The organism is Phaeodactylibacter sp., assembly GCF_040219495.1.
Classification (GTDB): Bacteria; Bacteroidota; Bacteroidia; order Chitinophagales; family Saprospiraceae; genus Phaeodactylibacter.
Window position 1 is genome coordinate 1 of sequence record NZ_JAVJSK010000120.1, and the last position, 42,801, is coordinate 42,801.

Annotated in this window: 38 protein-coding genes; 19 read left to right on the forward strand and 19 right to left on the reverse strand. The window is 50.2% G+C overall.

Annotated features, from left to right (window positions below; genetic code table 11):
- Together RIC19_RS18735 and RIC19_RS18740 are read left to right on the forward strand one after the other, a co-directional pair.
- Positions 1-267, forward strand: a 267-nt coding sequence (locus RIC19_RS18735) for a hypothetical protein (protein ID WP_350179888.1), incomplete at its 5' end; no start/stop codon positions are given.
- 716 nt (positions 268-983) lie between these two features.
- Positions 984-1,697, forward strand: coding sequence for a Riean_0653 family protein (locus tag RIC19_RS18740; protein ID WP_350179889.1), 714 nt, complete (start codon positions 984-986; stop codon positions 1,695-1,697).
- Positions 1,698-1,801: 104 nt separating this feature from the next.
- On the opposite strand, the gene RIC19_RS18745 is transcribed toward RIC19_RS18740, so the two are convergent.
- Positions 1,802-1,963 carry a hypothetical protein gene (locus RIC19_RS18745; protein ID WP_350179890.1) on the reverse strand — a complete coding sequence of 54 codons (162 nt, stop codon included), beginning with the start codon at positions 1,961-1,963 and terminating at the stop codon, positions 1,802-1,804.
- Positions 1,964-2,229: 266 nt separating this feature from the next.
- Between RIC19_RS18745 and RIC19_RS18750 the strand changes: the two genes are divergently transcribed.
- Positions 2,230-3,528 (forward strand): acetyl-CoA hydrolase/transferase family protein, encoded by a 1,299-nt coding sequence (locus RIC19_RS18750; protein WP_350179891.1) that lies wholly within the window; start codon positions 2,230-2,232, stop codon positions 3,526-3,528.
- A gap of 1 nt (position 3,529) precedes the next feature.
- Here RIC19_RS18750 and RIC19_RS18755 read toward each other — a convergent pair whose 3' ends face one another.
- Complete coding sequence (locus RIC19_RS18755) at positions 3,530-3,943, reverse strand: hotdog fold thioesterase (RefSeq protein ID WP_350179892.1); 414 nt, start codon at positions 3,941-3,943, stop codon at positions 3,530-3,532.
- A gap of 259 nt (positions 3,944-4,202) precedes the next feature.
- On the opposite strand from RIC19_RS18755, the gene RIC19_RS18760 reads away from it, so the two are divergent.
- The 3 genes from RIC19_RS18760 (at position 4,203) to RIC19_RS18770 (ending at position 7,283) form a co-directional block, all read left to right on the forward strand.
- Positions 4,203-4,739, forward strand: a complete 537-nt coding sequence (locus RIC19_RS18760) for an RNA polymerase sigma factor (RefSeq protein WP_350179893.1) — start codon at positions 4,203-4,205, stop codon at positions 4,737-4,739.
- Positions 4,736-6,130, forward strand: coding sequence for a hypothetical protein (locus RIC19_RS18765; protein WP_350179894.1), 1,395 nt, complete (start codon positions 4,736-4,738; stop codon positions 6,128-6,130). Before RIC19_RS18760 ends, RIC19_RS18765 begins: the two co-directional genes overlap by 4 nt.
- A gap of 112 nt (positions 6,131-6,242) precedes the next feature.
- Positions 6,243-7,283 carry an NADP(H)-dependent aldo-keto reductase gene (locus RIC19_RS18770; protein ID WP_350179895.1) on the forward strand — a complete coding sequence of 347 codons (1,041 nt, stop codon included), beginning with the start codon at positions 6,243-6,245 and terminating at the stop codon, positions 7,281-7,283.
- A gap of 268 nt (positions 7,284-7,551) precedes the next feature.
- On the opposite strand, the gene paaC is transcribed toward RIC19_RS18770, so the two are convergent.
- The 10 genes from paaC to RIC19_RS18820 all read right to left on the reverse strand — a co-directional run bounded on the left by paaC (position 7,552) and on the right by RIC19_RS18820 (position 15,637).
- Positions 7,552-8,313, reverse strand: a complete 762-nt coding sequence (gene paaC / locus RIC19_RS18775) for a 1,2-phenylacetyl-CoA epoxidase subunit PaaC (protein WP_350179896.1) — start codon at positions 8,311-8,313, stop codon at positions 7,552-7,554.
- Between the two features lie 63 nt (positions 8,314-8,376).
- Positions 8,377-8,667, reverse strand: a complete 291-nt coding sequence (gene paaB, locus RIC19_RS18780; protein WP_350179897.1) for a 1,2-phenylacetyl-CoA epoxidase subunit PaaB — start codon at positions 8,665-8,667, stop codon at positions 8,377-8,379.
- Between the two features lie 2 nt (positions 8,668-8,669).
- Entirely contained in the window at positions 8,670-9,641 is a 972-nt protein-coding gene (gene paaA, locus RIC19_RS18785; RefSeq protein WP_350179898.1) for a 1,2-phenylacetyl-CoA epoxidase subunit PaaA, read from the reverse strand.
- A gap of 151 nt (positions 9,642-9,792) precedes the next feature.
- Entirely contained in the window at positions 9,793-10,587 is a 795-nt protein-coding gene (locus RIC19_RS18790; RefSeq protein WP_350179899.1) for an inositol monophosphatase family protein, read from the reverse strand.
- 85 nt (positions 10,588-10,672) lie between these two features.
- The gene (hpt, locus tag RIC19_RS18795; protein ID WP_350179900.1) at positions 10,673-11,212 is read right to left on the reverse strand and encodes a hypoxanthine phosphoribosyltransferase; all 540 of its coding nucleotides are present in this window, start codon (positions 11,210-11,212) and stop codon (positions 10,673-10,675) included.
- A gap of 9 nt (positions 11,213-11,221) precedes the next feature.
- Positions 11,222-12,625, reverse strand: a complete 1,404-nt coding sequence (locus RIC19_RS18800; protein WP_350179901.1) for a M20/M25/M40 family metallo-hydrolase — start codon at positions 12,623-12,625, stop codon at positions 11,222-11,224.
- A 441-nt stretch (positions 12,626-13,066) separates the two neighbouring features.
- A complete protein-coding gene (locus tag RIC19_RS18805) occupies positions 13,067-13,621 on the reverse strand; it encodes a hypothetical protein (protein WP_350179902.1) in 555 nt (184 codons plus the stop codon).
- 53 nt (positions 13,622-13,674) lie between these two features.
- On the reverse strand, positions 13,675-14,430 hold the full coding sequence (gene truA / locus RIC19_RS18810) for a tRNA pseudouridine(38-40) synthase TruA (RefSeq protein ID WP_350179903.1): 756 nt from the start codon (positions 14,428-14,430) through the stop codon (positions 13,675-13,677).
- An 87-nt stretch (positions 14,431-14,517) separates the two neighbouring features.
- Positions 14,518-14,880 (reverse strand): DoxX family protein, encoded by a 363-nt coding sequence (locus RIC19_RS18815; RefSeq protein ID WP_350179904.1) that lies wholly within the window; start codon positions 14,878-14,880, stop codon positions 14,518-14,520.
- 142 nt (positions 14,881-15,022) lie between these two features.
- Positions 15,023-15,637 (reverse strand): hypothetical protein, encoded by a 615-nt coding sequence (locus tag RIC19_RS18820; protein ID WP_350179905.1) that lies wholly within the window; start codon positions 15,635-15,637, stop codon positions 15,023-15,025.
- 129 nt (positions 15,638-15,766) lie between these two features.
- On the opposite strand from RIC19_RS18820, the gene trxA reads away from it, so the two are divergent.
- Entirely contained in the window at positions 15,767-16,540 is a 774-nt protein-coding gene (trxA, locus tag RIC19_RS18825; RefSeq protein ID WP_350179906.1) for a thioredoxin, read from the forward strand.
- Positions 16,541-16,829: 289 nt separating this feature from the next.
- Complete coding sequence (locus RIC19_RS18830) at positions 16,830-16,973, forward strand: hypothetical protein (RefSeq protein ID WP_350179907.1); 144 nt, start codon at positions 16,830-16,832, stop codon at positions 16,971-16,973.
- Positions 16,974-17,113: 140 nt separating this feature from the next.
- On the opposite strand, the gene RIC19_RS18835 is transcribed toward RIC19_RS18830, so the two are convergent.
- Entirely contained in the window at positions 17,114-18,157 is a 1,044-nt protein-coding gene (locus RIC19_RS18835; RefSeq protein WP_350179908.1) for a response regulator, read from the reverse strand.
- Between the two features lie 102 nt (positions 18,158-18,259).
- Positions 18,260-19,927 carry a sensor histidine kinase gene (locus RIC19_RS18840; RefSeq protein WP_350179909.1) on the reverse strand — a complete coding sequence of 556 codons (1,668 nt, stop codon included), beginning with the start codon at positions 19,925-19,927 and terminating at the stop codon, positions 18,260-18,262.
- A 376-nt stretch (positions 19,928-20,303) separates the two neighbouring features.
- On the opposite strand from RIC19_RS18840, the gene RIC19_RS18845 reads away from it, so the two are divergent.
- Positions 20,304-21,113: a universal stress protein gene (locus RIC19_RS18845; protein WP_350179910.1), complete on the forward strand. Its 810-nt coding sequence runs from the start codon at positions 20,304-20,306 to the stop codon at positions 21,111-21,113.
- A gap of 2 nt (positions 21,114-21,115) precedes the next feature.
- On the opposite strand, the gene RIC19_RS18850 is transcribed toward RIC19_RS18845, so the two are convergent.
- Positions 21,116-22,051, reverse strand: a complete 936-nt coding sequence (locus tag RIC19_RS18850; RefSeq protein ID WP_350179911.1) for a DUF3137 domain-containing protein — start codon at positions 22,049-22,051, stop codon at positions 21,116-21,118.
- Between the two features lie 124 nt (positions 22,052-22,175).
- On the opposite strand from RIC19_RS18850, the gene RIC19_RS18855 reads away from it, so the two are divergent.
- The 7 genes from RIC19_RS18855 (at position 22,176) to RIC19_RS18885 (ending at position 30,332) form a co-directional block, all read left to right on the forward strand.
- Positions 22,176-23,009, forward strand: coding sequence for an outer membrane protein assembly factor BamD (locus RIC19_RS18855; RefSeq protein WP_350179912.1), 834 nt, complete (start codon positions 22,176-22,178; stop codon positions 23,007-23,009).
- Positions 22,969-23,310, forward strand: a complete 342-nt coding sequence (locus RIC19_RS18860) for a DNA-directed RNA polymerase subunit omega (RefSeq protein ID WP_350179913.1) — start codon at positions 22,969-22,971, stop codon at positions 23,308-23,310. The genes RIC19_RS18855 and RIC19_RS18860 overlap by 41 nt, the downstream gene beginning before the upstream one ends.
- A 292-nt stretch (positions 23,311-23,602) precedes the next feature.
- Positions 23,603-24,802 (forward strand): bifunctional phosphopantothenoylcysteine decarboxylase/phosphopantothenate--cysteine ligase CoaBC, encoded by a 1,200-nt coding sequence (gene coaBC / locus RIC19_RS18865; protein WP_350179914.1) that lies wholly within the window; start codon positions 23,603-23,605, stop codon positions 24,800-24,802.
- 22 nt (positions 24,803-24,824) lie between these two features.
- Positions 24,825-25,724: a type IX secretion system protein PorD gene (gene porD / locus RIC19_RS18870; protein WP_350179915.1), complete on the forward strand. Its 900-nt coding sequence runs from the start codon at positions 24,825-24,827 to the stop codon at positions 25,722-25,724.
- 25 nt (positions 25,725-25,749) lie between these two features.
- Positions 25,750-27,339 carry a hypothetical protein gene (locus RIC19_RS18875; RefSeq protein WP_350179916.1) on the forward strand — a complete coding sequence of 530 codons (1,590 nt, stop codon included), beginning with the start codon at positions 25,750-25,752 and terminating at the stop codon, positions 27,337-27,339.
- A 361-nt stretch (positions 27,340-27,700) separates the two neighbouring features.
- Positions 27,701-28,276 (forward strand): phosphoribosylglycinamide formyltransferase, encoded by a 576-nt coding sequence (purN, locus tag RIC19_RS18880; RefSeq protein ID WP_350179917.1) that lies wholly within the window; start codon positions 27,701-27,703, stop codon positions 28,274-28,276.
- Between the two features lie 10 nt (positions 28,277-28,286).
- Entirely contained in the window at positions 28,287-30,332 is a 2,046-nt protein-coding gene (locus tag RIC19_RS18885) for a hypothetical protein (RefSeq protein WP_350179918.1), read from the forward strand.
- Positions 30,333-30,504: 172 nt separating this feature from the next.
- Here the strand turns inward: RIC19_RS18885 and RIC19_RS18890 are convergent, their stop codons facing one another.
- The 4 genes from RIC19_RS18890 to RIC19_RS18905 form a co-directional block, all read right to left on the reverse strand.
- Entirely contained in the window at positions 30,505-31,461 is a 957-nt protein-coding gene (locus tag RIC19_RS18890; RefSeq protein WP_350179919.1) for a 1-aminocyclopropane-1-carboxylate deaminase/D-cysteine desulfhydrase, read from the reverse strand.
- Positions 31,462-31,543: 82 nt separating this feature from the next.
- Positions 31,544-33,496 (reverse strand): caspase family protein, encoded by a 1,953-nt coding sequence (locus tag RIC19_RS18895; RefSeq protein WP_350179920.1) that lies wholly within the window; start codon positions 33,494-33,496, stop codon positions 31,544-31,546.
- A 145-nt stretch (positions 33,497-33,641) separates the two neighbouring features.
- Complete coding sequence (locus tag RIC19_RS18900) at positions 33,642-33,791, reverse strand: hypothetical protein (RefSeq protein ID WP_350179921.1); 150 nt, start codon at positions 33,789-33,791, stop codon at positions 33,642-33,644.
- Between the two features lie 478 nt (positions 33,792-34,269).
- Positions 34,270-35,265, reverse strand: a complete 996-nt coding sequence (locus RIC19_RS18905) for a hypothetical protein (RefSeq protein WP_350179922.1) — start codon at positions 35,263-35,265, stop codon at positions 34,270-34,272.
- A gap of 815 nt (positions 35,266-36,080) precedes the next feature.
- On the opposite strand from RIC19_RS18905, the gene RIC19_RS18910 reads away from it, so the two are divergent.
- The 3 genes from RIC19_RS18910 to RIC19_RS18920 all read left to right on the forward strand — a co-directional run.
- Positions 36,081-37,142 carry a PorP/SprF family type IX secretion system membrane protein gene (locus tag RIC19_RS18910; RefSeq protein WP_350179923.1) on the forward strand — a complete coding sequence of 354 codons (1,062 nt, stop codon included), beginning with the start codon at positions 36,081-36,083 and terminating at the stop codon, positions 37,140-37,142.
- Between the two features lie 306 nt (positions 37,143-37,448).
- Positions 37,449-40,124: an OmpA family protein gene (locus RIC19_RS18915; protein WP_350179924.1), complete on the forward strand. Its 2,676-nt coding sequence runs from the start codon at positions 37,449-37,451 to the stop codon at positions 40,122-40,124.
- Positions 40,121-42,801, forward strand: a 2,681-nt coding sequence (locus RIC19_RS18920; protein ID WP_350179925.1) for a hypothetical protein, incomplete at its 3' end; no start/stop codon positions are given. The genes RIC19_RS18915 and RIC19_RS18920, both read left to right, overlap by 4 nt.

The window sequence follows — 42,801 nt, forward strand, 5'->3', positions numbered from 1 at the left end:
AGAGGTCGGGAGGAAGGCATCTACAAAAAGAGCATCTTTAATCTGCTCAAAACCGCTGTGCATTTCCCAGACTGGCCCGCCGCAAAATTAGCAGACTTCACGGAGCTGAGCATGGAGGTGGTGACCACTTTTCTGTCTGTCCAATCAGAGGGAGATGCCGCCGCATTGAATAAATACGTTCGCGAGGACTTGCTTACAGATATCCCCCTGAGCGGCGAAGAGGAGGATAAACTGCACGGGCTGATCGGCCAGTTGGTGGATGGATAAAGCGATGAAGAAAAGCTTTGCCAACACATCTTCAGTACCCAGTCTCAATAACACAACCTATAACACTCCCTTCGAAGTCTGGCTCCGATACCTTCAGCTACTACTCAAAGAACGGGGAGTCTGCCTAATGAGCCGGACAAAACGGCCAAAAGGCTTCGTAGCACCAGCCTACCCGGTGCAGGCAGGTAGAGTCGCATATGATTCAACCAAGCCAGGGCCAACGCTCTATCTACCCCTCACCACAAGCCAAAAACAACAATGTTTTCACGCCGCAACCTTGACATTCCCACGGCTAAGCAGTATGTTACCAATCAATTGCACGAATCACTGCGCGCAGCAACACAAAAACCGGCGCTCCCTGTGTGACCGCCACACTTACTTGAACAAAAAACATAACCGCACCACTAAAGCCTTACGCTATAGCGGTACCGATGATATTGGCATTAAACAGGCATGCCCGAACAGCCGCCCAGCCGGCAGTTGAAGGCACTGCCCGTGCTATTATCCCCCGCTGGGCGCTTCCGACAGTACCGCTGGCTACAGCGCCGTGACACGGGGTGCCCGAAGGGCGGGGGTGGATCCAAGTCAATTCCTATTTTTTAACACATAAAAAACCTTTTTTTGCCGGGTGCACTCGCCGTTCGACGTAGTTTTACAACGAAGTCGATTCCTTCACCCGGCGTACTTTCAATAACACACATAAAAACCTTTCACCTATGAAAAACAAATTCCTAACAGGCTTGATGCGTTGGGGCAGTGTAGAGGGGAAAATGAGCTATTTTCAACCATACGCTCCCGGTAATCACCGGGATTTGAAGGAGCTTAGCCGAGCTAAGCGACTGAGAAAAGGCACAGTATGGGCAGGAAAGAGCCATTTTACGCCTGCAATGCTTCCCAGCGCATCAAGCCTAATGCTCACCTGGCTGCTCGCCGTGCCTCTGCTGTGGGGCGGGTGCGAAACCACCACCCTCACTCCGGAACAGCAACTGCCTGGATTGACCACCACCGGTGAAAACACCTTCGGCTGCCTGGTCAATGGGGAAGCCTGGCTCCCGGAGGGAGGGAACCCATTCGGGCCGGGGACAAAGCTTCGTGCATCATTTCATTATCCGAGTAATCAATTAGGAGTCTCGGCTACCAAAGATAATGATATTACTTTGGAGTCTATTTCATTTGAACTTGTCTTGGAAGAAGAAAGCAACGAGGTTAAAAATCTCAATACTGCGTTCTTTTTAGACCTTGACTGTTCTTTTCTTGGTGTAACCCATCAATTGGACACATTATCGCCTCATGGTTTTCAGGTTGAGTTTCTAGAACTTGAAGAAAAAATCGTTTCCGGGACGTTTTATTTCACTGCCATTAGTTCAGAATGTCAAGAAGACACTATAGTCATTTCAGAAGGGCGGTATGATATTAAATTCGCAAACTAAACCATTCCAAAACTATCATTTTATGAAAATTTCTCTCTTTATCACAGCGTTTTGTATCCTTGCTTTGGGAAGCTTGTCCGCACAACAGCAGGTGCAGATAGATACTACTTTGCCTCCGGGCTAAGTAACAGCAGACTATGCTTTGGCTCAGGTACTTCCTGCACTTCACCACCGCAGACGGGCAGCGCGCCCATCAGCTCAAAGTGATGGTACAGCGGTAAGGTCGGATGGAAGCGTAAGGCTTGATGGACAAGCTCCGGTAGCATTAGTAGTTTGACGGAAATAAAGGATACAGTTTTCTTTAGGATTCGCTAATATTTTCACACAACCTCCCTCTGGTCAGTTGTTTAGAAAATTTCAGCGAATCAAAATTGTATCCTTTATCTCCGTCACTTGGCTGCCGGGGCTTGTTTTTTACCTATACTTATTGTAAAAAGTACGGTAACAAAAATCACCCCCCAAAATGCCAAACCTTCCTTCCCTTTTATGCGCTTTATAAGTACTTTCGGCCAAACGGAATGAAACAATTACCATGAAATTTAATCCATCCTACACCGCTGTCAGCCCCGAGGAAGCGGTCGCATTAGTCAAAACCGGGGATAAGATTTTTATTCACAGTGCTACCGCAGCCCCCAAGACCCTGATTGAAGCACTGGCCAAACGGTCGGAGGAGCTCCGGAATATCCAAATCATGCACCTGCATACCGATGCGCCGGCGCCTTACGCCGATGAAGGTATGGAAGACTCCTTCCGGGTGAATAACCTCTTCGTGGGAGGGAATCTGCGGAAAGCTGTACAAGCCGGCCGGGCAGATTATATCCCGATCTTTCTAAGCGAAGTGCCCCTGTTGTTCCGCCGCCAAATCCTTCCGTTGGATGTGGCGATGCTGCAGGTCTCCCCTCCGGATAAAAATGGTTTCTGCACACTCGGCGTATCCGTGGATGCCAGCCTTGCCGCTGCGCAATCCGCTAAAACCGTGATTGCGGAGATCAACCCTCGCATGCCGCGCACCCACGGTGATGGCGTTATTCATATCAGCAAATTTGACCGGGTGACGGAGGTCGACTATGCCCTTCCGCAAATTGCCCTCCCGGAACCCACAGATATTGAGAAGCGCATCGGTCAGCATATCGCCAACCTGGTGGAGGATGGCTCCACCCTTCAAATGGGCATCGGTACCATCCCCAATGCGGCTTTGGCAGCAATGTCTAATCATAAGGAGCTGGGTATCCACACGGAGATGTTCTCCGATGGGGTCATTGATCTGGTAGAAAAAGGCATCATCACCAACGAGCATAAGGTGAAACACCGCAACCATATCGTAACGGGCTTTCTGATGGGCACACAAAAAGTCTACGATTTCGTAGATGACAACCCATTGGTTCGCTTCCTGGACATCGCTTATGTGAACGATACAGCTGTGATCCGCCAAAATCCAAAAGTAGTGGCCATCAACAGCGCCATTGAAATAGACCTGACCGGACAGGTGTGTGCCGATTCTATCGGTACGCGCGTGTACTCCGGGGTAGGCGGGCAGATGGACTTCATCCGGGGGGCATCGCTCTCAGAGGGTGGTAAGCCCATCATCGCACTGCCATCCGCTACCAATAAGGGCATCAGCCGCATTACCTGCATGCTGAAACCCGGTGCCGGGGTAGTCACGACCCGGGCGCACGTCCACTACATCGTCACGGAGTATGGCGTAGCCGAAATGTTTGGGCGCAACCTGCGGCAGCGCGCCCGTCAGCTGATTTCTATTGCGCACCCCGATCATCGGGAAGGACTGGAAAAGCAGGCCTACGAGCATTTGCACCTGAAAACCTGGAAATAACCTACACTTCCCAGTCCTGACTTTTCCGGTACACCGTACCTTTAAAAATAGCAGCAAGTTGCCCGTCGGCTTTCCGGATTTCCACCCGGTAAATGCCGATGCGGCGGCTGCACTGCTCTTCGGTAGCCGTGGCGGTAATCGCATCGCCCGATTGCAGGGGAGCCGTATGTGAAATGGAGGTCTCAATACTTAACGCATGCCTTCCGCGCGAGTTGGAAGCAAAAGCGAGCGCGCTGTCTGCCAGGCTGTAGCTAATACCGCCGTGCGCAATGCCAAAACCATTCAGCATTTCTGTTCTCACCACCATCTTTAAAACGCAGTAACCCGGTTTTACCGCAATCCGATCTATGCCCAGCCACTGACTGAAAGCATCCTGAGTGAACATTTGGTCAACGATTTGCTCGGCTGTTTCCATAGGGTTTGTTTTGTCCCGGGCAGCTCCGCTCCGGAAGGGATAAGGAAAATATTGATTTGTTACAGCATGATACCATATTATTCTGTATCTTGAGGTAAATTTTTTAAAATATCCAGGCAGCGTTTCCCCTGACCAAGCCATCTTATTGATAGGTTTCGCCAAGCTTAACCTCCCGCTAACCTGGGTATTTTGAACAACTATGGGTTCCTACATTAGGGGAAAATGCAGTGGTGTAGGGCGTATAGCTCAATAATTTCCTGTGACGGAAAAAGAGATTGTTCAAGGCTGTATCAAAGAAGACCGGCATTGCCAACAAGCGCTTTTTGTACGCTACGCTGGCAAAATGCTAGCGGTATGTATGCGGTATACCCGTCACCGGATGGAGGCGGAGGATATATTGCAGGATGCCTTCGTGAAGGTCTTCGATAATATCCACAAATTCCAGTTTAAAGGGTCCTTTGAAGGCTGGATCCGCAGAATTGTCATCAACACCGCCCTGAAAAACTACAGCAAAAAAAGCTTTCAACAAGAACAAATCGGCCTGGAAAACCAGCCCGAACACTCAACGGAGCCAGAATCCTACAAAAACTTAGAACACGAAGAAGTGCTGCGCCTGATCAATCAGCTGCCAGATGGTTACCGCGTGGTTTTTAACCTCTACGCCGTAGAGGGGTACAGCCACAAGGAAATTGCTGATATGCTTGGTATTCAGGAGAGCACATCACGATCCCAATTAGTCAAGGCCAGAAAAATGCTTCAAGGCATGATTGTTAAAATTCAAAAAATTGCAGTATGAACCGACATCATCCCCTGGATGAAGCGTTTCGGGACAAATTGCAGGGCCTGACCACAGAAACGCCAATGCATCTTTGGGAGCAAATAGACCAAAAACGCAATTGGAAACATCGTTTCCTTAATCAGATCCGGCAACACCGACCATTCGCTACTGTGCTGGCCTCCGTGGCCGCCGCAGGGGTAGCGCTGTTGCTTTGGAACCATCAGCAGCCTACACTCACTGCTTTTCCGGTCCTCGCAACACCGCATCAGCCGCAGGTCGCCCTACGGGCTAAGGCCTCGCCTTCCGTTACCCAAACGATTGAACAACACAAAGAAATTGAAAGTATCGCTTTCAACAACGACTCACGCACTGCGGCGCGCAGCCCGCAAGCTACACTCAACCCCAAACGCCAACAGGCTTCCACAGCCGTGGCTCAGGCTGTTGCTACGCAGACAGGCATCGCTCAGCTTCATTCACCCATTCAGCCGCTGGCTTCCCAAATACTGAATGAGGCTCAACCGGAAGCTGTTCCGCTGACCGCTGCTTCGGCTTCAGCAAATATACCTGCCTCCGTATTGCCAAAACCTTCGCATGAAGCAGAATTGCCTGTTATTGCCGCTGTTTACGAGCAGGAGCAGGAAGCTGCAGTAATGCCCGCACTCTTCAATCCGGAGCCCAAATGCGCACAGTTTGGCAACGGCAACTGGGGCCTTTACGTTGACATCATGGCCTCTCCGGACTTAGCCTTCAGCGAACTGCAGGCCCGCAATCCTAACTTTGAGGACTATGCTAAAAGCCGGCGGGAAACAGAATCCTTCGTCTTCGCCTTCAGTGGTGGTGTACGCCTTTCTCTGGAAGCGGAAAACGGACTGGCATTCCGGACGGGCGTGAACTACTCTCAGGTCAACGAAAAGTTTACCTACTTCAATGGTACCGAACGCCGGGAAATCACCGAGCCGGTCCGCGACAATCAGGGCAATATCATTGGGTATGATACCATCGTGACAGTGGGCGAGCGTTACAAAGTAAGCCGCAACACTTACCGGATGCTCGATATCCCGTTCATTGTGGGCTACGAAATGGAAGTCGGCAAGTTTGGGCTGTCTGTTAACGGAGGGGCTTATTTGAACCTCCTTTTCCGTCAGAACGGTGACTTCCTGTCGCCGGAAACCCTGACCCCAACACCACTGAACCCGGAAGACCCCAACACAACGAGTGTCTTCAAACGGCAGGCGGGGGTCGGCTATTATGGTAGTGTAGCTTTGACGTATGCAACGAAGTCCGGGCTGGAGTTTCTGATTGAGCCCCACTTCAAGATGTTCCCAAACTCTGTTACTCAGGACCAATATGCGGTGCAGCAGCGCCACATGAGTGCAGGCGTGTTTATGGGCATACGTAAACATTTGTAGCAGGCACCACCAATTCTCAGAAAAATAACAGCGCTGGTTTCAACCCTTGAAGCCAGCGCTGTTGTTATTTTGTGGACTTTTCTGATAGGACCTCCAAAGCGATAACACATCAATGCAGTATTCAGAACTCGGCCGCACCGGCCTTAAGGTGAGTAAGATTTGTCTGGGCACTATGACCTTCGGTGAGCAAAATACCGAGGCCGAAGGGCACGAACAGCTCGATTATGCCCTTGATCAGGGCGTCAACTTTATTGATACCGCTGAAATGTATAGCGTACCCGGGCGCCCGGAGACGCAAGGCAGCACTGAGCGGATTATTGGTACCTGGCTCAAGGGAAGGGGCAAACGCGATGACGTGGTCATTGCCACCAAAGTGACCGGCCCGTCCGCCGGGCTAAAGCACATCCGCAACCCGCTCCGTTTTACACCGGAGCAAATCCGTACAGCGATTGAGGGTAGCCTGAGCCGGCTCCAAACGGACTACGTAGACTTGTATCAGCTGCATTGGCCGGAGCGCAATACTAACTGCTTTGGCAAACGTGGTTACAAGCATGATCAGAATGAGGACTGGGAGGATAACCTGCCAGAAGTACTACAAACCCTGAATGCGTTAAAGGAAGAAGGGAAAATACGCCATTACGGGGTTTCCAATGAAACACCCTGGGGGCTGATGCGCTACCTGCACCTGTCAGCAATGCACGACCTCCCACGGATGGTGAGCATTCAAAACCCCTATAGTTTACTGAACCGGACGTTTGAGGTGGGGCTGGCAGAAGTTGCCATCCGGGAACAAGCGGGGCTTCTGGCTTATTCACCTATGGCATTTGGATTACTGTCTGGCAAGTACCACCGAAAGGAAGATCAGCCGCGTGACCGGATTAACAAGTTTAAGCAACTTTCACGTTACAATAGCCAAAACTGCCACGAAGCTACTGCCCGCTACCTCTCCATCGCAGAAGACTACGGGTTGAATATGGCTCAGATGGCCCTGGCGTTTATCAATCAGCAGCCATTCACTACCTCGAATATCATTGGGGCGACGACGATGGCGCAGCTGAAGGAAAATATAGGCAGTATCGATGTAGTGCTCAGCCAGGATGTGCTGAACGAAATAGAAGCTGTGCACGAGGCGGTTCCTAATCCCGCACCATAGAGCTTGTTGGGGTTTTACACCTCGGGCTACTCTTGCCAAATTTTGTCCTGCTCTTCGTTGCTCTCCCGCCTGCCATAGTCTTGTACGGTCTCCGGTGGACGGGACACGGACAGGTCGGTCACGTAGCTAAGGCTTCCTCTTCGTGCCTCAATCAGAACAAAACTTGGCTGCGTTCGCTCCAAGAGCAAAATCCCAATAAACTTTTAGCGACGAAGAGTTGCGGTATCGGGCGTGCTGTGTTTGCCACAGAATGCCCGATACCGCACTTTTACCATTCCATATTAGGATAGGCACGCTGTACAAATTGCAGCTCTGCCAGGATGTAACCAAGGTATTCGGTATGCATGCGGCCATCTTTTCCACCGCTTTGCATGTACTTTACGTCCGGCTTTTGGAGGGTCGCTCTCTGTAGGATTTCATCTACTTTAGCATGGTAGTCCGGCTGAATGGCATTCAGGTCCGGACCAACGCCCGCCTCGAAGATGACCTGATCGACTTCATCGGGCGTGATGAGCTCCCCGCTGTAGATAAACAGGTCGTCAAGGGCGGTTTGCATTTTCTGGTGACTTTCTTCTGTGCCATCGCCTAGCCGGATCATCCATTCCGAACTGAAACGCAAGTGATAAGTAATTTCTTTGAGCGACTTCTCAGCAATGGCTTGCAAATGTTCGTCTTTGCTTTGTACGAGGCTTTTATGGAGGAGATAGTTGAAGGCATCAAAAAGGAACTGCCGTACGATCGTGTAGGCAAAATTCTCATTAGGCTGTTCGACCAGCAACACGTTGCGGTACGCCATAACATCCCGCTTGTAAGCTAAATCATCTTCTGTGCGGCCTTTGCCTTCCAGTTGGGCAGCATATTGTAAAAGGCTTCTGGTCTGTCCCACCTGATCCAGGGCGATATTGGTTAGGGCAATATCTTGTTCCAGGACCGGGCCATGACCACACCATTCGGACAGGCGGTGCCCCAAGATCAGGGCGTTGTCGCCCATGCGCAGGAGATATTGATATTTGGCTTCAGCTAGTGTCATGATAATCGCTTTCTGATAAGGCGGGAAAAATGAAGCCCGGAATGCTCCGGGCTGTTAAGGCATTTACATATGCTTCACTTCGTCCGGAAGGTTGTAAAAAGTAGGGTGGCGGTAGACCTTATCATTGGCCGGATCAAATAAGGAATCACTTTGGTTAGGGCTTGAGGCCGTGATATGTTTGGATTCCACCACCCACAGACTTACGCCCTCCATGCGACGTGTGTAGACATCGCGGGCATTTTCTATAGCCATTTCTGCGTCAGCAGCGTGCAAACTGCCTACATGCTTGTGGTTAAGACCATTTTTGCTGCGGATAAAAATTTCCCACAACGGCCAATTCTTCTTTTCACTCATGGTTAGGCTACTTTTGGATCATTTTGAGCGGCTTGACGCTGCTGCCTTTTTTCTGCGTAAGCTAAGGCTGCATCGCGCACCCATTGCCCCTCTTCATGTGCCCGGCGGCGGGCTTTCAGGCGCTGACGGTTGCAAGGGCCTTCACCGCTTACTACTTGCCAGAATTCCTCCCAGTTGATCGGGCCGAAATCATAGTGGCCGGTTTCTTCATTATACTTCAGGTGCTCATCCGGTATGGACAGGCCCAGGAATTCAGTCTGAGGTGCCGTGATGTCTACAAAACGCTGCCGGAGCTCGTCATTAGTGAACCGCTTGATTTTCCACGCCATAGACTGCGCGGTGTGCTTGGATTCTGCATCGTTGGGGCCGAACATCATCAGAGACGGCCACCACCAGCGGTTGAGGGCGTCCTGCGCCATTTGCTTCTGCGCTTCGGTGCCCCGTGCCAGGGTCAGCATGATTTCGTACCCTTGCCGTTGGTGAAAACTCTCCTCCTTGCACACCCGCACCATAGCGCGTGCGTAGGGACCATAGGAGCAGCGGCAAAGTGGCACCTGATTCATGATGGCAGCACCGTCCACCAGCCAGCCAATAGCGCCGATATCCGCCCAGCTGAGGGTCGGATAGTTGAAGATACTGCTGTACTTCGCTTTGCCGGAGTGGAGTTCTTCGAGCAGGTCATCCCGCTCTGCGCCCAGCGTTTCGGCGGCACCGTAAAGATACAGTCCGTGTCCGGCTTCGTCTTGTACTTTGGCTAGCAGCGCTACTTTGCGGCGGAGGGAAGGGGCGCGGGTGACCCAATTGCCTTCAGGCAGCATCCCTACTATTTCCGAGTGGGCATGCTGGGAAATCTGCCGGATCAGGGTTTTACGGTACCTGTCTGGCATCCAGTCTTTAGGTTCTATCTTCTCTTCGGCATCAATGCGTGCCTGAAATTGCTCTTCGAGATGAGTATAATCCGTTGGCGCTGTCATGTCGTCGTGGGTTATGTGCGGACGGCAAAATAGCCTTTGCGATGTTGCAAATATAACAGTTGCTTTTTATAAAAACGAACGTTTGTTCGTTTTTGTTCAGTAGCCGTTATTTTTAGGTTAAATAGCTGATTGCCAGAGGTAGAAGTGTACGTTAAGATTTGAAAGCTGACCGTACTACCTCCAGGAAATCTTCAGCAATCAACGCATTGGACGCCAGCATCTCGCCACCATGAAGCCAGTCCGTACCGCCCCGGAAATCCGTAACCACACCTCCTGCTTCCTGCACGATGAAGGCTCCGCCAGCCACATCGTAGGGCTGCAGGCTATATTCAAAAAAGCCATCGAAGCGCCCACAGGCTACATAGGCAAGGTCTACTGCTGCCGAGCCAAACCGGCGAATGCCGCGGGTGTGCTGCATAAAGAACTGCAGTGCCTTCAGGTACGCCTGGGTTTGATCGTAATTGTAGTATGGGAATCCGGTTGCAAGCAACGATTGAGGAAGGGTGGGGCGTTTACTGACCCGAATCGGCTTGCCGTTCAGATAGGCACCGCTGTCTTTCCAGGCATAGAAGGCCTCCTGTTGATTCACTTCGTATACGATACCTAGCACAATCTCCCCTTCCCGTTCCAGGGCCAGGCTAATGGAAAAAACCGGGAGCTGAAAGAGGAAATTCGTAGTGCCATCGAGCGGATCCACGATCCACCGCAGGCTACCTTCAGTGTTTTCCACGGTATCTTCTTCGGTCAGGAAGCTGCAGCCGGGAGTGATAGACCGCAGGCCGGCCACCAATTGCGCCTCTGTTGCTTTATCCACATAAGAAACCAGGCTGTTGAGTGCCTTTTCTTCAATCTGATCCGTACGTACATTGCCCAGTTCTTGCCGTAGGAAGCGGGCAGATTGTTCTGCAAGCTTTACGGCATTATGGCAAATATCGGGTAAGTTCATGTCAGCGTAGGTTTAATAATCGCGAACTGTAAATCAGCTTTTCCAGGGCACTGGGAAATTGCCGGGTGAGGCGCTTGGTGGGCTCTTAGTCTTCAAGTTGATAAATGGCAGGCAGGTTACGGCCCAGCTCGTTGTAGTCCAGCCCATACCCCACCACAAATTTGTTGGGGATCTCGAAGCCGGTGTAGTCGGCTTGGAGCGGCCTGACTCGCGCCTCAGGCTTGGAGAGCAACGCAGCGATGCGCACGGAAGCGGGGTTTTGCTCCTGTAGCTGAGGTAAAAAGGTATGCAAAGTGCGCCCTGTGTCAATAATGTCTTCCACCAAAATCAGGTGCCGCCCCTCAACGGGTGCTTTGAGCCCAATCATGGTGATCACCTCCCCGGAGGACCTCGTCCCTTCGTAAGACTTCAGGCGCACAAAGGCGAAGTCTGCATCAATAGAACAAGCCCGGGCCAGATCGGCCGTGAACATAAAGGCACCGTTGAGTATGCCTATGAAAAGGGGCTTTTTATCTTGATAGTCTGCGGCAATTTCCTGCCCCAGCTCCCGAATACGCGCTTGTATTGCTGCCTCGCTGAGGTAGGGTGTGAAATGAAGGTCGTGTAGCTGTATGCGTTCTGGCATGAGCAAAGTTTAGTCGAGTCCGTATTGATCAATAAGGTATACCAGGCTGAGCATGGAAGCCGCGCCGAGTACCAGCTCCCGCTTGTTCACCACATCCGGGCCATCAATGGGGGTATGGTGGTAATCAAAATAGCGTTGGGAATCAGGCTTGAAGCCAAACAGCAACCCCTTTTGTCCCTTCAGTCCAGAAATGTCGGCACCGGAACCGCCTTTTTCAAAATCAAGTCCGTAGGGGGCAAGAAGCGGGATCCACTCAATCACCCGCTTGAATTTTTTCTTGAATACCTCATCGTGCCCATCGGCGGTAAAGCCACGGGGCGTGAAGCCGCCACGGTCGGATTCAATAGCCGCAGTATGGTATTCTTCCTGCTCATTCGACCACTTCCAGTAGGCCCGCCCGCCACGCAGCCCGTTCTCTTCATTCATAAACAGCACACACCGTATGGTCCGTTTGGGCTGATAGCCCAGTTGGCGGATCTGCCGCAGGACCTCCATAGCATGTACGCAGCCGGCACCGTCGTCATGTGCGCCCGTGCCAACGTCCCAAGAGTCGAGGTGGCCTCCGACCAGGATGATTTCTTCCGGATACTCCGAGCCTTTGATTTCACCTATCACATTATAGGAAAGCGCTTCGCCCAGCATCCGGCTGTTGTTGTGCATGTAGACCCGTACAGGTTCTTCCTTAAGCAGGCGGCTGAGCAGCTCTGCATCCATCGTGCTGATGGCGATGGCCGGAATGGGCTCCGCCTGATCATCGTACACCGTGGAGCCGGTGTGGGGGATGAGGTCAAGGCGTGTTGTCAGAGAGCGGACCAGGGCACCTACGGCCCCATAGCGGGAAGCCCTGGACGCACCGTACACCCGTGATCCGGCAGCTTTACCGTAGGCTGCGAAGGTATTGAGCTCAGTGGGGTCCATGGGTTGATTGAAGAACACGATTTTACCGCGGAGTTGCTCGCCCAGACTATCCACCTCGTCCAGGCTGCTCACTTCCACGACTTCCCCTGTGATGCCTGTGGGGCCTGTGCCTACTGAATTGCCCAGCGCCAGCGCATTCAGGTCTACGCTGCCCATCTTCATAGAGTTAACGATGCGGACCTGCTCCGGCTCGCCCCGTTCCCAGTGCGGTACCATGACGGGTTGCAGCCAGACCGTATCAAGCCCCAGGGTATCCAGCATCTGCCGGGTATATTCCACCGCTGCAGCCGCCTGCGGAGAGCCCGCTAACCGGCCACCTATGCGGCGGGTAAGGTACTGCAGCCAGTCGTAGCACTGACTGTCGGTAAGCGTCTGATCGTAAATCTTGCGGATGAAAAAGGCGTCTTCGTCGGTTTGGCTCTGCTGTGCCTGCAACAGGAAGGGAAGGCAAACAGCCAATACCAATAGTTTGGGCATTGATTTGGAATATCTCATGCCCAAAGATAATTTTTTCATTTTTTTCAAAAAAATCTTGTGCTGTCGGGCTTAAAATCAAACAGAAACAGTTCCGGAAACTTATTTGGTACGATTTTAATCACCGGAATTAAATTTCAAAAGGAGCGCATTTTTTTCATTAAAATATCTAGAAACCTATATGTATTCTCTTTGAATATACTGTTTTTTAGCTAAAAAGGAGGCTTTGTTTTAAGTTTTTCAACCCCCGGCCTGTTTTTTTAACAATTTTGTTATTGTATTTTTTACACAAAGTACTTACCTTTGTAATATCGAAACATGAAAATAATAGGAGAGCAGAAGTGCTTTCCATGATTATAGAAGTTATAATTTGGTTTTATTTGGTTAGGGCTGAGGTAGTGCTGTGGTAGCGCTGCCTCTTTTTTTTGCCCTCGTGTAGGAGCCCAGAACCTGTCTTTCTGGTTATTCCCATTTGACGGTGACCTCAATCTCCTGAGCTTCAGACAAAACCGTCTCTTGTGTCGTGCGCAAGCGGTAGCCCACTTCGGGTTGAAAATGCAATTCCTGCCGCACATCAGCTACGATGCTGTTGGTGCGGTTTTCAATATATATATCGGATACCTCGTTTTGATCGTACCGAATGCGGAGTAGCCGTGTTTTTAGCTTTTCTGCTGTTGCCGTGTAGGTCACCTCCTTCAGGTAGCTGCCTTCCAGAGTACTATCGGTTGTATACTTGTCTACCCAGGCTTTCCGGTTGATGTCGGAGTTGAGGAAGGTTTTGAGCTCAATACGGTAGTCGAGGGAATCAAGCTGCTTTGTTTCCCGCTGCCCGTCGACTAAAATGGCCTTGCGGACGGCAGACTGCTCCTGATTAAGGGCTTCAATCTGTTTTTCCATATACGCTTTGAGGTCAAAGAAGGGTTCGGGCTGACCGCCCGCCGAAACGGGTTGTTCCTGACAGGAAGAGAAAAAAATAGCAAGGCTAATGGCCAGCGCAAAAAGTTGGGATATTTTCATAGAAGGGAAGGTCTGTCTGATTTTGATACCTATTGGAAACACTTTTCCGCCGGTCAGGTTTCAGGATGAATAAAGGGGTACCGTATGTCGGTCAGGTACAAACCGTCGGGTGGAGCGCTCAGGCTCTTAGGCAGCCGGGTTTGCTGCTCGAGGGCTTTGCGTACAGAGGCCAGGTCGAGTTTGCGCTGCGCAACGTTCAGGCACATGCCCACAATCAGGCGGACCATGCCCCTCAGGAACCGGTCTGCTGCGATATGGAACACCATCCGGTGCTGCGCCCGGTCGACAGCCCATTCTGAACGCCTCAGGTCGCAGCGCATCGTTTTGACATCCGTATTGGATTTGCAGAAAGGATAAAAATCCTGGTAACCGAGTAACAGTTGTGCTGCTTCCTGCAGTAGCCCTTCATCTATTTGGTGGGCAAACGGGAAAAAATACCGGGTGTCTTTGCCAAAAGGGTTTTTCCTGAAGTCAATATGGTACTCGTACGCCCGGTGGGTGGCGTCGAAACGGGCGTGAGCCTGCGTGTCTACTTCCAGAAACCTGTAGATGGCAATATCGGGGGGGAGGAATTTATTGATCCGCCGGTTGAAGCCCTGCGGAAAAGAGCCGGGATAGTCAAAGTGCAGGAAGTACTGTTTGGCATGAACGCCCGCATCCGTGCGCCCACAGCCCACGACTTCAACCGGGGTGTTCAGGATGGTGCCCAGGGCTTGTTCGATCGTACCCTGAACGCTCGTTTGGCCGGGCTGAGCCTGCCAGCCTACGTATGATGTGCCGTTATAAGCGAGTTCTGCGAAGTACCTCATGCATAAAGCCGTTCTTGAAAGGACAAAACTAAATAAAAAATGCCTCGCCAGTATTCTGACGAGGCATTCCTGATTTTTAATGGGCGTTTATCCAATGACGGAACTATCGGAAGCGACACTTTTGGCGTACATAAATGCACCTCCGGCCAGCATCAAGTCCTTAAGGAACATAGAAGTAGCAGTTTGGTCGCCTGCCATCGCCCCGTTTAGATGCACCAGGAAAACCATTAGTAAAAGATAAATACCGAGCAGTGTGGCGGCAAGTTTGTCCAGCTTGCCAATGAGCATGCTCACCGTAGCGGCAATGAGTGCAGCACCCGTCAGGTAAACCAGGATAGAACTGCCGAAAGCCATGCCTTTCATGGCTTCTGCATTCATAAAGTGGAACAAGCCAAAGATGGCAAACGGAACAGCAAACAAATACTTGCCTAAGTTTAAAATCGCATTCATGTTAATAGGTGTTTAGTTGGTTAAACATTATTGTTTAAACAACAAACTACGATAATTTGTATCGTAAAACAAGTATTTGTGATTTATAGAGGAAGAAATTTTTTATTCTTTTCTATTGACTTGTATCGGGTTATTATTTGGGCTAATCCCAGTCCCAATAACTGCCAAACCCACCGAAGCGAAAGGTGAGTGCTACGGTTGGGCTGCTGAAGTCCTTGTTTTCCAGTGCTGGCAGACGGCTGATGCCGCTCACTGCCCGGTATCCTCCCGTAAGGCCGATCCTGAAAAAATTAGTCATGTTCAACTCTATGCCTATTTCAGGGGTGAGCACGAAGAGCCGGTCGGAAGGCAGGTCAAGCTCATCGTGTTTCAGCTCTGCCCGTCCCCAACCTACTTTCAGGCTGGAATAAAGGTGCACTTTTTGCTCAATATCTTTCACGTAGCCAAACCAAAGCCCACCGTGCCCGAAGTCAATATCTGCATCAACCGGGATGACCTCTCCGTCTACGTTGGCTTCAAAACTGACCTCAGGATAATCTGTCCCCATGCCATAGCCGCCAATGAAGAACTCATCAAGGATGAGCGCGCCGCCACCACCGACGTCTGCCGTGAGCTGTCCATTGACCGAGCTGAACTCGAGGATCGGGCCTCCAAAGGCACCAAAAGAGGACAAGTCATCAAAAAGGGCTTCGTGCTGTGCCTGCAGCAGGGTGGAAGCGGTGAACATCAGGCTGAACAAAAAAATCGGGTATTTCATAATCATTGGTTTTAAACAGTAAAGCCGGGCGTTGATTGCCCGTAAACATATCCTGCTCTGATGATGTATTCTAGAAAGGTATACCCCTATTGATCTGTACAGACCTTTTTTAATCAATCAAGCCACAGTATGAATTTTCAAGCCGAAGTCATTGAACAAAGCCATAAGACACCCGTAGTGGTAGATTTCTGGGCCCCTTGGTGCGGCCCCTGCCGGGTATTAGGTCCAACCATCGAGGCGCTGGCTGAGGAGCAGTCCGATCGGTGGAAACTGGTCAAGGTAAATACAGAAGAGGAGCAAACAGTAGCGGCGGAGTACCAAATCCGGAGCATCCCCAACGTCAAAATGTTTTACAAAGGGCGGGTCATTGCTGAATTTGCCGGGGCACTGCCCCGCACCCAAATCGAAAACTGGCTGGCCAATACGCTGCCGGATGGGCGCAAAGAGACACTTGATCTGATCCTGGAGCGCCTGGATGGCGATGGAGACCTCTCTGAGTTGGAGGCATTCGTGGCGCAGTATCCGGATATGAAAGACGCCCGCCTCGCCCTGGCGATGGCGCTGGCTATTACTGCACCGGAACGGGCAGAACACCTGCTGGAGCCCATCAAGGCAGGGGCCCCGGCTGCTGATCAGGCCGTAGCTGTGCGAACGATTGCAGAACTGATGCAGCACCAAGCCGACGATTCCGCATCAGGGAAGGCGGTTGCTGCCGCACAGGCTGCGCTTAAGCAACGGGACTGGGAAACGGGTATCAAAGCTATTATTGAAGCAACCGGTAAGGATAAGTCTTACGCGAAAGACCTGCCACGCCGGGCTGCAATCGCTTGTTTTCACGCCTGGGGCAATGAGCACCCGCTTACTAAGGTCTACCGCCGGCAGTTTGATATGGTACTGTATTAGAGCGTGTTGGGACTTTACTTTTGGAGCGAACGCCGGCAGGAGTGTGAAACCCCAACAAGCTCCTAAAATGAAAAGCAGATTTATTGATCGAATTTGGCTTTTTGATACGCAAAGAACTGCTCACTTTCAATCTTGAAAGGGAACCCGTGCTAACCCGTTGGCACGGGTTTTTTATTGTAAAGCAGCGCCCTGCAGGCCGCTAAAAAAAATGGGCTTGGCTGACAAAAGTCATTTCAGTGTCATCGCGTAGCCTTTACTTTTGTAGGGCTTGATCAACAGAACAGACCTTATGCCATCACAATCCTATTTATTGGGCGCAATTGCGGTACTGGCACTCGTTGCCGGGCAATGGTGGCTGGCCTTGATGGCCGCGTTGATGGTGCTGTATTTCGGCTTTTTGGCTGTAAATACTCCGGAAAAACAAGCAGATTGATTTTCCGGAAGCTTTTTGGAATCAAGCTACAAGTTAGAAGTTTTTCATACTGCTTTTTTCGAGCACTTTTTCGTGCTGAAAAATTTTAGTGTTATCGGTTTTAGATAGAGCCCTTCATGCCAGCGAAGGGCTCTGTTTTTTTAGGCATGCATATTCCGCAAGCCCTCGGGGTCCACAATCTTGATCGCGCCGTCAATGACCTCAATGTAGCCGTCCTCCTTGAATTCAGTCAGCATACGAATGACACTTTCTTTGGCGGTGCCCACGATACGGGCCAGGTCGTCCCGTAAGATCGTGATATTCCCTTCGCCCTGCTTTTCGTGCAGCAGGAGTATAGCATCGGCTACACGGCGGCGTACCGAGTTGTAGGCCAGGTTGAGCAGTTGTTCTTCCTTAGCGGTTACGTTGTTGGCCAGCATCTTGATCATTTGGGAAGCGACGTCCCGGTTTGCATTCAGCAGTTTGGAGAAATCCTCTTTGGGGATGAGGCTGATCTCGGTTTCTTCCATGGCAGCGGCAGATTCGGTGTACTTCTCTTCTTTGAGCAAATCCAGGTAACCGAAGAAATCGCCTTCCTTGCAAATCTCAATGATGTACTCTTTACCATCCTCGTTGGTTTTGAAGACTTTCGCTTTGCCGGATTTGACGAAGTAGAGGTAGCGGGGGTAGTCCCCTTCTTCAAAAACGAGGTCCCGGCGTTTAAAGTGCTTGATTTTGCGTTCATCAGACAGTTTGCGGAGTTCTTCGTAGCCTTTCGCTTCGTTGATAAAAGCAGAAAGCCCCTGCTCGGTCTTGTCAAACTGTTTTTTGAGGCGCTCGCTCTTTTTCAGGCGGGTCTCAATTACGTCTAGCAGTTCATCTTTATAGAAGGGCTTGGTGACGTAGTCGTCAGCGCCCAGGTTCATACCCCGGCGGAAGTCTGTTTTCTCGGTCTTGGCTGTCAGAAAGACAAACGGGACATTAGAAGTGACACTCTTTTTACTCAGTATGTTAAGTACTCCAAACCCATCGAGGTGGGGCATCATCACATCGCAAAGAATAAGATCCGGAGGGCTCGTCAGGGCTTTTTCCACACCCACCTTACCATCCTCGGCGGTAATAACCTGATAGCCGGACAGTTCGAGTATTTCTTCCAGGTTTTCCCGTACTTCCTCGTTATCTTCAATGACTAAGATTTTCTTCATCGCTGTTTTTTATCTGGTTATAGTACTCAAATATAATCAAGAATCCTTGTTCCTGAAGCAGAACAGAAAACCACTTGAGCAGAAGGGCTGCTGTATAGAGCGCTAATTTGAGGTTAAAGGTATTTCCACACTGAAAGTGGACCCCTCATTAGGTACGCTCTTAAATGTAATGTGGCCTTCCAGTAGCTTTACATACCCTTTGACAATATTGAGCCCCAGGCCCGTACCTTGTATGTTCTCCACATTGTGCGCCCTGAAAAAGCGAGTGAACAAATGTTGTTGTTCGGATTCCGGTATGCCGATACCGTAGTCCTGTATCTCGATTTTCAAGTGCTCGTTAGTACTGTTGACCCTGCAATCAATAGGCTGCCCCTCTCCGCTGTACTTGATGGCATTAGAGAGCAGGTTGTAAAATATATTTTGCAGTATCCGGCGGTCGGTATGCAGGGGCGGAATATGGCTCAGCCCTTTGATGTTAATGGTTTGGCCTTTTTTGAGCATGCCCTGTACGCCTTCTTCGACTTCGGTCCAGACTTCAGGCAGCTCAAACCCGGAGGTGTTGAGGCTCAGCTTGCCTTCCTCCAGGCGGCTTAGAGACAAAAAGTCATTGAGTATGCTCGTCAGGTTGGCTACCGAAGACTTGATGCGTTGTGTATGGCGTAGCCGCTTGGGCTGCTGCTCTTGTTCGGTATAAGCTTCGATTAAGTCGGCAGAGGACAAAATGGTGCTCAGCGGGGTCCGGAATTCATGCGAGGCCATAGAGACAAAGCGGGACTTCAGCCCGTTGAGCTCTTTCTCTTTTTCCAGAGCGATGGTGAGCTGTTTTTCTTTGGTCTTCAGTGCGGACTCTGCGGCTTCCCGTTCTCTGATTTCGTGCTTGAGCTGTTTGTTGATGCCCAGGAGCTGATTGACTACCTCCGCAAGCTCTTCGGTCCGTGCCGCGACGCGCTTTTCCAGGTCCTGGTTTAAGCGTATGATCCGGTCCTCCGCTTCCCGTTGGGCGCTGATGTCGATGCCAGAGCTTAGCGAGCCGGTTATTCGCCCGTCATCGTCACGCAGAAGACTATTGTGCCAGGCGATAAGGTGTTTTTTGCCCGAGCGGGACTGGATATGGTTTTCGTAGTATTCGATGTCCCGGCCGTCCATCAAAGCCCGGAAAACGATTTTGACCTCACTGCGGTATTCGTCTGGAATGAAAGAGTCGACCCAGTCTTTACCGATGGCTTCGTTTGCTTCCACCTCCAGTATCTTCCGCCCTTTATCATTGAGTAGCTTCACCTTGCCGTCCTGGTCCAGAATAACAATAATGGTATTTGCAATATTCAGATAGCGCTGGGCACGCTCCTTTTCTTTTTGCAGAGCAGCTTCTGCCGTTTTCTGCTGCGTGAGGTCATGGACGATACCTGTGAATAACCGGCGGTCATCCAATTCCACTTCGCTAATGCTAAGGCGAATGGGGAATTGAGTGCCATCTTTACGCTGTGCCATCACCTCTCTGCCGAGGCCAATGATGCGGGCTTCACCAGTGCGCATGTAGCGTTCTATATAGCCATCGTGCTGTTGAGCATGGTAAGTGGGCATCAGCATATTGATATTCTCGCCCAGCATTTCTGTTTTGTGGTAACCAAACAGATGGGCGGCAGCCTGATTGACCAATACCATACGGCCCCGGGCATCAATAGAAATGATACCGTCTGTTGCGGACTGAATGATCGCCTCCAGTTGTTGGGCGGCTTCTTCGGGCACTAAAGATTTGAATAATTGGCTCAAAATAATTGTACGTCAAATTGGAATTCGCGATAATGGTTTGGTAAAGGCTGGCCGGGAAGTAACGATTGGTGGTTCTGGCTGAGAAATTAAACCTGAGCTTAGCAGACTATGTGAAGGTCCCATTGCGCTCTGGGGTTCTATCTCTTTGAACATTCAGGAAGCACCAATCTTTTTACTTTCTTTAATTCCGAATATTTGTTTTTTTGCCGAATTTAATTCCACGCTAAGCATTAGTAGCTACATGAGCTGGCAAGATAGCAGGGGAGGCCCCTGTTATAAGATGACAAATGTCACCCTCTGGTCTTGATTGATGTCATATGTACAGCTTGGCTTAGCAGGTTAAATTGAAAAGGAATCGCATCAAACCACTCCTGTTATGAAGAAAATACTGATCCCAACCGACTTCTCCTCCAACGCCATGAGCGCGCTGCAATATGGTGTTAGCCTGGCCAGTGCCCTGGGTGAGGTAGAGCTGACGCTGTTGCACACCTATGAGGTGCACAGCAACGCGGGCATGTTTGTTTCGGTCAGCGACTTTATGAAGAAGGATGCAGTTGACCAGGTACTGGAAGCCATTAAGAAAGTTGAGCCCCGCCTCCAAAACGGGGTGACTATTGACAGCCAGATTCTCCGGGGCAACACCGTTGACCTAATCACAGACTTTGCCCGGCGCAACCAATATGACCTGATTCTGATGGGTACGCAGGGGGCTTCCGGCTTGCAGGAAATTTTCTTCGGCAGTACCACGAATGCAGTGCTCAAACAGTCTGAAGTGCCTGTGCTGGCCGTCCCGGCAGGCTACAGGTATGCTCCGGTGGAGAAAATCGTACTGGCTATTGACGAAGAAGGGCTGTCAGATCAATCATTAGTGGCGCCTCTGGTCAGCATCTCAAAAGCTTATGATGCACCCGTGTGCGTTTTTCATCAGTCTGCTGCGTTTGACCGTGATGGTATAGACCCCAGTGTGGATGCCGCCCTTAGTGGTTTGGCGCATTCTTTCCACTACGAATTGGAAAAAGAGCAGGTCAATGAGAGTATCAATAGCTTCGTGACGGACTGCGGTGCTCAGCTGCTGGTGATGGTGCGCCGGCAACGGGGGTTTCTGGAGGAGGTATTCCATGTAAGTGCAACGACCCGGAAAGTCTTCAGCACATCCATCCCCTTACTGATTCTAAAAGAGTGCTAGCGCTAATGCATTTGGTCAAAATCCTCAGCGATTTTGAGGAGGAGGTGAATATCTCTGAAAAATTCCCGGATCAGCTCGAAGCTGAGGTTGGACCGGATGATGTGCGGTTCCAGCAGATCTTTATCTTCAGTCACTGCGGCATAAATTTCCCGATTGATGAATGACATATAAATCTCTTTCCCAGTCTCGTTTCTGAAGTCTACAATCGCCTGCTGCATAGGTTCGGATAGAATACCGATGACGTGGGTCCGGTTGGTGGCATAAACGAGAAAAGCCTCGCGGAAGGCCGGGTTCATAATTTCATGGCTCACATCTACGGCATCCATCCAGGTGAAGTCCCGGATCGCCCGGAAGTGCCGGTGGCGGTGGCGTTTGGGCCAGATAATGATCCGCCCGTTTGTTTCTTCCGGGAAAGTAGCGTGCATGAAAACACCTTTGAACACCTCCTGCAGCCCATTCTTGACCGGGGAGGTCTCAGAAACGAACAGCTCGCACATTTCGAATTCGAGATTGCCTACTTTGCCCGTAATAAAATCTTCACCGTGGTAGCTCTCCGCCGGGGTCGCAAAAATTTGACTGCCCAAAAAGCGTTGTTTTTCAATAAAGCCTTTTGGGTTGTACTTCAGCGGGTAGTTGACATCATAGTTGGCCCCGTCATCGATGAAGTCGAGGACCAGGTTGATGATGTTGGGCTTAAAAGTATTGCGGAAGCGCTGAATCCGGTATGCCACGTAAAAGAGGAACAGGCCAAGGGGAATAGACAATGCGAGGGTGAGCACCCAAATATCCAGATAGAATTCCAGCAGGAAAACACCCGAAAGGATGAGGACGGACAAGACAAACAACCGGATCAGGCGGAGCCGCCGCTTCTCCATCCGCAACAACTCTGGATGGATGGTGTGGTTGTAGTACATTCGGAATTCCTCAATCCGTTTCATGCGGGCTAAAATAGTTCAAAATTCCTTGCCTGTGGCTCTTCAGCCAACCTAAGCGGCTTTTTTGCCCTCCTTGAGGGTAACAAAGTTTGAACTATTGTCCAAAAAGCTGTAATTTTGCAAACTTATGAAACGACTACTGTTACTCGCTGTTATCAGTTTAAGCCTGGCTTCCTGCAAAAGCGAGTTTGAAAAAATACGTACAAGCGGAGATGTGGACCGCATTTACTCCCAAGCCTTAGCTTACTACGAGGCAGAAGAGTATCAGAAGGCGCAAGCCTTGTTTGAGATTATCATCAGCAGTTATCGCGGTAAGCGCGAGGCAGAAGAGATTTATTTCAAGTATGCCTACACTTACTACTATCTCGAGCAATATATTCTGGGGGCCTACTACTTTAAAAACTTCTCCACCACGTACGGTACGAGTGAGTTACGGGAAGAAGCAGACTTTATGTCGGCTTATTCCAATTACCAGCTGTCTCCTATTTTCCGGTTGGACCAGCAGTATACCAATGAGGCCATCGAGGGCTTTCAGTTGTTTGTTAATACCTACCCCAACAGCGAACGGGTAGAGCAGTGCAATAAGCTAATAGACGCTATGCGGGCTAAGCTGGAGCTCAAAGCCTACAAAGCGGCAGAGCTTTACTTCGATGTTCAGGATTATCAGGCCGCTATTCAGTCTTTTGAGAATGTGCTCAAGGATTTTCCGGACACGAAAAACCGGGTTGAAATTGGGTATATGATCATTCGGTCTGCCTATTTGCTGTCGAAAAACAGCTTCGTTGAAAAACAAAAAGAACGCTATACGGATGCCGTGGAGCGTGCTTCTGAGTTCCTGTCCCGTTATGGCGACAGCCGCTACGCAGATGAAGTTCAGAAGATGTATGAACAGTCAACCGATCAATTAAAAGAATTAGAGAATGTCAGATATCAAGACAAAAGTACAGGGGCTAGATCCTAATGTTAGAGCCCGCGACGTGCACGGCCTGGCCAGAAATACCGGCAACGTGTACGAAGCGTTGGTCATCATTACCAAGCGGTCTCGTCAACTGGCAATAGAGCTCAAGCATGAGCTGCACCAAAAGCTCGAGGAGTTTGCGGTATCTTCTGATGCCATCGAGGAGGTGAGTGAGAATAAGGAGCAGATCGAGATATCCAAGTTCTACGAGCGCCTGCCTAACCCTGTCGTCATAGCTTCTGAAGAGTACATCAATGGTGAACTCTACAGCCGCTACAACAAAAAGCAGGAAGACGACCTCTAGTTTGGATGGCCCCGGAGCGCTAGTCGCTTCCGGTATAATAGACTTGATGCGTCGGGGATTATTACAGGGTTAAAATGGCGCTGCCCTTCCCACGCTATGCCTTTTTTTAGTCACTTAGCTCAGGCTAAGCTCCTGAAAAAAGCCTTTGCCTGGTTGAAAACAGCTCATTTTTCCCACTGCGCTGACCCGACGCATCAAGTCTGATGATTTTCAGGAGAGCAGAGGATAGGCACGCCCTTTCCCCTGCTCTTCGTAATTAGTACTTTCTCCCTGCAATTAACCGTCCTGACCCATGTCTGCACTCCACGGTAAGAAAATTCTTCTGGGCATCACCGGCAGTATTGCTGCTTATAAAGCGGCATCTCTGGTCCGGCTGCTGATCAAGGCAGGGGCTGAGGTGCAGGTACTGATGACGGCAGCAGCTACCGATTTCATCACGCCGCTCACCCTGGCTACCCTTTCCCGGAATAAGGTACATACTGACGTCGCCTCGGGCGATAGCTGGAACAACCACGTTGAAATGGGGCTTTGGGCAGACGCCATGGTACTGGCACCCCTAACGGCTACGACTCTGGCTAAGCTTTCTCATGGTATTTGTGACAACATCATCGCGGCCACCTATCTATCCGCACGGTGCCCGGTTTTTTTTGCACCCGCTATGGACCTGGATATGTGGAAACACCCGGCTACCCTCGAGAACGTCGGGCGGCTGAAGGGGTTTGGCAATCAGCTTATCCCCGTAGGTACCGGTGAGTTGGCAAGTGGGCTGATCGGGGAGGGGCGTATGGCAGAACCGGAAGCAATCGTTAAGGTTTTGTCTGGTCACTTCGCGTACGCACAAAGCCTGAAGGGCAAACGTGTGTTGGTCACAGCAGGCCCCACCTACGAGCCTGTCGATCCGGTACGTTTTATCGGCAATCGCTCGAGTGGTAAGATGGGGATCGCTATAGCGGATGAGCTCAATGCCCGTGGGGCAGCCGTTCATCTGGTACTGGGCCCGTCTGCCTTGTCCCCTTCCCGTCCCGGAGTGGAAGTCACCAGGGTGGGAACAGCTCGCGAAATGTATAAGGCTGCCACGGAGGTGTTTGGCCGTTGTGATGCAGCGGTATTGGCAGCAGCCGTTGCTGACTACCGGCCCGCCGAAGCAGCGGATCAAAAAATTAAAAAAGAAGGAGAGGAGATGAGCCTGCGCCTGATCCGTAACCCGGATATTGCCGCTGCACTCGGGCAAACCAAAGCCGCCCACCAACGCCTGATAGGCTTTGCGCTGGAAACGCAAAATGGCCTTGAAAATGCTAAAGCCAAACTCGCGCGCAAAAACCTGGACCTCATTGTCCTGAACAGCCTCGCCGACACCGGCGCTGGTTTTAACCACGATACGAATAAGATCACGCTCCTGAGCAAGGGCAATAAGAAGCGCGAATTTGAGTTAAAATTCAAGACAGCTGTTGCTGTTGATATCGTCAATGCCCTCCAGGATTTGTGGGGCTGACCAATCGAAAAGAACGAGTACAATGAGAAAAATTATCCTGACAGGAATACTGTTGTGCGGCTTGTTGAGCTTAGCAGCTCAGGAACTTGAGGTGAGTGTCCGTACCAATGTTCAAAAACTGCAGCAGGCTGACCCGCAGATTTTTCAGACCCTTTCCAACTCCATCGAGGAGTTCATGAACAACCAAAAGTGGACCAGTGATGCCTTCGAGCCGGAAGAGCGGATCAGGGCAAATGTCCTGATTACGATTCAGGAGGAGCTTTCGCAGGTGGCTTTTAAGGCAGATATTGCCGTGCAGGCTTCCCGGCCGGTTTACAACAGCAATTATGAAACCCCGTTGCTCAACTACATTGACAAAGGCGTGGTGTTCACTTACGAGCCCTTTCAGCCTATTCAGTTTAGCCTCAACCGTTTCAATGATAACCTCTCTTCCTGCCTGGCCTTCTATGCCTATATAATTTTGGGGCTGGACTACGACAGCTACGCTGCTTATGGCGGGGAGCCGCATTTTCAGTCCGCCCAGGAGATTATTAACATGGTGCCGGACGGCGCTGCGGCTGCAAGCCCGGGCTGGCGTGCCATTGATGGAGACCCCAGCCGTTTCTTCCTGATCGAGAACCTGCTTTCACCAAGGGTACGCCCCTTCCGTCAGGCCTGGTATGAGTACCACCGTCAGGGGCTGGACGTAGCCTCCAACGATGTGGGCACTTGCCGCGCTATTATAGCGGCCTCGATGGAGCAGTTCCGCGACGTAGATCAGGCTTACCCCAACTCCATGATCATACAGACTTTTTCAGATACCAAAGCGGATGAAATCATGGAGATTTTCAAAAAGGGCACGCCCCAGGAAAAGAACAAAGTGGTGCAGACCATGACCCGGCTAGATGCCTCCAATACCACCAAATTCCGTGAATTAAAATAACGGATCAAGTGCTTAAATCAAGACCATGTCATTGAAGACCCTTGTTTTACTTCTTATTTTCGCAGGTTGCAGTACCATTTCAACTGCACAGCAAGACCGGATGCCCGGAGAAATATCCTGGGGCCCGGATATCACAGAACCCTCAAGGTCGAGTATCACGAAGGTGGTGGAAGTCGCTCCGGATGCTTATTACGTCCTCCGGGAGCGTAGGGGAAGTGCCATTTCACGGGGAGAGGTCTTCATAGAGCAATACGATGACCGGCAGCGGCTGAAGCGCTCGGTGGAACTCCCGCTTAAATACAAGCGCAAGTGGCGGGAATTCGAGGACTTATTGAAAATTGGCGGCAACTTCTACTTCTTCACGAGCTTCAACAACGAGGCGCAACGCAACAACTACCTCTTTTACCAAAAGCTGAACAGCAGGCTGCAGCCGGAACGCAACCTGACCAAGATTGCCGAAATCCCGGCAGCCAACCGGGCCCGGGCCGGGGCATTCAACTTGCTGATCTCCCAAGATAGCTCCAAGGTGCTCCTCTACAGTCAGCTTGACAATAAGCGAAAAGAGCCGGAACGCTTCGCTATTCGGGTTTTTGACAACCAAATGCAGGAACTCTGGGCAAAAAATATCCGCCTGCCGTACAGCGAGCAGCAGTTTGCGGTAGAAGATTACCGCATTGATGAGCAGGGCAACGTGTACCTGCTGTGCATACAGTATCTGGATGGCTCCGCTCAGGCCGTCCGCCGGGGCTTGGCTAATTATCAGTACGTGATCCTAGCCTATACCAATAATGGTGAAGACAAACAGGAGTACCGGATCGCCGTCAAGGATAAGTTTATCACAGACATGACCTTCCGCATCGGGAATGAAGGCGATTTGGTTTGTGCAGGTTTTTATTCTGAAAAAGGGACGACAAGTATCAAAGGCACCTGCTTCTTTCGGGTCGACCCGGAAACGGAAGAAGCCTTTAATATCAGCCTTCAGGAGTTTGACTTTGAGTTCCGTACGGCATTTATGCGGCAGGGGCAGCAGCGGCGGGCCGAGCGCGCCGAAGCGTCAGGTAATACCAACCAACAAGCCGAACTCAACCGATTTGCCCTCAATGAGCTGATCCTGCGTAGTGACGGTGGTGCCGTTATTGTGGCAGAGCAGTACTTCGTTTATCAGCAGACTTATCGTATGTGGGATGGCACGCTGCGGTTCGATGAGTTCTACAACTACAATGATATTATCGTGGTCAATATTCGGCCAGATGGCTCTATGGAATGGGCGCAGCGTATACCTAAACGACAGGAAACCGTGAACGACGGCGGTTACTACTCTTCCTATTCTATGGCTGTAGTGCGCGACCGGCTGTACTTCCTTTTTAACGATAACAACCGCAACTACACCTCGAAAAACGATAATGTCCTCTATAACTTCAATGGGCGGAACTCCATCATCACCCTCGCGGAGATCCGTAAAGGGGGCGCTCTTGAAATGTACCCACTCTACAATAACCGGGATGCAGGTATCATCACCCGCCCTAAAATTTGTAAGCAAACGGGCAGCCGCAAAATGATCATTTACGGAGAGCGGGGGCGCTCCTACCGGCTGGGGCTGCTTCAGTTCCTCTGAGGGCTTCCCTTTTAAGAAATAAGCGCTGCGGCTAGTGCGTTTTCATCCGGTGGCGCTGCCTGGTTTGGTAAGCGCACATCAGGATGGCTTTAGGAAAGCTTTTGCCGGTTTATCCACCTTTAGGATATCACAAAAAAGCGTAATTTGGGCTGAGCGCGGTAGCCCCGAGCTACCTTCGCGTTTGTTGGTTTTTCCATCGCTCAGTTGTGGGGGGCAAATTTAATTTTACAGGGCGTTATTTTTTTGCCGTATTGCCCGAACAGGACCGATTTTTTTGCTTAATATGAAATTAAATTTGCTTGCTTTTGCTCAACCATAAAAACTCCAACAAGCTCGTAACCGTAGGACCGACCGAAAAACCATGGAAAGAATAGCCATTTTTGCTTCCGGGACCGGAAGCAATGCGAAAAAAATTATTGAATATTTCAAGGCGCATCCTAATATTGAAGTTAGGCTCGTCGTTGCTAATAAGCCGGATGCGCCGGTGTTGGCAATGGCAAAACAGCAAGGCGTGAAAACGTTGCTGCTTGACCGGCCGGGTTTCTATCAGTCAGAAGGGGCACTGGAAGCGTTGGCTGAAGCTCAAATTACTTTCATTGTACTGGCCGGATTCTTATGGCTTGTCCCTCCTTACCTGGTAAATGCCTACCCTAATCGCATAGTCAATATTCATCCGGCCTTGTTGCCCAAATTTGGAGGCAAAGGCATGTATGGGATGCACGTACACCGCGCCGTGAAGGAGACCGGCGAGACAAATACAGGCATTACCATACATTTGGTCAACGAAGCCTACGACGAAGGGGATACGCTTTTCCAGGTCCGCTGCCCCGTCACTGCTGCCGATACGCCGGAGCAGATCGCCGCCAAGGTGCGTCAACTGGAACATGTGCACTTTGCACCCGTTATCGAGAAATACATTAATGCACTAAATTCATAATACCGAAGTCATGATCCGCAATTACTTATTACTGCTTCTTTTCCTTACCGGCTTATCGCCTGCATTGGAAGCGCAGAGCTGGAGAAGCTTGCGTAAAGATGCCGAGCAGGCTTATGAGGAAGGAGACCTTAAAACTGCAGCTGAAAAATATAGTGAAGCCTATAGTAAAAAGCGCAAAAAAGAGGAACTCACTTATAAAGCCGGAGAAATCTATTATGCCCTGCGTGATTACCGCAACGCAGTAGAGGCTTACCTGCCTGTTAAAGATAAGAATGATGACTTTCCGCTCGTAGGCTTAAAGTATGCCCGTTGCCTTAAGCAAGACGGACAGTACGACCGCGCAGTTACTGCATTTGAGGAGTTCCTGGAGGGCTACACCGGGGATGGCAAGGAAATCCTGGAAGAAATCATCCGAGTGGAAATTGTGGGCTGTAAATTCGGTATGGAAGCCCCCGCTAATGCCAACCGCGAGCTTAATATCGCCCTGCCTGGCGATGGGATCAATTCAGAAAAAGAGGACTTCGCTCCTTTCCCGATTTCTGACAATGAGCTATACTTCTCTTCCAATCAGGGCGAACGCGCCCGCATCTTCGTCTCTGAGCGGGACAACAACAAATGGACGGAGGGCGAGGCGCCCCGCAACTTCCCGGTTATTCAAAAGGGGCACTTCTGCAACAGCGCTATGTCTCCGGATGGTAACCGCATTTATTTCACCGTTTGCAATAATGACGATAAGAACTGGAATGATGTGAAGAACCGCTGTGAGATTTTTATCAGCAAACGGATAGGCAGCCAATGGTCTCAGCCGGAGCGCCTGCCGGATTACATCAACACGCAAGGGGTAACAGCTACGCACCCTTTTGTGACCCATCAGCGTGGAAGTGAAATCCTTTACTTTACTTCCAATCGGGAAGGTGGCCTGGGTGGAATGGACCTTTGGTATGCATCCCGTGATCTGGGGATTGACAATAACGACTTTAGCTTCCCGGTAAATTTGGGGCCAGTGGTCAATACCCTGGGCGATGAAATTACACCGTTTTATGACCGGGAGAACCAGGTCTTGTACTTCGCTTCCAACGGGCATGTCTCCATGGGGGGCTTTGATATTTTCCAGTCTACCGGCGACGAGGTCAGCTGGTCGCAACCTGATAATATGGGTATGCCGGTCAACTCCAGTGCTGATGACTACTTCTACATTCTCAACCCTTCCCGCAACGGTGGTTTCTTTACGTCCAACCGGGTATACGCTGGCGGTAAAATCACGACGGCCCACGAAGATATCTTTGAGTTTTCGGAAGGCGGCCGCCGGGTGGTCCTGAAAGGCAATGTATACGACCGGGCCAGCGGTGACCCCATCGGAGCCATCACGGTACGCTTGTTTGAGGTCGGCCCAAATGGAGAGTCTGAGCTGAGAAGCCAGAACTTCGGTGAAGGTAATTACGCCTTTGATATTTTACCCAACCGGCAGTTCAGGGTAGAAGTTAGTGCTTATGGCTACCGGCCTGGCTCTTACCGGGTGAATGCCAATGATGAGAATACCTACTCCTACGGGCAACCGATCTTCCTCGAAAAGGAAGGGCAGGGGCTTGGTATTCCTGAACCTCCGGTTATAGATGAAAATAGTGACCCTTATCCCGGGAATACCAGTCCTGATCGTACCGAACCACTTGAGCCAGAGGAGCCGGTGATAAACTATCCACCGGAGCCTACTACGGGTATCAATATGAACCCGGTTCCGCCTTACCGCACGAGAAGCCAGAACCCGAACGACAATTACGAGTACGAAACAACGGCACCGCGGCATACGGGTACGTACTATAAAGTTCAGATCGCAGCGGTTGGTAGTTTTGATCCCGCCCGCTTCAGTAATATCGCAAATTTGGGCAGCATACAGACAGAGTTTATTATTGCCCGGAACCTCAACCGGGTGATGCTCGCCGACTTCTTTTCTCTGCCCGATGCACGAAAGGCGCTCAGTGATGTCAAAGCCAAAGGCTATTCGAGTGCATACCTCATTGAGTATATCGATGGAGAACGGTATGGCCGGGTGCGCTAAGAAGGGATGGCGTACTTTATCAAGTGGATATGCAACAGGCGCTAAACTAACTTGACGCCCACATTAACGCTACGTTGTCGATTTACATCGCATGAAAAACGAGAGCGCCTCCGGGCAGCCATTGACGTGGTCCGGGGGCGCTCTTTTTTTGCCCCTGGCCCCGGGGAAGGCATCAGGGGGCATAATGGAGCAAGCCCCCAAATCTTTCGTTGAACCCATCCACACCTTGTAAACCACCGGTATGTACGGCGACGACGGTGCTGCCTTTGGGAAAGTAGCCTTGCCTGGCTAGTGTTGCCAGCCCAAAGAACAGTTTTCCGGTGTAAACGGGGTCAAGTGCGATACCGTACTTTTGGTAGAAATCATTGAGGAAACCGATCAGTTCAGGGCGGTACCTGGCGTAGCCCCCAAAGTGGAAATCGGTTATTAAATCCCAGCCTGTGCCTGCCTGCCGGCCGGTCAGACCTTCAATATCATGTTTAAGGAAGTCGCCTTTAAGTGCTGAAAAAACCAGGACTTTACTCTGTGGAGCAGCCTGAAGGATCATGCCGGCTGCAGTGCCGCCGGTGCCGGCACTGACGCACCAGTAATCCACTTGTAGACTGGGGTGCTGCTGAATCGTCTCCTTAACGATTTCACGGGTTCCCTCAAGGGCTAGCTCATTCGTACCGCCCTCCGGCAAATGGTAGAACGGCCCAAAATCCTGCTGCAGCTTGGCCAGAAAGTGTGGATCGTCTTTTTGCCGGAAGGCAGAACGGCTCACAAAATGCAGATGCATGCCGCAATCTTTGGCAAACCGCAGCGTAGGGTTGAGCGCCTGAGGTGCTTCACCTCGGATGACGCCTGTGGTTTTGAACCCAAAGGCCACACCTGCACCCGCTACCGCTGCAATATGATTGGAAAATGCCCCTCCGAAAGTAAGTAATTGCTGCTCGCCTGCTGATTGGGCCGCAGCAAGGTTGTATTTTAACTTACGCCACTTATTCCCGCACAGTGCCAGGTCCGGCCCCATCCGGAGTAGATCGTCTCTCTTGATCAGTACCGATAGGACTGCGTCTTCAAATGCCGGGAGTACAATCGGCTCAAGCGGCGATGGCGCATGTTCAAGAAGCGATGAAATTGCTGGCATGCCCTAAAGTAAAAAAAAATCTGCCGGGTGGTATATGCATCCACCCGGCAGAGAAATATTTGTATACGCTTAGTCGGTTGTACTATGGTGTGCGGCGAATGGAAACCGGCATCTCCCGGTCGTAGTCACCCTCAATCATTGGAGACTGCTTGGAGCCTGTATAGTTCTGTACATTTTGGCTCACAAACCGGAAAAGCTCGGAGATGTCAACATAACGGTCCCGGTTCTGGTCTGCTTCGCCTTTCAAGCCACGGATCAGGTAGTGGCTGAATACGCCTTGCCGTAAGCCTTTGGCCTCGAGCGAGGTTTCATTAGATTTGGAAGACATGATCAGGGCAGTACCTGGAGAGGCTTCTGCCAGCCGGTCGTAGAAATCCTGAGTAAGCTGACTGGGCACGCCACCTCTTGCGGTCAGCAAGCCCCCGCTGTAGCAAGCATCTGCAATGCATAGTTTATACTTCGCCGGGCTGCGTTCCAGGATACCAATGATCTCCTTATGAAACAGCTTATTGCGGAACCCATTGAAGTCGATGGGCAGGAAGGCGTCATCATACCCGTGCCCTGAATAATAAAGCATGATCAGGTCTTCGGGCCCGGCCCGGCTGAAGACCTCTTTCATTGTATATTTGATACGGTTGAGGGTTGCTGCTTCATCAATCAGGATACGGATGTGGTCATCATCAAGTGCGCCGCCTTCCGGGCTTTTCAGAAAAGCGTACATCTGGTAGGCATCGTCATCTGTATAATTCAGTGGGGGCATACTGGTGTAGGTGGATATGCCAATCACTACCGCAAATACCTCTAACTCAGGATTGTTATTGCCATTAATAGCGGGTGACGGTTGAGGGGATGTTTGGCGAGACGGCAGCACTGGCTCTACCTTTTCACGGACCAGCTCTCCTTTTTCCCAGAGGCCAGAGCGTTGCTCGCCGGCGTTGGTGAAGAGAGTACCATGCCCTTGCAGATAGCCCATTTCGAGTTCGCCTTCGTAGCGTTCTCCATTAGAATAAATGATAGTCCCCCTGCCATGAGGGTATCCATCCTTGAACGTACCTATGTATTTATTATCGTTTTTGAAAATGTAAGTACCGGTCCCATTGCGGCAGTCACCGGAGATACACCCCTTTGATATCGGTGTCTGATGCCCGATGAACTCCCCGTCCATCCACTGGCCTTCCAGGGCAGATTGGTTAGGGCGGTAGAGGACACCTTCTCCGTGGTAGAACCCATTCTTGAATTCGCCAACGTAGCGGTTGCCATTGGCCCGGTACATGGTGCCCCGTCCATTAGGTTTTCCTTTCTCAAAAGAGCCTTCATACTCAGACCGGTCCAGGTATACGATGCGGCCTTTTCCACTAACACAGTTGCCGGAAAGGCAACCGGCTTCGACTTCATTGCCAGCTTTAGTGGTGTTTTGGCAGCCTTCTATAGATGTTCCATTGACCCACCGGCCATAGCATTCCTGCCCATTGGCATAAGTCATGGTGCCATAGCCGTGAGGGTTGCCATTCTTCCAGTCGCCTTCGTAGGTATTACCATTTGGATAGTGGCAAATACCATGGCCATCCCGATTACCGTCACGGAACCAGCCAATATACATGGCTTCATTACTGTACACGTACACACCTCGCCCATTAGAGCAGGTGCCAGAAATACAGCCCTTGGAATACCGGTCAATGCGCACAGAGCCTCCTTTAGTCTGTACGGCTTCGCCTGGTTTGGAATGACCGTCAAAAATCCCGTCCTCAAACCAGCCAACTTGTCTTTTTCCGGTGCTTAGGAGGCGTGAACCCTTACCGTGAGGCAGGTTATTTCGCCACTCTCCTTCATAACGGCCGCCTCCGTTTGGCCAATAGCAGATGCCAACACCGTGGTACTGGCCATCCTTAAATTGTCCTACGTATTTAATGCCGTTTTCCAGGATCAGTGTCCCTTCCCCGTTTTCACAGTCGCCTTCTATGCAGGTTTGTGCAGAGAGGATACTGGTGCACCAGATCATGGCTAGGGCGATAAGAGTCAATGTGTTCTTTTTCATGATTTGTTACTTGCTTTGGGCTATGATGAATGCTGTGTTTACTTTGGAAATGCCACACCTGATGGACCGGGTTTTCTGCAAACAGCAGATTGAAACAAGCATTAGACCTGCCGTCCATCCTTTAGGCGCTCATTCAGGTATTCGGTCAGCCCCGTCCAATCTTCTCACTGTTGTAGTGGCAATGATTGGCAACGCGAGGTGGCCGGCTGTCTTGGTACAAGACCGCTGATGTCAGGAAAGGTATCAGGAAATTAAGCGTATGGCTTACCCTTGAGGGTTGCGTTAAAGGCTTCATTACATCGGTTTTTAGAAATAGCTGTTTTTTTAACGAAAACAGTTATTGAAAAATTCCATATTGAACGTTCTTTTATACGTACGAAGCTTTTTTTGATAAGGTTGCAAGTAAAGCCCTCCTTTTGTTTTTAGAAAGGGCTAAACCAAAGCCAAACGAAGTAATCAGATTAGCGTTCATAAACGCTATTAGCAATATCTTATATTTAAAAGATTGTAAATTGAAAAAACCGGATGATTAGTGACAGGCTAAGAGCAAAGGATTCGGAATGCTTCTTCCCGGAGCGTGGGACAGGCTTCTAGGGGAGGAGTACGAGGATGTTGAGGAAGAGGAGGGTGTACCAACTGATCGGGTCCGCACACAGGTGGATATAAAACCAAATGGGATTTACGTATCACGTAAATCCCATTTGGTGTGTTCATTAGGCTGTTATTCGTTACCTGCATCCAAAGAGTGGGAATGCAGGAGCTGCTATCATTCCTTAGCGCAATCCGTTGCTGTTGAAGGTTGCATCCTGTGAGAAAGAACCCGTACGGCTGCTAACCGGAGTGCCAACGGAAGAGATATTCTTTTGGAGTACACAACCGATCATAATTGCTTTTGACGTGCCGGTACCTTTGAAGTCGTTATAGACACCAGCGCCTCTGAAGTGCGCCTTATTGGAAATGAAACGGCAGTGGCTTACCAGAGGAGCAACCTGACCGTTATGGGCTTTATTCATGATACCGCCACCGTAGGTTGCGATGTTGTACTCGAAAACAACGTTTTTTAACTTAGGTGCTGTTTTACTCTGAGCACCCCTTGCACTATTATAGATCGCACCGCCGTTGAGCGTTGCTGTATTCTGAATAAAGTGTGTCTTTTCGATTACCGGGCTGCACTCACCGTTGAGGGCCAGATTGTAGATTCCAGCGCCCTCACGGGCTTTGTTGTCAATAAACTTGCAGTTGCGGATAGTAGGAGAGGAGTTCTTACCATTTGCGAGGTTGTACCAGCCGGCACCGCAGGACTCCATAACATGGCTTTCACCTTCCTGCTCTACATTAGCAGTACCGCCCGTGATGATAAATCCATCAATCACGGTTGCCTGACCTACATTTTCGGTATAAACAACGGTATATGCGTTGTCTTCCAGGGAAGGTGTGCCAATTTCTCCGCTGAGAATTGTGCGGTTGGCATTGACGTTACGCTGCGTCAGAGACGACTCGGTACCTGCAAAGCCTCCGTATAGCTTTACACCATCCTTGATTTTGAAATACAGGTTACGGTTTGTACCTGAAGTTGTGAAATACTCTCCCTGAGCAACCCAGACGGCATCGCCTTTCTTAGCAACTTTCAGCGCTTGCTGAACGGAGCCTAAGGCATTTGCCCAAGAGGAACCATTTCCTTGACTATTTTGCTTGACGAAGAGAATTGTCTCTGCGTTCAGCTGGCCCATAGTCATGACCATGATGAGTAAAGTTGTTACTTGTTTCACGCCTAATGAAGTTTTTGAAGTTGGTAAATAACCGAGGTATTGGGAAGTACCTTCAGTTACGTTAGGCTGGAGTTGTTTTCAAAAGCTGGGAAACTAATTGAAACGACCCCTTCCTAAAAGGCGTCAAACGAAGAACAAAATTTAGGATATTGGGCAATGAAGGACGTCACTCCTTCACCGTATCAAAATCGGAGTTGGGACCCTAATTTTGATTTAAGGGCAAGATATAACTTTTTTTCTAATAAACATAAATTCAATTTAGAAAAAAATATATCTTAATGTCTCTGCCAAAAAAAAGGACTAAAAAGTTAGACCGGTTTTTTTGTGGATAGACGAATCTCTTAACGAGCACGAAGCTCGAAATGTTACATTGCTATTAAAAAATTTAGATAAGGTATCATATGGCTATGGCATAAAGTTAGTAAAACCAATGCATTTGTGCAACAAAACGGCTTCAATCCGAAATATTTTCAATTATATTAGAGTTTTATGTAACGAAAATAGATGCCCAAACGTATACATTTAGCGTTGGCGGGTGAAAGTTCTTGCCAGCGATAACTCCCCCCTTACGACGATATACAGGACAATTGTTATCCGGTTTTAGCGAAATCTTTTCTGTATATTGAGCACAGACCTAGAATAATAGCAACTTTTTTTATACGGATAATTGGTGGTTTGGGGTTTCCTGCCTTCCTGTTGCCGGTATAAACTCTTGGCATTCAGGTGCAATAAGCACTACCGGGATGCTATTGAGGGAATGCTCAGCCCCCCTAAGCGTAATCAAGAAGTATTAAATTAAGTTAAAACGGTCCATTTTGAGAAAGTTACTATACATTGCGTTTTTGGTCTACTGGGTTATGCCGGGAGCGAGCGCTCAGGATATCCACTATTCTCAGTTCGGCTATGCCCCGGCTACTACGAATCCAGCCCTCACAGGCATATTCAGAGGCAAATTCCGTGCCATTAGTAACTCCCGGCAGCAATGGCGGACGGTACCTGTTAACTACCTTACCTTTTCGGCCAGTGCTGATGTGAAGCTCCCTAACCGCAACCTGATGAAGAATGGTTTTTGGGCCGTGGGCGCTTCTTTCAACTACGACCGTGCAGGTTTGGCCAGGCTGCAAAACACCAACCTCAACCTGAACCTTTCCTACACGCACCGGCTTGCAGAAAAGGTGTTCATTACCGCCGGGGCTCAGTCGGGCCTGGCCCGTAGAGATTTCGATATCAACCCATTGCTTTTTGACAATCAGTACGACCCTACCATTAGTGGGGGCAATGCAGGCCTGGACAATAACGAAGGGTTTCAAAACCTGAATAATGATTTTGCCGACTTTAGCGCAGGGCTGAACCTCCGGATTCAGGATTTCAGCAACTGTGAGATTGTCAATACGCTTAAAAACCGTTCCTCAATAGATATAGGTGTAGGTGTATTTCACCTCAACCGGCCGGATCAGGCATTTGATGATATGGGCAGGGGCGAAAGAGCGGATTTGCCAATGCGGATAAGCCCCTATATCCTGGCCAATAAGCAGGTGGATCCAATTGTCGATATTTTTGCCAATCTGAATTTTCAGTTCCAGGGAGTTTATAAGGAATGGCTGACCAACTTTGGGGGCCGTGTTTTTTTCGATAAAACCCCTGGCAGCGTTACTGCGCTTGAGTTGAGTTGTGGATACCGGTTCAATAACGAATTGGGCGACGTGGTTTATCCTGCAATCGGCATGCAGTATGGCGATATTTTTGCCGGATTTTCATACGATATCAATATTTCGGCTTTTGATGTGGCGACCCGCAACCGTGGTGGTTGGGAACTGACAGTCCGCTACACGCTGAGCCAAATATGTTTGGACAACTATTTCTGTCCATTATTATAGGCTCGGTGTAAAGAGCCATTAGGTACTATGAGCAAACTGACCGTCTTTGCTTCAGCAAGAACGGTGGTGCCGGAATAATAAGAACGACCCAAAACCCGACCGGCGCCCTATCATCCCCCCTAACTGCGATGGTTATGGCGTTCCTGCATCGTACCTAATTCACGTTTCAAGGCCATGCTGCCTGCGGGCAACAGGCATCAGGCCAGTTATGATAAAGAATTACATTTGCCCGTACTTCTTAGGAAGCCTGCTGCCGGACCATTCCAGCGGCGCTTTTTATTACCTAATGGAGACAATAAAATATCTATGAATATCAAGATGTTGTCCATGCTGCTGACTCTGCTATTACCCCTTTGGGGAGCCAGCCAGTCATTGGAAAAAGTACTTGAAGCCGGGGATGAGGCCTACGAAAGCCGGGACTACTTCACCGCTTTTAAATGCTACGAGGTTGTACTCAACTATGAGGACAGCAAGTACAGCCGACCCCGGCGCCTGCTGAATTTCCAATATGGGCTATCCGCACAGCGGTTTAATTATTATTCTAAAGCAGACTCGGTTTTTGCGAACCTCATGGTCGCCTCAGAAGATAATAACCAGATCGACTCCATTTACGCAAGAACGGTCTTCTATAGAGCTCAGCTGCTGTTGTCTAAAGGCAAAAGCGAAGAAGATTACCGTCTTTCACAATCGTTTTTTGAAAAGGTGAGAGACGGGCTGTCTTCAAAAGTCAGTACAGACCCGGTTCTGCAACAGCGTTACCGTGCTGCGGCCGTGGCTGGTATCCAAAAAGTAGAGTACAGCATACAGCGCAATGGCTGGATCAACCGCGACACCCTGCATCGTTTGACGAGCGAAAAGGTGAACTCCAGCTATTCCGATCTGGCACCGGTGCTAGTGGGGGATACGCTGTACTTTTCTTCCCTGCGTTTTGACCGCAACCCGCTGAGGCGTAAGCGGCAGTCCACCACCTACTCCAAAAACCTCAGCGCTGTGTTTACCGCACGGGATACCGGTGGGATGGACACGGTACTTACTGTTTTAGCCAACTCGGGCGCCTTCAATGAGGAAGACCGTTTCACGTTGCACCGCACGATAAGCCCTTCAGGAGATTGGATGGTGTTTTCCACTTGCAAGCCGCAAGGCGACTCCATCCGTTGCCAGCTGTACCAACGCAAAAAACTGGGAACCGGTACCTGGAGCGAACCACAGCCAATGGGCATCAATGCCAGTGATCGATATACCACCACACAGCCTGCTTTTGGGTACGACTGCAGCACAGGTGAGGTCGTGCTTTATTTCGTTTCGGACCGCTCCGGCACCCTGGGGGGGCTCGATATCTGGCAAGCCAATTTTGATGAGGCTACCGGGACTGGCAGCTCAGTCGTTAATATCGGCGCACCTGTAAACTCAAAATGGAACGAATCCACGCCTTTCTATCATCAGTTGGGCAGTACCCTTTACTTCGGCTCCGATGCCCCTCCGGGCTACGGGTTATATGACCTTTTCAAATCCTTGAAAACGGCGGGCGGCTGGACTACGCCCATCAACCTGGGCGCACCTTATAATACAGGCTTCAATGATATGTACTTCTCTGCTTCCGGAGACGGCAGCACCGTCTACCTGTCTTCAGACCGGCCAAGGTCGAGGCGCTTCGATGAAGCGATTGACGCTTGTTGCCAGGATATCTTTACCGGCACTATGCCGATTGACCGCGAATTGTTTGTAGAGATCGTGCAGTGCGCCGAAAAACCTGCGGGGTATACCCCCACCCAACTACAGGTCATTGATATTTCGGACTGCCGGCAGTTGGATACCCTGATCAATACGACCTCTATGGACGATATAGCCGAGTCCATTCCTGTTAAGCAATACCGGCAATACCGTATTTTAGCCTCCAATGCCTCTATCGGTACGGAAATCGATACGGTCATTGACCTCAGACAGGCAAGATACGATACCACTCAAACCGCAAGTGTACTTATAGATTTACTCCCCGATTATGTGGAGTTGGCCGTTTCAACCGGCTTTTTTCTCAATGGCGACCTAATCGAAATAGGGAGTATAGCAGTACAAGACAACAGCGGCAACCAACTGCAGTCAGTCAATGGGCAAGCCGGGCTCTACCGGCTGGCTTTTGATAAGTATTATAGTATAGGGATTACCGTTGATTCTACAGAGCGGATAATTCAAGGGGTACTTCCAGGCGTGGTTACGCTATACCCGGATACCCTTGAAGGGATTTTCTTTCCAAAGGAAAAATGCCGGAAAGTCTGCTTTCAGGAAATTGATATCCCTTTACCTGCCGACCAGCGAAGAGAAATGCGCGTTTACTTTCATAACGATAAACCAAACCGTGCCGGCCGTATTCCAGGTGGCTTCCGGGGCTACACAAGTGTAACGGATCAGTCTTTTGAAGATGCTACTATTGAGTATCTTAAACTGAGCAGTATCTATTCCGAGAATAACCCCAGGATTGATTCGGTACAAAGCCGTATTGAGGGCTTCTTTGGCAATGAGGTAGCGGATGGACAGGATGCGTTGAACGAGTTATCTAAAAGCCTGATTCTTGCGGCTACAAAGCTAGACGACGATCAACATATTCAGGTCGAAATTCAAGGCATGTGTAGTGCCAGAGGTAATAAAATTTACAATGATAGCCTTGCGCTCCGAAGGATACAGTGTATTCGAGAGTATATGGAGGAGCAGGAGGCAGATGGTCTTAGGCTTGGCGACTTTATGGGTGCGGAAGGCACTAATGCAAAGGTTCTTATTGTGCCGCGTCCTCTGGGGGAATCAGCCGCAAGTGGAAACTTCCCCGGTGGGGATGAAAACGGCAAATATAATATTGGCGCAGCCCTGGACCGGCGTGTAGAGCTGAAAGTGGTGCTGCCTGAACAAAAAGCCCCGGATCTGACGATTTTCAATCTGGACGAAGATTGCACCCAAACCAATAATGAAACGCGAAAAAATCCCGAACAATGATACAGACCAGATTAGTAAACCTTAAACGAAGCGGGCTTTTGGTGTTGCTCTTCTGCTTGTTGGGCGGTACATCGGCCTGGAGCAAATCTTTGTACCCCTGGAATGACGGCAGCACCCTTTGCGACTGGCAAACCGACAGGTCTGCTCCGGCGTCGTTATACTCAATGGCTGGTGTGGAAACCGATACCATTACCCCGCCGCTCCCCTCCTTCGTATGTGATGTGGTCTGCCCGGACTTCCAGGTCAACTGGATTTCCATTGATGCAGATTGCGGGCAAAGCAATGGGGCAGCAACAGTGACTCCGGTAGGACTGCCGCCCGGTACCGAATTTGTCTACAATTGGGAAGGTGGAATCAGTGACGGCCCGAGTGCCGAAAACCTGGCCCCCGGCGTTTACACAGTCGTGATTGGTATTAGCGACCTACTGGAAGATCAGTCACTCCGGGATTGCCTGATCGAAACGGAGGTCATCGTTGGGACCAAAGAAGGCCCCGAAGTGAATATCAATAAAATTACAGCAGGAAACTGCGCAGACCTGTCGGGAAGTGTCAAGCTGGAAATTGGTGGCGGGACAGCGCCTTACACCATCTCCTGGGGCGATGGCGGCAGCAATACCCTGAATGCGGATGGAATTGTCAATATCACGGCCCTGGCACCGGGCGACTATACGTTTATTGTGACGGATGCTGCGGGCTGCCTGACCTCCATAGCGGTAACGATTCCGCAAGCACAAAACCCGATTACACTGACCGGTACGCCCCCTTCGCTTTGTACCAGTGATGATGGGGCGATTACGGTTACTATGGAAGAAGGCTTTCCGCCTTACACCATTACCCTGAATGATGCACTGGAAATTACGACCAACAATAACCCCTATACCTTTGAAAACCTCTCAGTAGGGTTGTACACGGTAAAGGTAGAATATGGTTTCGTCTGTGAGGCAGAAGCCGTAATTGAGCTGAATACGCCTGATTTTGTTTGTAACGATGGCTGGTCGGTTGTGGACCCGGTTTGCCCAGGTGATCCTGCTTTCCTGTACTTCGATGGTAGCGGCGATGCACAGGAAACCTTCCAGATCCGGCAATTGAATTCCGGTTTTCTTATTGCCTCCGTACCGGGTAACGAAGAGGTATATGTCGAAGTACAGTACAGCAATTACGAGGTACGCCGAATAAGTACCCTGGATGATTGCATTTGCGAGTTTATGCTGTCCGTTGAGCCGGTTTCCTTAGAAGCGCAGCTAACGGTCATTGATGGAAGCTGCGAACCGGGGAATATTATTCCGGGCAGTATTGCACTAAGTGCGGCCACCGGAGGTATACCACCGTATGCTTTGGAAGTGACAGACTTGGATAATAACACCGTTGACGCTTCGAACCTTATCGCAGGAACTTACATTGCAACCGTATCCGATGCCAACAACTGCCAACTCTCAGCAACCGTTGAGGTGGAGGGTGGAGCCTTAATCGGAGGTATAGAAGAGCAAGAGGTGGTGGTGTGCGAAGGCGACACTTTTCAGCCCACTTTCGATAATGCCGGTAATGATAATCTTACCTTTAGTTGGACGCCCACAACCGGGCTTAGCGATCCTACCGTTGCGTCTCCTGTTATCACCCCTACAGAAGATATCACCTATGTACTTGATATTACCGACCCCAACTGTGGTACCTTTTCAGATACCCTGGTGATTGATTTTGTGCCGGGGCTGAATATGATGGTTGAAGGGAATGCTTTTGAATTAGGAGAGGAATCGACCATCATTACCGTTTCTTCAGATAATGACAGTGCGGTATACACCTGGTATCAGGGAGACAGCACCGTAGTTGATGATGATGGTAACGATACATTTGTCCTAAACGTTGAGCAGTTTGCGCCACCTTATTATGTGGTAGGTGAGGTCAATGGCTGCCCGGATACGCTGTTTTTTAATGTGATACCTCCATCAGAAGTAGACTTCACGATCAGCGTACCTGATATTGAAATTTGCGAAGGAACAGATGCCACGCTGCAGGCTACCATCATTCCTGATACTGCTCTGGTGGACAGCCTCGTTTGGACCAACCCTCAGGGAGACCCTCTGGGGGCAGAGCTGGAATTACAGCTGAATGGTCTGACCGCTGGAACTTACACTTACACCATTACTGGTTTTAGCCCGCTGGGGATTGCACAGGCTACAGCTACAGTGAATGTACTTCCAATTCCTGCCATTGATGCGCAGCCGAATGGTATGCTTTCTTTATGTGTGACAGATTTAGACACCTTAGTGGAACTGACCGCTACTGCATCCGGGTATCCAGACACTGCGATTGTATGGACGGGGTCTGGAGGTACGCAACTGGGTACAGGCAGTACAATTATGTTACAAGCTTTACAAGGAAACAGTCAATATATAGCAACCCTGTCTTCCATTTGCGGAGACGTAAGCGATACGGTGGACATTGAAGTCAATACAGCGCCTACACCACCGGCTTTACCAGATACGCTGAAGCTGTGCGTTGGTCAGGATACCGTAATAGACGTGAGCAGCTACGGCTACCCGTACACCTGGTCAGAATGCAACGGCGCGGTCATCCCTGTGGTAGACGGTGAGATCGTCATCAGCGGGGGCACAGCAGGGGAGCAGTGCTTTACCTTCTCTGCCTCGAACGCCTGTGGCAATACAGAAGCGCAAGTCAT

What these genes read in the sequence shown, in the direction of transcription:
- paaA (WP_350179898.1), bottom strand. Translation starts at nt 9,641, where the DNA reads ATGACAGCGCCAACGGATTATACTCATCTCGAAGAGCAATTTCAGGCA.
- porD (WP_350179915.1), top strand. Translation starts at nt 24,825, where the DNA reads ATGAGAAAAATTATCCTGACAGGAATACTGTTGTGCGGCTTGTTGAGC.
- RIC19_RS18740 (WP_350179889.1), top strand. Translation starts at nt 984, where the DNA reads ATGAAAAACAAATTCCTAACAGGCTTGATGCGTTGGGGCAGTGTAGAG.
- coaBC (WP_350179914.1), top strand. Translation starts at nt 23,603, where the DNA reads ATGTCTGCACTCCACGGTAAGAAAATTCTTCTGGGCATCACCGGCAGT.
- RIC19_RS18815 (WP_350179904.1), bottom strand. Translation starts at nt 14,880, where the DNA reads ATGAATGCGATTTTAAACTTAGGCAAGTATTTGTTTGCTGTTCCGTTT.
- purN (WP_350179917.1), top strand. Translation starts at nt 27,701, where the DNA reads ATGGAAAGAATAGCCATTTTTGCTTCCGGGACCGGAAGCAATGCGAAA.
- trxA (WP_350179906.1), top strand. Translation starts at nt 15,767, where the DNA reads ATGAATTTTCAAGCCGAAGTCATTGAACAAAGCCATAAGACACCCGTA.
- RIC19_RS18800 (WP_350179901.1), bottom strand. Translation starts at nt 12,625, where the DNA reads ATGAGATATTCCAAATCAATGCCCAAACTATTGGTATTGGCTGTTTGC.
- RIC19_RS18855 (WP_350179912.1), top strand. Translation starts at nt 22,176, where the DNA reads ATGAAACGACTACTGTTACTCGCTGTTATCAGTTTAAGCCTGGCTTCC.
- RIC19_RS18875 (WP_350179916.1), top strand. Translation starts at nt 25,750, where the DNA reads ATGTCATTGAAGACCCTTGTTTTACTTCTTATTTTCGCAGGTTGCAGT.
- paaC (WP_350179896.1), bottom strand. Translation starts at nt 8,313, where the DNA reads ATGACACTAGCTGAAGCCAAATATCAATATCTCCTGCGCATGGGCGAC.
- RIC19_RS18845 (WP_350179910.1), top strand. Translation starts at nt 20,304, where the DNA reads ATGAAGAAAATACTGATCCCAACCGACTTCTCCTCCAACGCCATGAGC.
- RIC19_RS18750 (WP_350179891.1), top strand. Translation starts at nt 2,230, where the DNA reads ATGAAATTTAATCCATCCTACACCGCTGTCAGCCCCGAGGAAGCGGTC.
- RIC19_RS18765 (WP_350179894.1), top strand. Translation starts at nt 4,736, where the DNA reads ATGAACCGACATCATCCCCTGGATGAAGCGTTTCGGGACAAATTGCAG.
- RIC19_RS18890 (WP_350179919.1), bottom strand. Translation starts at nt 31,461, where the DNA reads ATGCCAGCAATTTCATCGCTTCTTGAACATGCGCCATCGCCGCTTGAG.
- RIC19_RS18830 (WP_350179907.1), top strand. Translation starts at nt 16,830, where the DNA reads ATGCCATCACAATCCTATTTATTGGGCGCAATTGCGGTACTGGCACTC.
- RIC19_RS18790 (WP_350179899.1), bottom strand. Translation starts at nt 10,587, where the DNA reads ATGAACTTACCCGATATTTGCCATAATGCCGTAAAGCTTGCAGAACAA.
- truA (WP_350179903.1), bottom strand. Translation starts at nt 14,430, where the DNA reads ATGAGGTACTTCGCAGAACTCGCTTATAACGGCACATCATACGTAGGC.
- RIC19_RS18860 (WP_350179913.1), top strand. Translation starts at nt 22,969, where the DNA reads ATGTCAGATATCAAGACAAAAGTACAGGGGCTAGATCCTAATGTTAGA.
- hpt (WP_350179900.1), bottom strand. Translation starts at nt 11,212, where the DNA reads ATGCCAGAACGCATACAGCTACACGACCTTCATTTCACACCCTACCTC.
- paaB (WP_350179897.1), bottom strand. Translation starts at nt 8,667, where the DNA reads ATGAGTGAAAAGAAGAATTGGCCGTTGTGGGAAATTTTTATCCGCAGC.
- RIC19_RS18755 (WP_350179892.1), bottom strand. Translation starts at nt 3,943, where the DNA reads ATGGAAACAGCCGAGCAAATCGTTGACCAAATGTTCACTCAGGATGCT.
- RIC19_RS18915 (WP_350179924.1), top strand. Translation starts at nt 37,449, where the DNA reads ATGAATATCAAGATGTTGTCCATGCTGCTGACTCTGCTATTACCCCTT.
- RIC19_RS18805 (WP_350179902.1), bottom strand. Translation starts at nt 13,621, where the DNA reads ATGAAAATATCCCAACTTTTTGCGCTGGCCATTAGCCTTGCTATTTTT.
- RIC19_RS18895 (WP_350179920.1), bottom strand. Translation starts at nt 33,496, where the DNA reads ATGAAAAAGAACACATTGACTCTTATCGCCCTAGCCATGATCTGGTGC.
- RIC19_RS18885 (WP_350179918.1), top strand. Translation starts at nt 28,287, where the DNA reads ATGATCCGCAATTACTTATTACTGCTTCTTTTCCTTACCGGCTTATCG.
- RIC19_RS18745 (WP_350179890.1), bottom strand. Translation starts at nt 1,963, where the DNA reads ATGCTACCGGAGCTTGTCCATCAAGCCTTACGCTTCCATCCGACCTTA.
- RIC19_RS18900 (WP_350179921.1), bottom strand. Translation starts at nt 33,791, where the DNA reads ATGAAGCCTTTAACGCAACCCTCAAGGGTAAGCCATACGCTTAATTTC.
- RIC19_RS18850 (WP_350179911.1), bottom strand. Translation starts at nt 22,051, where the DNA reads ATGAAACGGATTGAGGAATTCCGAATGTACTACAACCACACCATCCAT.
- RIC19_RS18770 (WP_350179895.1), top strand. Translation starts at nt 6,243, where the DNA reads ATGCAGTATTCAGAACTCGGCCGCACCGGCCTTAAGGTGAGTAAGATT.
- RIC19_RS18820 (WP_350179905.1), bottom strand. Translation starts at nt 15,637, where the DNA reads ATGAAATACCCGATTTTTTTGTTCAGCCTGATGTTCACCGCTTCCACC.
- RIC19_RS18835 (WP_350179908.1), bottom strand. Translation starts at nt 18,157, where the DNA reads ATGAAGAAAATCTTAGTCATTGAAGATAACGAGGAAGTACGGGAAAAC.